Here is a 57,671-nt window from a genome sequence, read left to right as displayed (position 1 = left end):
GGCCTGTCGGAGCGTTATGACGCCGCCACCATATATAATACGGCTGTCGGAACAAATCCTTACCGTTATCCCGACCAGAAGTATTACAACGACGAGTTTCTGCGCAAGTTTTCCAACTCTTACGGGGCCAACGGCGAGATACGCGGCGGCAACGAGCGCACTCACTACTACATGAATGTAGGACTCAAATACACCAACGGTCTGGTCAAAGTCGGCGATCACAAGAATGACAATACCCTGCGCTTCAATGTGCGCGGCAATGTCGACATGCAGATTACCGACTGGCTCAAGGGCTATACCAACGCTTCGGTACTGGTCAATGACGACTATGCCTCGCGAGGCGATTTCTGGGGCATGGCCTCGGGCACATGGCCCAACCGTTTCGGAGTGCTCCTGCCTGTCGATATGGTTGACCCCAACAACTCGGAACTTCAGGACATGATAGCCTCGGCCACACTTATCGACGGACGCTATCTGCTTGGCGGCACATCACAAAACTCAACCAATGCCATCGGCGACGCCCTCGAGGCCGGATATGTGAAGACCAAGACCCGTACATTTCTCTTTGACGTGGGTCTGGACTTTGACCTCAAGGCCATACTCAAAGGTCTCTCGTTCAAGACAGCCTTTGGAGTCGACTACCGTTCGGTGTATTCCGAGGGTTTCAGCGAAGGTTATGCCGTCTATGAGCCCGTGTGGGGCAATCTCAACGGCAAGGATATGATAATCGGTCTCAACAAGTATGGCAACGACACCAATTCGACCAACGAATTTGTCGGCCAGTCGACCTATTATCAGAATATGCTCTTCCGCGGGCAGTTTGACTACCATGCGGTGTTTGGCGGACTCCATCAGGTTGACGCCATGCTCATGGGCTGGGGCTATCAGACCCACAATTCGGCCGACGCCGACCATGAGAGCAGCTCGTTTCACAACACATCCAACGTGAACGCGGACCTTCAGGTGAGCTATAATTTCGACCACCGCTATTATGCCACACTCGCCGGCGCGCTGGTGCGCTCGTCAAAGTTTGCTCCCGGTAAGCGCAATGCCTTCTCGCCCGCCGTGACTCTCGGCTGGCGCATAGGCCAGGAGAATTTCATCCGCGAGAACGCATCGTGGATCGACGAGCTCAAGCTCACCGCCTCGGCTGCCCGTCTGCATCAGGACATCGATGTGTCGGACTGGTATCTGTGGAAACGCTACTTCGGCTACAAGCACAACGGCGGCTGGCTCTCCTATCAGGACGGCAACGTTGGCATCTACACCTCCATGCCCAAGCAGGGCGACAACCTCGACCTGACCTTTATCACTCGCGAGGAGATAAGGGCCGGACTGGAAGGCACATTCTTTAACGGATTGCTGTCGGCCGGCGTCAACTGGTTTATCCAGGACACCAAGGGTGGTCTCACACGTGGCTCCAACTCGGTGTATCCCTCGTTTCTCGACGTATGGGACTCCAACTATCTGCCCTGGATCAACTATAACAATGACCGCCGTCAGGGTGTAGACTTCACGGTGCGTGCAGTCAAGAATTTCGGCGAGTGGGAACTCTCGGCCGGCTTCTCGGGCATGTATCTGTCGCAGAAGGCCACCCGCCGCGACGAGATGGTGCGCTATGACTATCTCTCGACTGTGGGACGTCCGCTGAGCTCGGCGTTCGGCTACATATGCGAGGGATTTTTCGAGAGCCAGGAAGAGATAGACTCACGCGGTGTGCGCCAGGCTTTCGGCGGCACTCTCCGTCCCGGCGACCTGAAATACAAGGACGTCAACAATGACGGAGTGGTCGACAGCAACGACCGTGTGTATCTCGGCACATATACGCCCGATTTTTCCTACGGCATCAATATCACAGCCAAGTGGCGCAACTGGACACTCTTTGCCTACGGCACCGGCCGCACGGGCGGTATAGCATTCAACAACAACAGCTATTATCTCAACGGAGGCGAAAACAAGTATTCCGAAAACGCATGGCTGCGCTGGACTCCCGAGACCGCCTCGACAGCCCTCTATCCGCGTCTGACCACAGGCACTACCTCCAACAACAACCAGACCTCGACCTTCTGGCGTTACAGCACCGACCGCTTTGACCTGAGCCGCGTGCAGCTCACCTATGACTTCTCGCCGAGCCTCTTTGACGGCAAAGTCGTGTCGGGCATCAGTGTGTATGTCGAAGGCGAGAACCTTGCGACTATCGCCAAGGAGCGCAAGATACTCGAGATGTCGACAGGCTATCCCCAGACACGCTACTACAACGTAGGCTGCAAGCTGTCATTCTGATAAACCTTAAATTAGAAACAAAATGAAACACAAAATAGCTCATATGATGCTGGCTCTCGTGTCGGTGGCAGGCCTCTCCTCCTGCGACGACCTCTTTGATCCGGCCGATGACAACCTCAAGGACGTAGACCAGATTGAGGATGACCGTAACTTCGCGCAGGGATTTCTCATGCACGTCTACCGTAACATACCCGGTTATTACGACAACAGCGAATATGCCACTGACGACGCCGTGACCAACGAAATCGACAATGCCATACGCAATATGGCCACAGGCTCGTGGACATCGTTCAACGACCCGTTGTCGAAGTGGCAGGGGTGTCTCAACAATATCCAGAACCTCAACCTGTTTCTCGACAACGCCGACAAAGTGCAGTGGGCCGAAGACCCCGAGGTGGCTGCTCTGTTCAAAGCCCGCACCATAGGCGAGGCTCACGGACTCCGCGCCCTCTTCATGTATTATCTGCTGCGCAACCATTCGGGCATTGCCGCCGACGGACAGCTCTACGGTCCGATAGCTCTGCGCAACTACATGGCTAACACTTCGGATTTCAATATCCCTCGCGCGACATTTGAGGAGTATGTGAGAATGATCAACGAAGACCTTGACATAGCCGAGCAGAATCTGCCTCTCGAGTATGCCAGTCTGCCCTCCGACGCAACCGTTCCCGCACCGTTTGACCAGTACACCACCCATGTGGGCAGCTACAACCGTGTGATGGGCGAGTATGGCCAGCATCTCATGAACGGTCTTATAGCACGAGCCATCCGTTCGCGCGTGGCACTGCTTGCCGCAAGTCCGGCTTATGAGGCTGCTGCAGCCGTCACCTGGGCCGAGGCCGCCGACGCAGCCGCCGATGTCATCGACCATATAGGCGGACCCTCGAAACTTGCATCCAACGGTCACACATATTATAATAATACCGACGAAATCGATGCCCTGAAGATGGGTGTCGGCCCCCAAGAGATGATATGGCGCGGCAACGTGGAGTCAAACCGTTCGGAGGAGGAGAACAACTTCCCGCCTTCGCTCTACGGCAAGGGTCGCATGAACCCGACGCAGAATCTCGTGGATGCTTTCCCGATGAAGAACGGCTATCCTATCAGCGACTCGCGTAGCGGATATGACGAGAAGAATCCTTATGCCGACCGCGACCCCCGTCTGGACCTCTATATCATCTATAACGGATCAAAAGCCGGTGTCAGCAATACGGTCATCAACACTGCGGCCGACGCCACTACCGCCGACGGTCTCAACAAGCGCGAGACCTCGACCCGAACAGGCTACTACATGAAGAAGCGTCTGCGCATGGATGTCAACTGTAATCCTTCGATGGCTCAGTCAAAGAACCACTACACACCGCGCATCCGTTACACAGAGATATTCCTCAACTATGCCGAGGCGGCCAATGAGGCATGGGGGCCCAAGGGCACCGGTTCGCACGGCTATTCGGCCTATGACGTAATCAAGGCCATCCGCACCCGAGCCGGCATCACCGACCATTCTTATCTCGACGAGTGTGCGGCCGACCCTGCAAAGATGCAGGCTCTGATACGCAACGAGCGTCGTCTGGAACTTTGTTTCGAGAGCTTCCGTTTCTGGGACCTGCGCCGCTGGAAGGCTGACATCAACGAGAATGCCCGCGGCACTGAGATCAGAGGCGGAGTGCACACCGCGCTGCCCGAGGTGGAGCGTCGCGAATTTACCGACTATATGTATTACGGCCCGATACCCAACTCGGAGGTGCTGAAATTCAGCAATCTTCAGCAAAACGCCGGTTGGTAATCGTAAAAAATGTAACAAGTAACACTATCGAAGAATCATGAAAACAATCAAGATAACGGCCATCGCCGCCATGTTGCCGGCTCTTCTCTCCTCGTGCCACAATTCTGACAACGAGTTCCCTGATTTTGACTATCAGACAGTATATTTCGCCAATCAGTCGGTGGGCCGCACCGTCGAGCTCGGCCGTGACCGCGAGGTAGACCTGACTCTCGACAATCAGCATCGTGTCATGGTCAAGGCCGTGCTGGGCGGTGTGTACAAGAACACTGTCGCCCGCACCATCCATTTTGACGTGGTGCCCGAGCTCTGCGACAACCTCTATTTTGGCGATGGCCAGGGCGGAGGCAAGGCCGAGGTGCTCCCCGAGGATTACTATACGCTTGAGTCGGGAGTCATATCCATCGAGCCCGGCCGTCATGACGGCGGAGTCACAGTGCGCCTTGACGAAAAGTTTTTCAACGACCCCAAATCCATCGGCTACAATTATGTGCTTCCCATCGTGATGACTCATGCCGAGGGGGTCGACTCGATACTTCAGGGCAGACCTGCGGTAGAGAATCCCGACCGTCTCAATGCCTCCGACTGGAGCGTGACCCCGCGTGACTATGTACTCTATTGCGTGAAGTATGTCAACGAGTGGCACGGCGTATATCTGCGCCGCGGCACTGACCGTCTCACTCTCGCCGACGGTACGACATCGGAAATCGTGCGCAAGGCCGACTATATAGAGCGTGACGAGGAGGTGAGTGTCAGCACTTCGGCTTATCGCAGCTGTGAGATAGCCCTCTCTACCCAGACCGATGCCGACCACACCTATGCCTATAGACTGCGCCTTGACTTTAACGCCGAGGACGGCACATGTGCCATCTCTTCGGCCGAGGCCGGAGTCACCGTGACCGGTTCGGGACGCTTTGTGATCGACGGCGAGAAGAACGCCATCGGCGGTACCGACCGTGATGCCCTTTATCTCGACTACACAGTGACTCATCCCTCGGGATGGTCGCTCAAGGTCGACGATACGCTCGTGCTCCGCAACCGCGGCGTGCATGCCGAGTATCCCGAAGTAGTTGTCAAGTAGTCATAAGTAACTCGCAAAACAATTATTATGAAATATATCAAACCTTTATGGATGGCGGTGGCCGGCTTCATGGCAGTGTCGTGTGCCGATGACTACAAGGCTACCATCCCTGTGCCCGACAAGCCCTATGACGTGGCGATGGACCAGCGTCTGTCGGCCTACTCGGTGCTCACCGACTATGTGTCAGACCCGGAGTTCAGACTCGGCGTGAATGTGGACCCCGCCGACTATGCCAAGCACGGACTCACCTACAGCATAGTCCACACCAATTTCAACCAGATAGAGACAGCCTCACAGTTTCTCCCCTCGATGCTCATCAACGAGGAGGGCGACTATGACTTCTCGGGACTCTCGTCGATAGCCGAGGCGGCCGGTAAGGACGGAGTGTCGCTCTTCGGACCGGCTCTCTGCTCGCTGACCAATATTCCCGACAGCTATCTCAAGGGGCTTATCGCACCGACAATCATACCCTATGAGCCCTGGAGCGAGCAGGTGAAGGTGGCCGACTTTGAGAACGAGGCCGCCGGCACTAAATATCCATCGTCAAAGAAGAACGCCGGCTCAGTCAACGTGGCCATAGCCGACGATCCCGCCGGAGTGCAGGGCAAGGTGCTCGGCTGTACAAAACTCACGATGGACCTTCCCAAAGTGCCAAAGGTGACTCTCCCCGCAGGCTATACTCTCGCCGACGTCTCGCGCGTGCGTCTCAAATGCTACATTGTGGATGGCAAGGCCACAAGCTCGCGTCTGCAGATCGAGACAGCCGGCTACAACGAGAAGGACAATGACTACAAGACCACGGGCGAATGGCTTGACTATGTATTTGACATGTCGAAAATCAAGCTCACAGCCCAGCAGATGGCCCTCAACTCGTTCAGCTTGTGTGCGGGAGCCTATGGCTCTAATATAAGCTGCTATATCGATGACATACAGGTGCAGATAGACCACCTCAAGGGCGATGACACCATCATCGAGAAGAGTGATGCCGAGAAGAAGGAAATCATCGGCGGTCAGCTCGACAAGTGGGTGAACGGTACGCTTGAGGCCTGCGCCGGCAATGTCAGCGAGTATATCATCTATGACGAGCCTCTTGATGATGAGAGCGCGTCGTTTGACTGGGCCGCTTATCTCGGCGATGGTTACGTGGCCGACGTGCAGAAGGCTGTAAATGATGCGGCCGGCATGCCTGTCAGATATTTCGTGAGCCAGACACTCTCGCTTGGCGAGAACACCCCCGCCGACATAGATGAAATCATGAAGTCGGTGGCCGCACTCGAGGCTAAAGGCGTGAAGGTTGACGGTATCAACCTCGTGCTCGATGCTGTGTATCGTCAGGAATATTCCGCGCAGGTGAAGAATGAGGCGGCCGTCGAGAAGGCCATGGCGCATCTGTCGAAGATTGACCGCCCGGTGCGTATTTCCAACTTTACCGTCAAGGTGCTTGACCACAGCGGTATGCAGGTGTCGCCTTCGTCGCTCAACACAGTTGAGCGTCAGGCTGTGGCAGAGCTTTATGAGAAGGTGGTGCGCGGCTATATGGACGGTGCCGGGGCCAATGCCTATGGCTTCAGTTTCTCCGATGTGGTCGACGGCAGCGTCAATGTGGCTCCCTGGGCTGCGGGCGGCAACCGCAACTTTGTCTACGAAGGCATCGTGAGAGGACTTGACCGAAAGTAAGAGTTGTAAGCCTGTCGGGAGGGTGACTAATGAGCCGTCCCGACAGGATTCAATCGAAAAAATTCATCCATATTGAATAATCACAGCGTATGAAAATCAGAAACATAATATTTCCGGCATTGCTGTTGTCAGCGGGAGCTTTGTCATTCACAGGCTGCACTGACAGCGACATCAAACCGCAGGGGCTGACTCAGGCTGCTGCGACCGATGCGTCGCTCGACAATATCAATGCCAACATCGCGGCCATACGCAAGGCTGTCGAGTCAAAGGCTCTCGGCTCGACTGTCAGTAGGATAACCCGTCTGGCCGACGATGACGGATGTCTCATAGAGTTCAGCGACGGCAACACGGTAGCTTTCCGCGCCAATGTCGGCTCGATGGGAGTCCCGTCGTTGCAGCCATCGCCCACCTCCTATACGCCGGCGGTCGCCGCCGAGGCAGATGAGGACGGTGTGTATTACTGGACTCTCGACGGCGAGTGGCTCCTGGCTGAGACTACCGGCAAGAAAATCGAAGTGACCGGCGGCAAGAGTGTCACTCCGGTGCTTTCGGTCGATGCCGACGGCCATTGGGTGCTCGACGCACAGGCGTATGGACGCAAGGTGCTCGGACCTATGACCTCAGGCTCTCAGACAAGTGCCATACAGTCGATAGATGTCTCCGATCTTGAAAACATACTGGTGCATTTCAGCTCGTCGACAGCTCCGCTCTCGCTTGCCGCTGGTGGCGGCACTGTCAAGCCCGACGACCCTGTCACGGGTTCTCTGCGCCGTCCCATCAGTGTCGAGTCGCCCGCATGGCTCGTGCACATCGACTGCTGGAACTATCCCGACCCCGTAAAGATTATCGAGCTTATACCTGACGACATACTGCCTTATGTCATCTTCAACCTTTCGCTGTCGGTAAGCCATAATGAGCAGACCGGACAGTTTCAGGTGAGCGAGTATGGCTACGAGACGGTGAAATCGTGGCTCCGCACATGTGCCGAGCGCAATCTCTGGGCCATGATACAGCCCTCGTCGGGTGGTTTTACTCACTTCCCGGATGTCTCGTCCTATTCACAGTTTGACGAGGAGAAGTATGGCATGTACAAGGAGTTTTTCAGCGAGTATCCCAACTTTCTCGGCTTCAACTACTGCGAGCAGTTCTGGGGCTTTGACTCAACGGACGCACTCGGCTCGCCATCCTGGTTACAGCGAGTGGCCCACTGGAACGAGCTCCTCAAGCTGACTCACGAGTATGGCGGCTATCTTACCGTGAGCTTCTGTGCCAACTACTGGTCGGCTCCCATCAATCCTGTGGCCATGATCAAGCGCAATCCGGAGTTTGCCCGCACATCGGCCCAATATGCCGAAAATTTTATCATGTGTGAGAAATACACCCAGTCGGGATGTTTCTTCGACGTCGAGGCCGAATGTATGGGCGTGTGGCTTTCGGGCCATGCCGGCCACTATGGCATACGTTTCGACCAGTGTGCATGGAACGAATGGGCCGGAAGCTATTATTTCGGCAAGAGCGATGCTGATTATCCGGTAGCTCTCGGGGCGGCACTTCAGCTTGAGCACATTACCCTGACAGGTCAGACAGTCATCGACGGTCCTGAGCTTATATGGCAGCAGGATTTCAAGGAGGAGGGTCTTGCCAATGTCGGAGACGGCTACCAGAGCCGTACCTGGGGCACATTCCCGCAGTTCCGCAACATCAATATCGACCTCTTCCGCAAGATACTTGACGGCACCATACGTCTGATGACCAAAAAAGAGGTGATAGAGCGTGCCAAGATTGTGGTCATACAGGACATCACCTCCGGTCCGGAAATCGAACAGTACTGTCTGCCCAAATGGTTCCACCTCGGCACGAGCGCGCTCGACCATGACAACGGACGCGAGGACAACCACTTCTATCTGCGCAAGACGGGCCGCTATCCGGCGGTGCCTGTAGTGGCTGAGCTTGTTGGCTCGGACGCCAACCTGTTTGAGTACAAGTATAACCAGTCGAGCCTCTCGTCATGGGAGAATACCGCAACCAAGACCCGCGAGCTCAACCGCATCTATCCCAAGGAGTATGACGGTGACCTCTTTGCCGGCCGTCATGAGAACACGTGGGTGACCTACAACCCCTGGGTGGATGTGCGCTCGGCCAACATACCGCTCAAATATAACACCTGCGAGAGCCTCGACCTGACATTCGAGACCTTTACCACAGGTGTGTGGAAGGAGTATTCCGACCGTCTCACATGCTATCTTACCAACTACAACGAGAACGGCGGCACCGTACGTTCGACAATCCGACTCAACGGAGCCTCGTCGCAGCCCTCCTACACTGTGACTCCGCGAGCCGAGGCTTCGGTGCGCACTTCCGACAGTTGGGCTGACGGTGTGCTCACTCTGTCCATCGACCACAACGGTCCGCTCGACATCACCATAGAGTGTTCAGGCAACGGTTCCGACCGTCTTACCGACTATACACCCGCCACACTCAAGGTGCCCGGCTCGCCCAGGATTTATCATGGTCCGCGCCAGTATGAGGCCGAGGTGTTTGACTTCAAGTATGTGGCTTCGCGTGTGACAAGCGGCTATAACTCCAACATCCGCAACTACACCGGCCAGGGTTACATCAACTTTGGCAAGCGCAACACGGCAGCTGTGCGCGACGAGGTGAGCGTGATCGATGAGGGCAGATATGCCGTCAAGTTCCGTTATCGCGCCGAGAGTGCCGACGTGACCACCGTCGACCTTTATGTCAACGGAGAGAAAGTGGCCTCGCCTGTGTTCACCCAGTCGGGTAGCGACAAGACCATATGGTATGTCAACTCCACCGGAGCATATCTCAATGCCGGCAAAAATATCATCGAGCTCAAAGCCAATGCAGCCGGTGCATGTGACCTCTATCTCGACAATATGATTATCGAACCGCTTCCTTAGTGTTACTTACCAATGTTTCCCGGAGCGGCGCAAGCCGCCTCCGGGGGACTATAAACCAATTTAAATTTTTACCAATTATTTAACAGATTTACTAACTACCTAATTTTCTTACTTATGAATCTTAGTTGCAAACAATTATTCTCGCTGTTGAGCCTGGGAGCCGTGTGTGCTTTCTCCGCCTCAGCCGAAACGGTGTCAACCGAAATGACCATCGATTTTGAGAACTATGAGCTTGGCGCACAGCTTGGCACCAACGGTTCACCCTCTCATGCCGACATCATAATCACCGAAGACCCTCTTGAGGGTGGCGAGCAGGGCAGTGTGCTCCACGTCAATCATCCCGACTGGGATACATGGGCGCGCATCGCATCCATCTCCTGTCCCAAGGGCTTCACCATCGCCGACTGTATCATGATCGAGGTGACTTATTACAATCCGTCAGAGACACCCAAGCCCCTCGACATCAAACTCAAAGCACCAGTAGCCTCCTATCCCGCCGACTGGACCAATGTGATACAAGACGAGGATATTCTCTCGGACGGATGGAATACAGCAGTTTTCGCTCCCGACTCGTTTGAGTATACCGAGCAGGGCGAAGCCAATACAAAGGCATCAGATTTTGGTCTCGCAATCGGATTCTTCAAGAATCCCACCGACTATTATATCGGTGACATAACCTTTTACTTCGAGAAAGAGATGTCGCAGCGCGAGCTTGACGAGGCCGCTCTCGACAAAAGCACCGCAGCATGTGTGGAAATCAACTTTGACGACCTCGAGGCTAATCCCGCGGGCACTCCCCATCTTGGCTCAAACGGCGGCAGCACCAACCGTCCCGATATGATTATCGACAAGGGTCCCGAGGGTTACAACAACAATTGCGCCCACATTATCTATGGCGGCCACACCCAGATATTTCTCTGGGATCTCATCAAGTGTCCCCAAGGATATACATTCGACGATCTCCGTCTTGTGGAGTATGATATTTACGAGACCGAAATAGCCGGAGTAGACCATACTACCGGCCAGGAATATGCCGGCAAGAACGGAGCTCCCGTGCTGAAAGTCAAGGATGCACCCTGGAGCATCGACAGCAACAGTGGCGGCTCGACCTGTGGCAACTCGGCTCTTGCCAAGACCAATGAGTGGACTCATGTAGAGTTCCTTCCCTCTGGCATAGCATGGGCTCCCCGCGACTTCACAATCACCGAGGGAGAGGGCGATGACGCAGTGTCGACCCCCGTACATTGGGATGCCGACCAGACACGCGACGAGATGGGCAAGAAGACATCGTTTGCCATCAACATCGGATTCTTCCCCTGTCTCAACCAGTGTTATGTCGACAATGTGAAGCTATGGTTCCAGAAGGGTGCCAACAGCGGTGACGTATCGGCCATCAAGGATGTGGTGGTTACTCCCGAAACACAGGGTTATACCGTTTACAACCTCCAGGGCATATGTGTACTCCGCACAGCCGAGGCTTCAGACATAAACAATCTTCCCGCCGGACTCTACATCATCAACGGCAAGAAATATCTTGTGAAGTAAAAATACCTTCATCATAATCTTGTAATATAGACATCTCGTCTTAGCGGGGGCGTATCAGAGCGAAAGCACAACTGATACGCCCCTATCTTTTTGTGCTGTATCAGGTTGATATTCAGTGGGGATGTTATGAATTGACATAATTGTGTTACGTAGTTGTATGACAATGTAACGTGTGTTGATATTGTTGAGATGTCGTTGTGTAGGTTGCTAATGTAAAAAAGGTTACTTTTGTCATACAGTTATGCAATGGAAAAAATAATACAGCTTATGAAACCTTATATTCTACTACCGGTGGCTATGCTGTGTGTGTCGTCGTTGGCGAACGCGCAGACCGGACTTTATAACAATGAGTTTGCCTTGCAGGATGTCGAACTGCTCGACGGGCCGTTTCGCCATGCCCGCGACCTTAACGTTGACGTGTTGCTGAGCTATGACACCGACCGTCTGCTCGCTCCATATATGAAAGCGGCAGGCCTCGAGCCCAAAGGAGAGAGTTTTCCCAATTGGGACGGTCTTGACGGCCACGTGGGCGGTCATTATCTGTCGGCACTTGCCATCCACTATGCCGCGACCGGCAATCGCGCGCTCAAGGAGCGTATGGATTATATGCTGAGCCAGCTTGCCATGTGTGCGGCTGCCCGCGGTGACGGATATGTAGGCGGTGTGCCTAACGGCGACGAACTGTGGGGCGAGTTGCGCAAAGGCAATCCCGGTAAAATATGGGACTGGTGGGTGCCCTGGTATAATGTACACAAGATGTATGCCGGACTTCGTGACTGCTGGCTCTATACCGGTTCGCAGGTGGGTCGCAACCTGTTTCTCGGCATGTGTGACTGGGGCCTCGGTGTCATCAGTGGTCTTGATGACGGGCAGATGGAGTCGATGCTCAACAATGAGTTTGGCGGCATGGACGAGGTGTATGCCGATGCCTATGCCATGACGGGCGAAGTGAAATATCTCGACGCGGCCCGACGCTTCACTCACCACCAGCTCTTTGACGGCATGCGCGACGGTGTGGACAATCTCGACAACCGACATGCCAACACCCAGGTGCCCAAAGTCGTGGGTTATCAGCGTATGGCCGAGCTCTCGGGTGACACCGACTATCGCAAGGCTGCCACATTTTTCTGGGAGACTGTCGTAAACAACCGCTCGCTCTCGATAGGCGGCAACAGCCGTCGCGAGCATTTTGCGTCGGCCTCCGATGCCAAGAGCTATGTGGATGACCGCGAAGGCCCCGAGTCATGCAACACCAACAATATGCTCAAACTCACCGAGGGACTCTTCCGCATGAGCCCCAAGGCCCGATATGCCGACTTTTACGAGCGAGCTCTCTATAATCACATACTCTCCACCCAGCATCCCGACCATGGCGGCTATGTCTATTTCACATCGGCCCGTCCCGGCCATTACAGGGTGTATTCCAAGCCCAACAGTGCCATGTGGTGTTGTGTGGGCACCGGCATGGAGAATCATGGCAAGTATGGTCAGTTTATCTATACTCATTCAGGTGACGATTCGCTGTATGTCAATCTGTTTATCCCCTCGGTGCTCAACTGGCGCGAGAAGGGAGTGACGCTGACTCAGACCACCGCTTTTCCCTCTGACGGAAACACCACTCTGACTATGGCAATGGACTCTCCCCGACACATGAGCCTGATGCTGCGCCATCCGGGATGGTGTGAGGCGGTGACTGTCAAGGTCAATGGGATTAAGGTGAAGACTCAGTCACGTCCCTCGTCATATATCGCTCTTGATCGCGAGTGGCATGACGGTGATGTGGTGGAGATGGAGATGCCGATGAAAGTGCGTCTCGAGGAACTCAATCATCTGCCGGAGTATGTGAGCATACTCCGCGGCCCCATCGTTATGGCGGCCCGCTTTGACAACGGCGCGCCGCTCACAGGACTGGTGGCTGACGACAGCCGCTGGGGTCACATAGCTCACGGTCCGCTTGTGTCGGTTTTTGACACACCGCTGCTGATAGGCAACCGCAAGGATATAGTGAAAAAACTCAATGCCATGAAGCCGGTGGAGGGTCGTGAGATGGCCTACAGAGTGGCGGGACTGTTTGACGGAAAGTTTTCCGATCTGATACTTGAACCCTTCTACGGCATACACGACTCGCGCTACATGATGTATTGGCTGTCGATGACCCCCAAAGATTACAGGCTCTATCAGGCCAACGCGCGCCGCGACGAAGAGATGCGTCTGGCTCTCGACCGCCGCACGGTCGATGCGGTCAACACCGGCGAGCAGCAGCCCGAGGCAGATCATTTTATGGAGAGCCGCTCGTCAGCGTCGGGCAACTTCAACGGAGAGCCGTGGCGTGACGCATCCAACGGCGGATATTTCTCCTATCGCATGAAGACCGACGGAGCTTCGGAACTCGCGCTGCGTGTGCGCTACTGGGGCAATGAGTCAGGACAGCGACGCTTCAACATACTTGTCGATGACGTGGTGCTCACCACCGAGGACACAGCCGGAAAATGGAACCGTAATGAGTTTGTCGAGCAGGAGTATGACATACCGGCTCATATGGTCGACGGTAAAGAGTATGTTACGGTGAAGTTTGCCGGAGAGAAAGGGCATACGGCCGGAGGAGTATTTCACGTGAGACTTATCAAGCCTGAAAAGAAGTGAAAAACAGTGATAAACAGAGTACAAAAATGAGACTTAAACCGATACTATCACTGATGCTGGCCGCCACGGCGGCGGCTTCGGCTCAGAACCCGGTGGTGCAGACATGTTACACCACCGACCCGGCACCAATGGTGCATGACGATACATTCTACATATACACCGGCCATGATGAGAACGGTGCCGACTTTTTCTGGATGCAGGAGTGGCGTGTGTATTCGTCAAAGGATATGGTCAACTGGACCGACCACGGCTCGCCTCTGGCGATAGAGGATTTCAAGTGGGCCGACGACAGGGCCTGGGCACCGCAGTGTGTGGAGCGCGACGGCAAGTTTTATTTCTATGTGCCGCTCCACTCCAGTCTTACCGGGGCGATGGCTATCGGAGTGGCTGTAGGCGACACGCCGGTCGGACCGTTTAAGGATGCCATAGGCGCGCCGCTTGTCGACGGCAGTTGGGACTATATCGACCCCACGGTCTTTGTCGACGATGACGGACAGGCTTATCTCTATTGGGGTAATCCGGAAATTTATTATGTGAAGCTCAACAGGGATATGATTTCGTTTGAGGGCGAGGTCAGAAAAGTCGAGCAGACGGTGGAGGGTTTCGGAGCTCCGGCGGTCAAACTCCGTGACAAGAATACCAAATACAAAGACATGTATACCGAGGGGCCGTGGTTCTATAAGCGAGGCGGCAAATATTATCTGCTCTATGCGGCCGGCGGTGTGCCCGAACATATATCCTATTCGATGAGCGACTCTCCCGAAGGTCCATGGAAGTATATGGGCGAGATAATGCCGCTCCATGACACAGGGTCGTTTACCAATCATTGCGGTGTGGCTGACTTCCGCGGACATTCCTATTTTCTCTATCACACGGGCCGGCTCCCGGGGGGAGGCGGTTTCGGACGCAGTGTGGCGATAGAGGAGTTCAAGTATAATCCCGACGGGACATTCCCGGTGATACATCCCACCGACGAGGGTGTGAGTCCGCTCGCGGTCTTCAATCCCTATCGTCGCGTGCAGGCCGAGACCATCGCCTATTCCAGCGGAGTGACTACCGAGCCAAATGCCCGTACAGGGGTGTACGTGGCTGACATCCATAACGGTGACTGGATCAAGGTGCGTAATGTCGATTTCGGCTCGGGTGGTCCATCGAGATTCAAGGCATCGGTGGCAAGCGCGCTCAGGGGCGGTGCCATTGAGGTGCGTATGGACAGTGTGGCCGGACCGCTTGTTGCGCGTATCAATGTGCCGGGCACAGGCGGATGGGAGAACTGGAAGACGCTTGAGGCCAAGGCTCTCATGGAGGTGCCTGGTGTGCATGACATCTACTTTGTGTTTACCGGCCGCAAGGGTCCCAAACTGTTCAATTTTGACTGGTGGGAGTTTAAGAAATGAATTTTAGGCGATATTCAGCTATTGCGATTGCAATAGTTGTCGCAATGAGCACATCCGTCGCATCGGCCTCGATATGCGTATCGGAAAGCCGTATGTCCGGGGCTGTCGACCTGAGAGGTGTCACTCTGTGTGTCGACAGTGCTGACTACGCTTGTGTACACAAGGCCGTCGGAATGCTCGCCGGAGACATAGAGGCCGTGACGGGTGTACATCCGATGTCGGCTGACGGATTATCCCGACGGAATGTCCCTGCAATCGTGGCCGGAACCATAGGCCGTAGCGATATTATCGATGGAATGATAGAGTCGGGTCAACTTGATGTGGCTGACATAACCGGAGGATGGGAACGGTTTGTGATACGTACCGTCCCCGCCGTAGGAAATGACCGTCCGGCTATGATAGTCATAGCCGGTAGCGACCGCCGCGGCACAGCCTACGGCATCACCACTCTAAGCCAGGTAATAGGCGTTGACCCTTGGGTGTGGTGGGCCGATGTGCCTGTGGAGCGCAGACCGTCACTGTGGGTAATGGCTGACAGTGTGTCGCAGACCCCGTCGGTGAAATATCGCGGCATCTTTATCAATGACGAGGACTGGGGGCTGTATCCCTGGGCCGCTCGAAATTATGAAAAAGAGCTCGGTGACATAGGTCCGCTCACTTATGCACGCGTGTGTGAATTGCTGCTGCGTCTGCGCGGCAATATGCTCGCTCCGGCCATGCATGACTGCACGGGTGCATTCTACTCTCATCCGGAGAGCAAGCAGACGGTGGACGATTACGGCATCATAGTCACGACCTCACATTGCGAACCGATGCTCTTCAACAATTTTGCCCCCTCGGAGTGGAACCGTGAGCGTGACGGTGAGTGGGATTACTCCACCAACCGCCGGACTATATTCGGTAAATTTGACTCGCGGGTGGCCGAGGCCGCGGGATATGAGAATATCTATACTGTGGCCATGCGGGGAGTGCATGACGAAGCCATACAGGGTACAATGTCGACCTCACAGCGCGTAGAGCTGCTTGAGCAGGTCATCTCGGATCAGCGTGGCATCCTGCGCGATCGTCTTGACCGCGACCCGCAGGATGTGCCTCAGATTTTTGTCCCTTACAAGGAGACGCTTGACCTGTATCGTGCCGGACTTAGACTGCCCGATGACGTGACCATAGTGTGGCCCGACGACAATTACGGCTACATGAAGAGCCTGAGCACTCCGGCCGAGCGGGCGCGCAAGGGTGGAGCGGGTGTATATTATCACACCTCCTATCTCGGCACGCCTCATGACTATCTGTGGCTCTGCACCACGCCTCCGGCTCTGATGTATCACGAGCTGCGAAAGGCTTTTGACGCAGGTGCCGACCGCTATTGGCTGCTCAATGTCGGTGATATCAAGCCGGCCGAGGCGGCAATGCAGACGTTTTTTGACATGGCGTGGGATTTCTCCCGTTTCAGTCACGACAATGTCAATCGTCACCAGGCTGCATGGCTTGCGGGAATATTCGGCGAGGATTACAAAGACGCGTTGCAGATGATTCTTGACACATATTACCGCCTGGCCTGGTCGCGCAAGCCTGAATATATGGGGTGGGAAATCGAATGGGACTCTCCCGAGAATGAGCGTCTCCGCCCTACGGAATATTCGTTTGCCAACTATAACGACGCCAGGCATCGTCTGGCCGACTATCGTCACATCTCGGAACTGGCCGACAGCATCATGTCGCAACTGGAGGAGGATAAGCGGGCTGCTTTTTTCGAGATAGTCGGCTATCCTGTAATGGCTTCCGACATGATGAACCGCAAATTTCTCATGGTGCAGCTCAACGGCGAGCTTGCTCAGGCCGGCGACAGGGCCGGGGCCAATTATGCGGCGAGACTGGCGCGAGAGGCCGCCGACAGCATCGAGGCTCTCAACAGGCGATACAACACTCTGCTTGGCGGCAAATGGGAGGGATTGATGACGGTGCCTCCCGGCTATTGCGCGCAATATCACGGTATGCCGTCACTGACGGAGTATGCAGGCGAGTGGTGTAGGATCGTTGATCTGTCGGTTGACCATGCATGTGACAGACTCGACGGATGTCACACGGTAGACCTCACTACGGCCGTGATAACTCAGACCGACCACGAGGCCGGTGTCAGACTCATCGAAGGAGTTGGGTATGACTGGACATCGCTGTGTCTCGGCGATGCGCTTGGATGTGAGAAGGGAGGTCACGTGCCCCAAGTGAGCTTTGAGCTTCCCGCGTGTGAGGCCGACACGGTGAGCGTACACCTCTACTCGCTGCCATTCTTTCCTGTCTATGAGGGTAGGGGAATGAAGACAGGCATCTCGTTTGACGGAGAGCCTGAGGTCGTGACAGAATATCTGCCAGAGGAATGGTCGCCGCAATGGAAGGAGAATGTGTTGCGCAACTCGGCTGTCGCAGTTGTGAAATTTCCGGTCGACAAAACTCTGAGTCATCACACTCTGACCATTAGAGGCATCGATCCGGGGGCGATGGTGCAGCGCGTGGTCCTTGATTATGGCGGGTTGCTGCCGAGTTATGTCGGGCCGTCGCCAGCCCAAGCGTCAAAATAATATGAAAACCAATATAAAAAATCTAATGTAATGAGAAAAAGATTGTTTTATTTAATGGCTATGTCATGTGCCGGCATGGTGCTTCAGGCCGGAGTGGTGTCGCACTCCGGCAGCGGGGTCACCGTCGGGGTTGACGGCGGGACTGTGGAACTCAGTTTCTATAGCCCTTCTACGGTAAGAGTGGTAAAATATCCCGGCAGTGATCGCCCCGACAAGGAGTCATATGCCATAATCGCCGCACCGACCGACGTGGCGTGCAAGGTGAAGGAATCGCCGCGCAACACTACGGTGGCCACGTCGGACCTGACAGTGAGGATTGACAACAAAAGCGGTGAGCTGACATTTATATCTAAGTCGGGCCGGGAACTGCTGAAGGAGAACGGTCCCGCACGGTTCACTTCAATCACTGATCTCGGCGACAGCACATATGAGGTAGGGCAGACGTTTACGCTCCGACGTGACGAGGCGGTCTACGGGCTCGGCAATCTTGCCAACGGCCGGCTGTCGCAGCGCGGCATCACACGTCAGCTAATGCCCGGAAATATCGAGGACGGTATCCCGGCCATAGTCTCGTCAAGGGGGTACGGCCTGTATTGGGACAACTATTCACCCACCGAGTATAGCGACAAGGACTCGGGAATGTCATTGACCTCGCAGGTAGGCGACTGTGTGGACTATTATTTTATGAACGGCGGGGATGCCGACGGAGTGATAGCCGAGATGCGTGCCATCTCGGGCGAGGTGCCGATGTTTCCCTTGTGGAGCTACGGATTCTGGCAGTCGCGCGAGCGTTACAAGAGCCAGCATGAGATAACCGGGGTGGTCAACAAATATCGTGAGCTCGGTCTGCCCCTCGACGGCATTATCCAGGACTGGCAATACTGGGGCGGCAACTATCTGTGGAATGCCATGGAGTTCATGAATCCCGATTTCAACAATCCACAGAAGATGATGGATGACATCCACGCCGCCAATGCCCATGCCATCATCTCGATATGGTCGTCATTTGGTCCGCAAACCAAGCCTTACCGCGAGCTTTCCGACCGCGGACTGCTCTTTGACATCTCCACGTGGCCTCAGTCGGGCATTGACACCCAGTGGCCTCCGCGCATGGATTACCCCTCGGGCGTGAAGGTCTACAACACTTACAGCGACGAGGCCCGCGACATATACTGGAACAATCTGAAGCGTCTCCACGCCTTCGGGATGGACGGCTGGTGGATGGACTCGACGGAGCCCGATCATTTTGACGGCAATATGGATTTTCCCACCGGCAAAGGTTCGTTCCGACGTGTCAGAGGAGCCTATCCGCTGCTCACGGTCGGCGGTGTGCATGACCACCAGATAAAGGAGGACTCGACGAAGCGTGTGTTTATACTCACCCGCTCGGGATGGTTTGGCCAGCAGCGTTACGGATGCAACGTGTGGACAGGCGATGTAAGCTCGACATGGGATATGCTCAGAAAGCAGATACCCGCTCATCTCAATTTTTCCATGACAGGCAACCCCAACTGCAACTCCGACCTCGGAGGATTTTTCTGCGGACATTATAAGGTGAACGGCAAAGAGGCTTATGAAAACCCGCAGTTTCGCGAGCTTGTAGTGCGCTGGACCCAGCTCGGAGTGTTCACCCCGATGATGCGTTCGCACGGAGCCGACTCGCCACGCGAGATATATCTCTTCGGTAAAAAGGGTGAGCCTGTGTATGATGCTCTCGAGAGTGCCGTCAGACTGCGTTATGAACTGCTGCCTTATATCTACTCGACCTCATGGGATGTCACAGCCAACAGTTCGACTTTCATGCGTCCGCTGGTTATGGATTTTCCCAAGGATGTCAGGGGGCATGACTGCGCGAGTGAATACATGTTTGGCCGCTCGCTTCTCGTAGCCCCCGTGCTCGAGGCCCGTTATACCCCCGAGGCCACGGTGAAGATTGACGAAAATACCGGCTGGGACCGCAAAGAGACTGTGGCATCGGTGCTCTCCGGCAACATTGACTTTATGGCCGAGCATGACATGGAAGTATACCTTCCTGCCGGGACAGCATGGTATGACTATCACAGCGGACGCCGTTATGAAGGGGGCCGCACTGTCAACATCGCTACGACAATACACTCGATACCAGTGTTTGCCAGGGCGGGTAGCATCATCCCCAATGGTCCGAAGGTGAATTATGCCACCGAGCGACCGTGGGACAATCTCGTGATAAAGGTTTTCCCCGGAGCCGACGGCCGGTTTACGCTCTATGAGGACGAGGGTGACAATTACAACTATACCAAAGGCAAGTATACCACGATAGATTTTGTGTATGACAGGAAGTCGGGCACAGTTACGGTGAATGACCGCAAGGGCGAATATCCCGGTATGCTCGCCTCGCGCAAATTTACCATCGTCAACGGTGCGACCGGCAACAAGACTGAAATTTCCTATAACGGTACAGCCGTGAAGGTCGCTCTTCCGAAATAATCCGGGAGGAGCGTCGGGGATACAAAAAGACAAAAGTCTCAAAAGAAACAGAAGTTTTTAACTCGTTGGTAAAACAAACGTTTTATGTGAGTTAAAAACTTCTGTTTCTTTTGAGACTTTTGTCTTTACTGTATCTCTTAGCTGTCGTATTGACGGTTATTTTGCGTAATGGTTGAGGATTGCGGTGGCGGTGCGGGTGCCGGGAGTCTTTTTGTCGCGGGGATGTATGTCATTCCATTCGCCGACATCGCCGTTTTTAATCCAGTAGGCATCGGAAGTCTCCTCGGCCGCCATGCGCTGGGCGTCGCGCATTTCCTGCCAGGCCCGACGTCCGCCTTGGTCGGATGGGTGGAGAAAGTCGGCAAGCTCGACGATAAAGAAGGGGAGGGTGGGGTTGCCGAAGCTCTCGCGCCAGTCAGCGATGAGGGTTTTCATCAGGTCTTTGTATTGCGAGCGGATGTCGACATCCGACTCACCCTGATACCATACGACACCACGGAATGGCATGTTGACAAACGGAGATATGAGACCGTTGTAGAGCACTGTCGGTGTCTGGAAGAAGTCGGTGACCGAGGGAGCCTTGGGCATCGGAGTCCCGAGATGGTGACGCCAGTTGCCTTCGAGGGAAATCTCGTAGTTTTCACCGAATATTATCTTGTGGGGCTTTTCGGGCACGAAATGCGGAGTGCCAGAATTGCTTACGACTCTTACTGTGATATTGTTTTTGCCCTCGTGGAGCACTCCGGCGGGTATCTTATAGATACGTGGAGGGTATTGATAGGAGGTAAATCCGACAAAGGTGCCGTTGACCCACACCGAGTCGGCGTCGACTATACAACCGAGACGGAGCTCGGCGTCGCGTCCGGCTTTTGCGGTCGGAACCTCAAAATCTTTTCTGAGCCAGTGGGAGCCGTTGACGGGCTGTCCGTCGGCCTTGCCCCAGTCGAGGCTCAGGAGGTCATATTCGGTCCACGAGGAGTCGTCGGCCGAAGGGTCGCTCCATCTTACGCCGCTGTTATAGCCGAGATCTGACTTGTTCATGGTCTTTGACCAGAGATATGAAGCGCGATTTTCGGCTTTGGACAGCAGTGAGCGGTATTCGTCGTCCTCGACGGTGTGGAGGCGGTTGAGGCGGAGAGGATATTTGGCCATGGAGTTCTCGCTGATCCAAGTCTCGATGCGCGAGCCGCCCCAACTGGAGTTGACGATGCCCACGGGCACATGGCCGTTGTTTTCATAGAGATTCTTGGCTATGAAGTAGACAAGCGCGCCGAAGTTTTTGACCTTGCCGGGCTCGACTTTTTTCCATTCCGACTTGCTCACATCGTCCTTGGCACCGTGGAAGGCATATTCTTTAGGAGTCTTGAACTCGCGTATGGCCGGATTGGTGTAGCTCTCCACCTCGTCGGCATAGAAGTCCATGACACGGCTCACCATAAGTTCCATATTGCTCTGGCCCGAGCATAGATATATGTCGCCGATGAGCACGTCATTGACGGAAATATCATTTACGGTCAACACATAGGGGCCGCCGGCTTTGAGCGGAGACAGTGTTACCGACCATTTGCCTGAGTCGTCGGCTACGGTCTTGGCTTTGGACGATTTGAGTTTCACTGTAACCTGTTCGCCCGGAAGTGCCTTGCCCCATATTTTGATAGGCTGTTCGCGCTGGAGCACGACACCGTCGGACAGCACCGAGGGGAGAGTGACGGCCGCGCTGATTGTCGCCGACAACGACAGCAGGGCGGCGGCCAGAATGGATGTGACTGGTTTGATCATAAGATTGTTACGTTAGATGTCAGAAGTCAATGGTTTTCATGTCATGCAAATATACGGCATAAAACTCATATATAATATATGGTGATACCTTTTTATAAGCATTTGATACAAAGAGTGGCATTTTTCGGCAACATGAGCATATGTAACATTAATATTTATTTCCGTAACACACTCACAGGCTTTCCGACCTTGCTGACAGGCTTTCAGGCTTTGCAGTTTCATCCTGGTAACAAATTGCGGAGCGGTATGTATCATCATATTGCAGGAGTGGAGGAGTGGCTGTATATTTGTAGTGTGAATTAAAAACGTATTTAAGGTAGTATTTAAGGTAATAGATTAGAAAAGATTGTTTTTTGGTATTACAAAAATTGTATTACTCAAGTTTTAAGAATTTTTTAAGGTGATTGTATTGACAAAGATGCTTGCGATGTGAATCGTGTCAATCGGTTGTCAATCCAAAAAAATGAAACAGCCGCCGGACGTGATGTCAGGCGGCTGTGCTGTTGCATATCGGAGTGAAGAGGTGTCACGATGGCATGTCGGGAATCTCGGGAAGTTCGGGAATCTCGGGTGATTTGCCCTGGACGTGCATCGTGCGGTATTCGGTGGGTGACACGCCGGTAAATCGTTTGAAGGCCGTGGAGAAGTGGGGCTGTGACGTGAAGCCGAGGGTGTAGGCCACCTGCGTGATGTCTACGTCGGGCTTTTTAAGCAGTTCGCAAGCCCTTCGGAGGCGTATGTTGCGGATGAAGTCGCTCGGAGTCATGCCGATCAGTTCCTTCATCTTGCGGTGAAGATGGGCACGGCTTATGCCCACCTCGCGGCCGAGCTTCTCGACGTTGAGCATCGGGTCGTTGATGTGGGTGTTGATGATGGCCATAATTTTCTCCATCAGAGCCTCGTCGTTGCCCTTCATTTCGGGAGTTGCAATCTTATCGTCATTGTCCTGCACGCCCGAAAATTTGCCTTTGAGCTTCAGACGGTTGTCGATGATATTGTCGATCATCATATCGAGCTCGTCGATGTCAAACGGCTTGCCTATGTATCCGTCGGCTCCGCGGTTCCATCCGGCCATGCGGTCGGCGATGTCGCTCTTGGAGCTCAGCAGGATAACGGGCACATGGTGGGTGCGGGAGTTGGATTTGAGTTGCTTGAGCAGTGTCAGACCGTCCATCTCGGGCATCATCACATCGCTCACCACGAGGTCGGGCACATTGTCGAGAATCATTTTCATGGCCTCGGCACCATTGGATGCTGTCGTGACACGATAGACGCCTGAGAGATGGTCTTTGATGTATTCACGCAGTTCGGCATCGTCGTCCTCCACGAGTATGCGGCGGTTGGACGCCGAGTAGCGCACCTTGCCGCGCGTGGAGGCAGGGGGTGTGTCGCGGTTGGGGATGTAGGAGCCGGCGATGTGTTTGTTGTCGTTGTCGGCTTGGGCGTGTGAATTACCCTCTCCGATTGTAATAGCTTGATTCTCAATCGTGTCTTGCGCGTATAACGGTATTCTTACAGTAAATACGCTTCCTTTAGTGCCGTCGGAGCGGTTGGCGGCCGAGATGGTGCCGCCATGGAGCGTGACAAGGCGTCGGCACAGGTCAAGACCGATGCCGAAACCAACGCTAGCCGAGTTGCCGTGATTTTCACGCGCTCGGTAGAATCGGTCAAATATGTGGGCCAGCGTCTTGTTGTCAAGGCCTATACCGCTGTCGATGACCTGTATTTCGGCACATTTGCCTATCTCGTCATCGTCGGCCTTGCAGAGTCTGACCTGTATGTTGCCCCCGTCGGGGGTGTATTTGATGGCGTTGGATATGAGATTGACGAGTATCTTGTCGAAATTGTCGCGGTCGATTGACACTTTAGGCAACTCGTCGTCACACTTGAACTCCATGGATATGTGTTTTGTCTCGGCCTGTGACTCGTACATTTCCACAAGTTCGCCGACAAACGAGCGCATGTCGGTGGGCGAGCATTTGAGCCTCATCTTACCCTTCTCGATTTTGCGCAGGTCGAGGAGCTGGTTGACGAGACTGAGCAGACGGTGGGCGTTGCGGCGCATGGTGTGGAGCTTGGCGGTGACCTCGGGGTCGAGCGGCTGCTTGAGCAGCGACTCGAGAGGGCTTAGAATCAGTGTGACCGGTGAGCGGATGTCATGGGAGATGTCCATGAAGAATTTTATCTTGGCATCGTTGATTTTCTCCTCGCGTTTCTTCTTCATGACCGTGAACGAGAGCACGATGATGGCAATAAGCACCAGCAGGTAGAGAACCTTGGCGATGTCGGACGTGTACCACGGCGAAGCGATGTGTATGCGTATCTCTGTGACGTCAGAACTGATGTTGTTCTCACACGCTTTGAGGCGCAGAGTGTAGTCGCCCGGCTCGAGAGTGGGGAGCGTGATAGTGTTTTCACCCGGCTTGGTGCGCGTCCAGGTGTCGCCAAGCTGAGGTATCTGCCACTTGTAGCGCACATTGGAGGCGTCGCGGAAATCAAGTGTCGACAGCCGCATCATGAGAGTGTTGTCCTTGTGGGAGAGATGGAGAGCCGAGGGCGAGAGCGGGTTACCGTCGATGATGGGGCGGTCGCCCGACATGGATGAGGCAAAGACTCTCGAGCCGTTGACATAGAGCGCGCTCACCTTGATATTGCAGTTGTTGAGGTCAGGTGTTGTCACGCTCGACGGTCTGAGGCTCGTTATGCCGGCGTCATTGCCGAAATATACGGTGCCGTCAAGCGGAGAGGTGACAGCGTAAGGATAACGTTTTTCATACAGACCGTATCCGCCGTGATAGGAGATGATTTTGTCGGAGCCGTGCCGCATGCAGGAGAGCCCGTGCATGGTGCCGAGCCAGAGATTGCCGTTGAGGTCGGTAGTGAGCGAGCGTATCTCGTGGTTGGAGAGTCCGTCCTCGGTCGAATAAGTGCGTATAACACCTTTGTCGGGATGATAATGTATGAGACCGAGAGTAGTGGCCATGTATACCGAGCCGTCAGGACCGTCCTCGAAGGACGACGTAGTCCTTTTGAGAAAATCTCTCTGGTCGATTTTCATCAGCGAGTCGCCCTTGCAGTCATAACAGGCGAGTCCGCCATACAGGCCTATCCATATCTTGTTGTCGGCCGAGCGGTGCAGACTGGCTATGTAATTGTTGGTCAACCGGTCCAGATATTCTTCGTTGTAATACCATTTGACGGATTTATCAGAAGGGTTGTATCGTAGAAGTCCGATGCCGTGCACCCCTGCAAAGATGTCGCCGTCGGTAGCCATGCAGAGGTGTATGCCGGGAAATTTACCTTCGACGGGGAGCATGAGCGACATTTTGCCGGTTGAGAGTTCGAGCCGGTATATGCCGTCGTTTGCGACCCCGACAAGAGCCGAGCCGTCAGAGCCTTCTATTATAGATGTGGCGTCATTGCCTGTAGGCACGATGGCTTTCGCGCTCAGGGAGCCGTCGGGATTGAGTATCAGTATAGTGCCGTTGCTTATGGCTACAAGCAGTTTTGAGCCGACAAAGGCCAGGGTGTTGAGACCTCCGCTGAAGGTCGACACGATATCCCTGATGCCGCGATAGAAGAAGGGGATAGGTGTCGACGGCACCATGCCTACGCCATAGAAATTACATCCTATCCATAGATTGTCGTTTGGGTCGATGTAGGTGGCTCCGATTTTAAGATGGTTTATGTTGTGGAGCGGCGAATAGAGTGACAGGTCTTTCTCGACTTTATTTGAACCGGGGCGTATTTTCCACAGTCCCGAGCCCTGGGTGGCTACATAGACGGTGCCGTCTTTGCCACAGGTGATATTGTTGACGGGGAGTTTGCTGCGGCTGTCGATGGTGAGCGCGGTAAGCCTGTCGGTCTGCGGGTCGTAGCGGTATATGTCGTTGACCGCGCTTATAAGAATGCTGCTGTCGTTCTCTACGACTATGCCGGTGATGTAGTCCGACGATATTTTGCGGAGCTCGGCGTTTCCGTTGGGCGAGATTATGCACAGCGAGCCGTTGTGACATCCCAGATACAGGCTTTTGTCAGGGCTTTGAGTGAGAATACTGAAGCCTTTCTCACCGATGGTATTTGGAAGGTATCTCACGGCTACCGGCATGTCGTCGGAATGGTCTATCACATAAAGACCGACACCCGACACAAGAAATGTGATAGTGCCGTCGTGTTGCTCTGTCAGTCCGATGATGTAGCCGTCAAAGGCTTTTTCTGGAAGAGTGATGAGTGAGAATGTATCGGTGTCGGGATTATAGCGATTGAGCCCGTTGGCTGTTCCCACCCACAGGTTGCCGTGCGAATCGCACAGTATCTTAAGTATGCGGTTGTCGCTTATCGAGCCGGGGTTGTTGTCATCGTGGCGATATACGTCGTAGGAGTTCCCGTCAAACCGCAACAGTCCGGTGTCGGAACCAATCCACAGCATGCCGTCCTTGTCAAGACAGAAACATGTGTAGAGCCCGGTGATGAGTTCGGGATCGGAAAAAAGTCTGACAGCTCTGCTCCCGTTGCTTCCTGAAACCGGAATGGCCGGGAACATAAACGTCAAAATAGAGGCAATGATAAGGATAAACGATTTCATGGTCATACTAATGTAAGCGTAAAATTAAATATTATTTTATTGCAGCAATTCAAAGTTACAAAAAAATAAAATATGCAACTACAAAGAGAAACGAAAATGTTACATGGAGACATGTGTATAGACGATTCACAATGCCGTTAGTACATTGATTTTCTATATTTAATATAATATTATTGTAATTTTGTAGAGACCAAAACCATCAATCATAATCACAATGAAGAATATATTGGAGAGTGTATTTTTGCATGCTTGTCTGGCGGTGACAATGCTTGGTGCATCGTCGTCGGCCATGGCTCTCGACCATCGGGGGATAGTGTCGGACAAGGTGCCGGCTGACGGCTTTGTACTCATTTCCGACTCAAAGCCTGTGTCGGTTTGTGTCGACGACAGGGATGACAAGGGAGTGAAAATCGCCGCGTCCAATCTGTCGGAAGATTTCGGACGCGTGTGCGGCACCCGTGCCCCGTTGTCGGACATCGTGACGGGTGAGCGTATAGTCATAGCGGGCACCCTTGGCACTCCGGTGATAGACCGTCTGGTCGCTGAGGGCAAGCTCGACGGTAGTCAGCTCAAGGGGCATCGCGAGAAGTATGTAATGACTATGGTGAAAAATCCGGCCGACGGTGTGGGCGAGGCTCTGGTCATCGCCGGCAGCGACCGACGCGGCACTATATATGGTATCTATGAGCTGTCGGAGCAGATAGGCGTGTCGCCATGGTATGACTGGGCCGACGTGCCTGTGGTGCATCGCGAAGATCTCTCCATAAAGCGCGGCACCTATACGGCCGGAGAGCCGGCGGTGAAATATCGCGGCATATTTCTCAACGACGAGGCTCCGTGTCTGACAGGCTGGGTCAAGAATACCTATGGCACCAATTATGGCGACCATAGATTTTATGCGCGTGTGTGCGAACTGCTGTTGCGTCTGCGCGGCAATTTTCTTTGGCCGGCCATGTGGTCGTGGGCTTTCTATGCCGATGACCCCGACAATAGTCGCACGGCCGATGAGATGGGTGTGATCATAGGCACATCGCATCACGAGCCGATGGCCCGAAACCATCAGGAATGGGCCCGCAAGCGCAAGGAGAACGGAGCCTGGAATTATAAGACCAACAAGCGTGTGCTCGACCGATTCTTTACCGAAGGAGTGGAGCGCATGAAGGATACCGAGGATGTGGTGACCATAGGCATGCGCGGCGACGGCGACGAGGCCATGAGCGCGGAGGCCGACGTGAAACTGCTCGAGTCGGTGATAAAAAATCAAAGAAAAATTATCGGCAAAGTGACCGGCCGCAAGCCTTCGGAGACACCTCAGGTGTGGGCGTTGTACAAGGAGGTGCTCGATTATTACGACGCCGGACTCAGGGTGCCCGACGATGTGACACTGCTGCTGTGTGACGACAACTGGGGCAATGTGCGCCGTCTGCCCGACGAGCGTGAGCGTCAACACCCCGGAGGCTGGGGCATGTATTATCACGTGGATTACGTGGGTGCGCCCCGCAACAGCAAGCTGCTCAATTGTACGCCCGTGCAGAACATGTGGGAGCAGATGAGGCTGACTTATGAATACGGTGTCGACCGTCTGTGGATACTCAATGTCGGCGATCTCAAGCCGATGGAATATCCGATCACATTGTTTCTCGACATGGCGTGGAATCCATGCCGCTATGACGCTTCGAATATCCTTGATCATACGCGCGACTTTTTTGCCTTGCAGTTAGGCGACAAAGAGGCCGGCGAGGCGGCCCGTATATTCAATCTTCTGTGCAAATATAACGGTCGCGTGACCCCCGAGATGCTTGACCGCACCACCTATTCGCTCGAGACGGGCGAGTGGCGTCGTGTGGCCGACGATTATGCCCGCCTTGAAGCCGAGGCTCTGCGTCAGTATCTTGCCCTGAAACCGGAATATCGCGACGCTTACAAGCAATTCATACTATTCCCGCTCCAACTGATGTCCAATCTCTATGAGATGTATTATGCCCAGGCTATGAACCACTCATTGTATCACAAAGGCATGCCTGAGGCCAACCTGTGGGCCGACAGGGTGGAACGTTGTTTTGCCCGTGATGCCGAGCTCATGAACGATTATAATAAGGTGATGTCGGGCGGCAAATGGGACGGTATGATGACTCAGAAGCATATCGGCTATACATCATGGAACGATGCGTTCAAGCAGGACACTCTTCCCGAGATTTACCGCATAGACTGCAAGTCGGCGTCAGGCGGCGGAGGATATGAGTTTGAGCCGGCCGAAGGCTGCGTGGTCATGGAGGCCGCACATTACAGCGAGGCCACGGCTCCTGACGGAGAGGGACGCTGGTGTGAACTGCCGCATGTAGGTCGTACCAAGGGGGGCATGGCTGTGATGCCCTACACTGCGCCGGTCGACGGAGCCTCGATAAGCTATTCGCTCTGTGTGCCGGCCGGTGTCGACAGTGTGGACGTGCGTGTGGTAGTGAAGTCGACTCTGGCATTTGCCCGTACGGAGGGTCACCGTTATTCAGTCGGTTTTGACGGAGCGGAGCCTGTGGTGGTCAACTTTAACGGCGATCTGAACGAGGCTCCCGAGAATATCTACACTGTGTTTTATCCCACGGTGGCCCGCAGAGTTGTCGAGAAGGTGGTGCGTCTCGCTGTGCCGCGCGGCGATTCCGGCCGACGTTTGAGACTAAGTCTCAAACCGATGGAGCCGGGCATTGTATTTGAGAAAATAATAGTAGATTTCGGCGGTTATCGTCCCTCGTATCTTTTTGGCGAGGAGTCGGACTGCATAAAAAAATTTTGACAGTATGAAAAAGATTGTTTTGGGCCTGATGATGTCACTGCCGTGTGTCTTTCAGACCTATGCCGGAGTGCCTGCGGTGACCAATGTTCCCGAGGCGAAATATCCGTGTGTCGATGCCGATAGGCGGGCCTCGTTTGTGCTGCATGCACCCGAGGCTAAGGATGTAAAGGTTGATATATGCGGGCGTAAATATGACATGACCCGTAGTGCCGACGGCACATGGAGTGTCACCACGCCACCGCTCATCGAGGGTTTCCACTATTATTTTCTTGTGGTGGACGGAGTGTCGGTGGTCGACCCCGCCACGGAGACATTCTATGGCTGCGGACGTATGGCCGGAGGCATAGAGATACCCGAGTCGGCCGAAGCAGCGGCCTATTACACATTTGACCGCTCGGTGGCCCACGGACAGGTGAGGGAATGCAAATATTATTCCTCGCTTGAGAACGGCGAGCGCAGATGTTATGTCTACACTCCGGCTGAGTACGAAACCTCAGTCACCGGGCGTTACCCTGTGCTCTATCTCCAGCACGGCATGGGTGAAGATGAGCGCGGATGGCATCAACAGGGCATGATGGCCAATATACTCGACAACCAGATAGCTTCGGGCAAGTGTGTGCCCATGATTGTAGTGATGGATTATGGCAATTGCGGATATATCCACGGGACGCGTCCGGGCGAGTCGCGCGATGAGTTCGGTGCCTCGTTCACACCGATAATGCTTGACGAACTGATACCGTTTGTCGACTGCACTTTCCGCACGCTCTCCGACCGTGATCACCGGGCCATGGCCGGACTGTCGTGGGGCGGCCATGAGACTCTCGAGATAACGCTGAGAAATCTCGACAAGTTCTCGCACATCGGCTCATTCAGCGGCGCGCTGTTTTTTGATCCTGCTAAGATTGACAGTATATATGACGGTGTGTTTGCCGACAGCAAAGCGTTCAATGACAAGGTGGACACTCTCTTTCTCGGCATGGGCACGGAGGAGAACTTCGGCAGCGATAAAATTTCGGCCGCGCTTAAGCGTGCCGGCATCAAGCATACGTATTATGAATCGCCGGGCACTCATCACGAATGGCTCACCTGGCGCAGATGTCTTAACGAGTTTCTGCCATTGATATTCAAGAAGAAATAATAACCAGGAAGATATGAAAAGAGGATTGAATTTAGGGTTGATATTGTCGGCCATCTCTTTTCCGATGATAGCGTTTGCAGCGTCGGAGGAGGTGAGCAGCCCCGACGGAAAGACAGTCGTGACCGTCACTGACACTGACGGGCGACCTGAGTATGCTGTGAGCTATGACGGCAGACGGTTTGTCAAGCCGTCGCCGCTCGGACTGCGCACCAATGTGGGCGACTTCACCGGTTCGCTCAGTCTGGTAGGCAATACTCCCGGCCAGACTGTAGCCGACAGCTATTCGTTGCCTAATATAAAGAAAAGCCGGGTGGAATACAGAGCCAATCGCCGCGAGTTTACTTTCGGGCGTGACGGCAAACCGGCGTTTGACGTGATATTTGAAGTGAGCGACAATAATGTGGCGTTTCGTTACCGTCTGCATCCTCAGGGCGAGGAGCGTTGCTGCGTGGTGGAGTCGGAGGCTACGGGCTTCGTGATGCCCGAGGGCACGACCACATTTCTGTGTCCGCAGAGCAAGCCGATGGGTGGTTTTGCCCGCACATCCCCGAGCTATGAGACATCCTATACACTCGATGACTCAACGGGCAAGAACGGATGGGGTGAGGGCTATTCGTTCCCGTGTCTGTTTCGCAACGGAGATGCCGGCTGGGTGCTCGTATCGGAGACAGGTATTGCCGGCGATTATTGCGCCTCACACCTGAGCGGACATGAGGGCGGACTTTACACTGTGGCATATCCTCAGCCCGGCGAGATGAACGGATTTGGCTCGACATCGGCTTCGGTGTCGGTGCCTGGCATGACTCCGTGGCGCACGGTGACGGTCGGAGCTTCATTGGCTCCGATAGTGGAGACAACGGTGGCGTTTGACGTTGTGAGACCTCTCTACGAGCCCTCCAGGAAGTATGAATACGGACGCGGCACGTGGAGCTGGATTATAAAAATGGACTCAAGCTGTAATTATGACGAGCAGCGCGCATATATCGACTTTGCTGCCGATATGGGTTATGAAAGTGTACTTGTCGACGCGCTGTGGGACACTCAGATTGGCTATGACAAGGTTGCGGAACTGGCTCGTTACGGCAAGTCGAAAGGTGTGGACCTGTATCTGTGGTATAACTCCAACGGTAGCTGGAACGATGCTCCGCAGGGACCGCGCGGCGTGATGAACGATATAGTGAAGCGTCGCAAGGACATGGCGTGGATGCGAAAGATTGGCATACGCGGTATCAAGGTGGACTTTTTCGGCGGAGACAAGCAGGAGACCATGCGGCTCTATCATGACATACTCGCCGATGCCAACGACTATGGGCTGCTGGTGATATTTCACGGCTGCACGCTGCCTCGCGGATGGGAGCGTATGTATCCCAACTATGCCGCGAGCGAGGCGGTACTTGCGAGCGAGAATCTGCACTTCTCGCAAGGGAGCTGTGACGCCGAGGCCATGAACGCGTGCATACATCCGTTTGTGCGCAACACTGTCGGCAGCATGGATTTCGGCGGCAGCGCGCTCAACCGTTATTACAATGCCGATAATGCACCTCGCGGCTCACGTCGCGTCACCTCCGATGTGTACGCTCTGGCTACGGCCATCCTGTTTCAGAGCCCGGTGCAGCACTTCGCCCTTGCGCCAAACAATCTTGAGGACGCTCCGGCCTGGGCCATGGATTTCATGAAGGCGGTGCCTACGACGTGGGACGAGGTGAGATATATCGACGGTTATCCGGGCCGCTATGTGGTGCTCGGCCGTCGCCACGGTGACACATGGTATATAGCCGGGGTCAATGCCGGTGAGAAGCCTTACAGTATTTCGGTAGAGTTGCCTGAGGAGATGCGCGGACGTCCGCTCGCGCTTTACAGTGACGATGAGTCGCTCAACGGCAGCATGCGTGAATGTCGGGCCGACAAGAAGGGGCGTGTGAAGGTAACAGTGCCCTGCAACGGCGGCTTTGTCATCACCGGCCGTCCCGACCCTGACTTTCATGTCTATCTGTGTTTCGGACAGTCCAATATGGAGGGTGCCGCGCCTTTTGAGGCTGTTGACACCTGTGGCATCGACCCGCGTTTCATGATGATGGCGGCGGTGGATATGCCTGCTCTCAATCGCGAAAAGGGTCGTTGGTACACAGCCGTGCCTCCGCTGACACGCGAGAACACCGGCCTCTGCCCCGCTGATTACTTCGGCCGTGCACTGCTGGAAAAAATGCCCCGAAACAGTAGGGTAGGTGTGGTCAATGTGGCTGTTGGCGGTTGTAGAATAGAGCTTTTTGACACGGATTCGTGTGAGACGGTGCTGGCTGAGGGGCCTGACTGGTTGCGTGGCACATCGGCCATGTATGACAGCAATCCTTACAAACGACTTGTCGGGATGGCTCGTGAGGCAAAGCGCAGTGGAGTAATCAAGGGTATATTGCTGCACCAGGGCGAGTCGAACACCGGCGATGTCACATGGCTCGACAAGGTGGGTAAAATCTACAACCGTCTGATAGCCGACCTTGGTCTTGACCCGCAGAATGTGCCTCTGATAGCAGGTGAAATGCTTGCCGGGGAGGAGGGCGGACTCTGTGCCTCGATGAATCCGATAGTCAACAGGCTGTCGGAGACTGTACCCAACTCGGCTGTTGTGTCGTCGGCCGGATGCAAGGGTGCGCCCGACGGACTCCACTTTACGGCCGAGGGGTATCGTGAGCTTGGCCGCAGATATGCCGAGGCGGTGATGAATCTTGGCCGTAAAAACAAATAAACAGTGACATAATCCAATACAAAAACAATATACCGATGAAAATAAGACTGCTGCCGATAGCCATGCTGCTGTCGGGTATACTGACGGTCAGTGCCGCCGACAATAGCGGAGTATCAGCGACCATGACCAATCCGCTGATGTGGGCCGATGTGCCTGATCCCGATGTGATAAGGGTTGGGGATGATTATTATATGGTATCGACCACCATGCACCTGATGCCGGGATGTCCTGTTATGCATTCGCGTGACCTTGTCAACTGGGAGGTGATAAGCTATGTATTTGATACGCTCGAAGACACTCCGTCCTATCGTCTCGATGGCGGGACGGTGTATGGCAAGGGGCAATGGGCTACATCGCTGCGCTACCATGACGGTCGCTTTTACGCGCTGTTCTCGCCCAACGACCATCCGTATAAATCGTACATATATACGGCCGAGAATCCTGCCGGGCCGTGGAGTGTGGTGAGCCGTCCAAGGCATTTTCATGACTCGTCGTTGTTTTTTGACGACGACGGACGTGTGTATGTGTTTTCCGGCTCGGGCGACATCCGTCTCACCGAACTTAATCCCGACCTGAGCGATGTGAAAGAGGGCGGAGTCGATGAGATAGTGATACGTCCCGACGAGGAGACGGCTGGATTGCATGAGGGAAGCCGTGTGATAAAGCATGACGGTAAGTATTACGCCATGGTCATAAACTGGCCTTCGGGACGTCCGCGCCGTCAGTTGTGTTACCGTGCCGACAGGATTACCGGCCCTTATGAACGTATGGTGGTGCTTGAGGACAATTTTGCAGGATTTCCCTATGTGGGCCAGGGCACTATAGTCGATGCACCCGATGGCAAATGGTGGGGTGTAATATTCCAGGACCGCGGAGCCGTAGGCCGTGTGCTCACACTCTCGCCGTGTCGCTGGATTGACGGCTGGCCGATGCTTGGAAACAGTGACGGACGTGTTCCCCTGTCTATCGAATATAAGGCCGACTTGTCGACGGCAGGCAAGCTCGTGGATGCTGATGGATTTGAGGCTGACACTCTGGGTTATCACTGGCAGTGGAATCATTGTCCTGACAACTCTTCATGGTCGCTGACCGAACGTCCGGGCTATCTGCGGCTGAAGACATCACGTAAGGCCGGCAGCATATATGATGCGGTCAACACTCTGACTCAGCGCATGGAGGGTCCCGGGTGTGAGGGCTCTGTATGTCTCGACCTCTCGGGCATGAAGGATGGCGATGTGGCCGGATTTGGTGCTTTCAACGGTCATTCGACACTTCTGTCGGTAAGGATGACCGATGGCCGTAAGTCGCTGGTGAAGCATAATACCGAGGTCAGCTTTCATCCGGGCAGCAAGGTGATAATGGCTGTTGACAATGAGGATGAGGAGTCGGTGTCACTCAAGAGTGACAGGCTGTATCTGCGCATCAAGGGTGATTTCCGCCTCGGCAGAGACAGGGCTGTGTGTCAGTACAGCACCGACGGCAAGTCGTGGACAGACATAGGCAAGGAGTATCAGATGAAGTATGATTACCGTCTGCTGTTTATGGGACAGCGTTTTGCCATATACAACTATTCGACCACTTCAGCTCCGGGCGGGTATATCGACGTGGACAGTTTTGATTATCACCGCTATGGCGAGAGTGAGCTCTGATAGAGAGTGATTATCGTATAAATAACGAGAGATGCAACCGAAGACCGGTTGCATCTCTCGTTATTTATACCAATGTAGCAGCAAGTGTGGCTGCGATTATTTTTCGCGCATGTACACGTTGATGGGTGTGCCGTGGAAGTCCCAGTTTTCGCGTATCTTGTTTTCGAGATAACGGCGATATGGCTCTTTGACCCATTGGGGAAGATTGCAGAAGAATATGAATGTGGGTATGGGTGAGCCTTTGAGCATTGTCACATATTTGATTTTGACAAATTTGCCCTTGTTGGCTGGTGGCGGATAGGCTGCAATAGCCTCAAGCATGGTGGTGTTGAGCTGTGAGGTGGGGACGATGCGCTGACGGTTCTGACACACGTTGAGGGCAGTCTCAAGCACTTTGAATATGCGCTGCTTGGTGAGAGCCGATGCAAAGATTATGGGGAAGTCGGTGAAGGGTGCGAAGCGCGAGCGGATGGCGTCTTCGTAGTGCTTGATCGATTCTTTGCTCTTGTCTTCCACAAGGTCCCATTTGTTGACCACAACCACGAGTCCTTTCTTGTTGCGCTGTATGAGCGAGAAGATGGAGACGTCCTGTGACTCGATGCCGCGGGTGGCGTCGATCATGAGCACACACACGTCGGAGGCCTCGATGGCACGGATGGAGCGGATGACGGAGTAGTATTCGATGTCTTCGTTGACCTTGGTCTTTTTGCGTATGCCGGCGGTGTCGACCAGATAGAAGTCGAAGCCGAACTTGTTGTATCGTGTGTAGATGGAGTCGCGTGTGGTGCCTGCGATGTCGGTGACGATGTGACGCTCCTGCTCCATGAAAGCATTGACGAGCGCCGATTTGCCTGCGTTGGGGCGGCCGACGATGCATATCTTGGGGATGTCCTCGAGGTATGCGGCTTCGTCGTCATCCTTTTCGGGCATCTTTGCTACGACTTCGTCGAGCAGGTCGCCTGTACCGTAGCCGCTGACGGCTGATACTCCGTAGGGGTCGCCGAGGCCGAGGGCGTAGAACTCGGCTATGTTGTAGAGCGAGTCGCCGGCGTCGACCTTGTTGGCCACGAGGATTACGGGCTTGGTGGACCGGCGGAGTATCTCGGCTACATGGTCGTCGAGGTCAGTAACACCGTTGGTTGAGTCGACCACAAAGAGGATTTCGTCGGCCTGCTCTATGGCGAGGTGTACCTGTTTGTTGATTTCGCTCTCAAACACGTCCTCGCTGCCGACTACCCAACCGCCGGTGTCGACGATTGAAAATTCTTTGCCGTTCCAGTCCACTTTGCCATACTGGCGGTCACGCGTGGTGCCTGCCTCGTCGTTGGTGATGGCAGTGCGGGTCTGGGTGAGGCGGTTGAAAAGGGTCGATTTGCCCACGTTGGGCCTACCCACTATTGCGATTAGTTGTGACATATCAATATTGATGATTATTTCTTGTGATAAAACGCGTGCCGATGGGGTGGGGTTCGGACTGATTTTATGCGTTTTGCATGGCAAAATTACAAAAAAACGCAGACGTGTCAAAATAATTAAGCCGTTGCTGGCTCTATGCGGGCGGAAAGATGGCGGAGATAAAATATCATAAGAGTCAAAAATCACCGCGACGCAGTGATTTTTGACTCTTATGTCTTGTCTGAGGTTTTTTACCTCGTGGACTATCGGCGTTCGATGGGATTGTCGATGTTGAGGGCGTGGATGCCGGTCGAGGGACGGTATTTCTCGGGATAGTGGCCCTGACGCATGTCCATCACGCCTGACGACTGGAGATGATTGCCGTCGGAGAGGGCAAACATGCGCACAATCTTGGGGAATTTTTCGGGTGAGACGGGTGAGAATGTGTCGGGAAATTTGATGTAGAGCTTGCTTTCGGGTTCTCCGGCAAGCAGTCCGTTGAACATCCAGCATACTTCGCCGTCGGCATCGGAGGCTTCGAGCACTACTCCGGGGAGTCCGGCAAGAGTGCGCGGAGCTCCGCGGTGGGGCAGATCGGTGGTGAACCATGCTGTCCACTTGCGTCCGTCTTTCTCGAGCGTGGCTTTACGGCAGTTGTATTCGCCGATTTTCTTTTCCTCTAACGTGATGTCCCATTTGTTGGCACACGTTGAGTCGGAGAGCTTGAATTCTTCGGCGATTATGCGATAGGTCTGGACCATGCGGCCGGTCTCGGGATAATAAAAATAGTAGGAGGGGGTGAGGTGATAGGCGAGCGATGGGTCGCCTCCGCGCGAGTCGGGATTGTTGATGCGCCAGCGGTTTTCGCCCATGCCTTCATAGCTCATGTCGAGCGTCATCTCAGGGCGTATGAGCACCATGCGGTCTTCCTCATAGGAGAGGTTGCGAGCCTTGTTGTATTTGTATTTGAAGCGGTAGCGCACGCCATATTCGGCAGTGTCGGCGTTGGCATAATAAGCGGCGGCCTCTTCTTTGAGTTTGGCCTTCATTTCCTCGTTTTTCTGCTGCTGTTGCTGCTGACCGCCTCCATGTCGGCCGGGTTGCTGGGCCGCACAGTTGAATGAAATGGCCGCTGTAAGTGCTATGGCTGTGAATAGGGTTTTCATGTCGTGGAGGGGGATTATTTGAAACATTCTTTGATGAGGAACACAGGGACTGTCTTTTTGTAGGCCATCTGGAAGTTGCGGTATTGCTCGGGCTGGGCATAGAGCGAGAATGTAGAGCTCACGAGGGCCACGAGGTTGCCACATTCGTCAAATATCGGTCCGCCACTGGCTCCGACTCCATAGTCGGATGTGATTTCGAGCGTGTAGGTGGTGAAGCCTGTGCGTTTGTTGGTGGTGCGCGTACGGTTTGACACCATGCCGTCGGTGAAATGGAAGTGTGATCCGGATGGGCTGGCCAGACAGTAGACGGGAGTTCCTACAGGTATGTCACCGCCGACGGGGGCGGGGGTGAGGGGATGTCCGCAAGGGTCGACCTTGATTATGGCCCAGTCGTTGAGCGGGTCGGCGGCAAGGATGGCTGTGACGGGATAGACGTTGCCTTCGTAGTCCATGAGAAAGCGCATCTCGTCGTTTTTGTTGGTGCGTCCGAGCGAGCCTGCGAGTATAACGTCAGCCACTACATGATAGTTGGTGGCGCAGATGCCGTCGGGTGTCAGGGCTACGGCTGATGCAGTCTTGTAGGCGGAGTCGGACTTGATAAAGTCGCTGTGCTCCATCTTGCCGAATATTAAAGAACTGCGCACAGCTACGTCATAGACCTGGGCCGAGGTGAGTTTCTTTTTGCGAGCCGGGGTGAGTTCGCGGGCTTTGCCAACGGGGCCGTCGGTGAGGTCATTGATCACATTGGAGCGCAGAGAGTCGGCCGAGACTGACGGATTGGCTTTGAGATAGGCGCGTAGTTTGGCCGTGGCAGCCTCGACCATCGCGGCATGATCGTAATAGTTGAGGTTGTCCTCGGCTTTGACCGATGTGACGCCGGCGGCCATGAGCAGAAGCATAACGGCCAGGGTGATGGTTGATTTATAATGCATGATTATTGTGTGTGGATGGTCTATAGGAGATAGCATCGGATGTGTACACAAAAGAACAAAAGTTACAGAAGAGACAAAAGAGTTTTATGAGATAATCATTGTGAAAAAACTTTTGTTGCTCCTGCGACTTTTGTCCTTTTGTATCAGTTGGTTATTCCGAATGTTTTCTCATCTTGAACATAGTGGGTGGGAAATCAGTTTATTCCTCTACGCCTTGGAGTGTGCGTCCGGCAAACTGGATTGCGACGGGTGTGAGGGTTGAGAGCCTGGAGCGGATAAATTTGGAGATACCAGCCTTGGTCTCGGGTGTGTCGGGGGCTACGAGACGTGCGAGGTTGAAGATGAGGCTGGCCTGACGGTCGGCGGGCAGACGGTCATAGTTGGCTATGATATAGTCGAGATACTCTATGTCGGTGCTGCCTGGGCGTTTTTCGATAAATTCATAGATGACCTTGTTTTCTTCTCTTTCGAGACCGAGTTTGGCGAGAGTGGCTTTGAGTTTGTTGAACTCGGCGGCATCATACTTGCCTTCACGGAACATGAAGCCTGAGAAGTAGGAGCTGAGCACTTCGCTGTAGAGACGTTGGAGCTTGCGGTCGACATCCTTGCGTACTTCGGCGGGAAATTCTGTCTGGTGGGCTTCCATGAAGCGGGCGCGGTCGTTGTCCATGTCGATGGTGAAGACCGTGAATATGAAGGCGTTTTCGGGTTTGAGACGGTCGGCGTCGCTGAGTGTGTTGAAATAGTCGTCAATTACCTGAAAGCCTTCTTTCTCTTTGCGTTGCTCCATAAGTTGCATGGCGTAGGCGTGCACGAGTTTGGGTGTGCGTTCGCCTTTTTCATAGCGTGCTTTTATGCGTTCTGGCTGCTGTTCGGGGTCGAGCGCGACATTGACCTTGTCGATGAAACGAGTGCCGTCCATGTAGCCTGAGAATTTGGCTACTTCCTTACCGTTGGCATCAATCACTACATAGGTGGGGTAGGCGGTCACGCCATATTTTTTAGCGAGCTCAAGGCCTTCGTTCTCGGCGTCCATCTTGAGGGGGATGAACTTGGCGTTCATGAAGTCTCCTACCTCTTTTTGGGGAAATGTCTTTGATGACATCATCTTGCATGGTCCGCACCATGTGGTGAAGAAGTCGATAAACACGAGCTTGCCCTCCTGCTTGGCGGCAGCGAGACTCTCATCAAAAGAAATGTGACGAAACTCGGTCTGTGCCGAACCTGTCAGTACAGCTGCTCCCATGAGCAATGTAGCAAAAAACTTTTTCATAAGTTGTATTTAATAATGGTGTGATGATCGGATGAATGGTGTTTCGTTAAGGCTTCTCAAAAGTAGTAAATATTCGTTGATTTACAAATAGAGTGACTGGAAAATATTTGTATATGGATATTAGACCTGAGTAATCAGGTAAGGTTTAACATTATGTAAGTTAATTATTCTATAAAAATGCCCGGAAAAGTAAGATTGTGGATTACTACTTTTCCGGGCATGTGATTAGTATGGATTATAGATGGTTTTATTCATTAATAGAATGAACCGGCTTTCCAGAGCACAGACTTGATTTCAAGATCGATTTCCCAGTCTTGTCCTTCAAGTTCCATAAATTCAATCTGGTTGGGGTTGTCAACAGTCTTCATTTTGTAGAGATGTCCTTTATCTCCGTCAAATGTCGCTACCCAATAGTGTGAGATTTCGTTACGGATACTGCACACCTCGGGTGCGAGATATGTGATGTGTCCGTCAAAGGTTTTGCTGCCGAGTTTCTTGCTTACGTAGTCGTAGGCATACAGTGTATTGCCTACCGAGTAATACATCTGAGATGCGGCTCCGGAAGCGAAGAACATGTGCTCTCTCTGAAGGAAATTGGTTATTTCAGCCACTTTCAGCTCGCAGCCGTAAGGATCGGAAATGGTGGGCTGGGTCACGTATCCCATCCCCGGCATTCCTAAAACAAAACGATAGAGGAAATATCTGTCGTCATTATCTTTCATAATGGCATAGCATCGGCCATTTGAGCGATAATAGTCGTTTTCTCCATAGACGATTGTACGGCCGTTAGGCTGGTTCATCATGTAGATATTGTTTTGCATCAATGGAGCTGTGTTCTGCACCTGCACCATATGGGTAAACTGCAGAGCTGTACCGTGCATATAGGAGAAACAGTTATAATCCACATCATACAATAATATCGGGGTCAGGGCATTACTGAAGTCATTTGTCACGTGACTTAGCCTTTTTCGAGTATTGTAGAAAAGGTAGGGATGGAATTTGAAATAATCCTTTGAGTAGGCACTGTAACGGTTTAATGCCAGGTTCATGCTCTCTGTACCTTTATGAGCGAAAGCGAGGTCTTCGGTAATATATGCACGTGGCAGGGATGACAGAGGCATTGCGGTGTGTACGCCTTGTCTCATGCCGACATCCATCAGTTTCATCGGGACTTTGTGCGGTTCAAGACATTCGATCAAACCTAAGTCGTTAAATTCTTTTCCAAGAGTTTCAAATTCAGTGGTGAATGACGGGTTGTATGTCGCATCTTCGGTCTGAAGATAGAAACGGTTGAGACGCATATTGCCTGTATAGATAAGTGCTTTTGCGTTTTTCAACTGATGCTCCGAGTTGTCAAAAACATCTTTGGCATATATGGTGTCGTTTCGGCCGTTCAGAATTGCCAGCATATCAAGTCCGACCAGATTGTCGGTGTGGGGACGGTTGCCTAATATGAGGAAGCCTCGAGAGAAAGGAGATGAGAGCTGTATGGATGTGCTGTAGTTTTTCTCATATCCTGTTGCATTGTCTTTTACAGAGAGATAAAAAGTATGAGTACCGGGTGAAGCCTGTGCAGGCCATACAAGATCTTTTTCATGACTGATTGTGTCATGAACATGACCGGAACGACAGCGATACCATGTATACTCATAGTCCGATATGTCTTCACCTTTGACCGAACCTGTGATATTGGGCGTAATCTCTATGACATCGCTGTATGCCATGCCATAATATGTATCCTCAATGCCGTCAATGTTGATTTCATTGACCGGTGTATAAGTGTAGCTGCCTTCGTCTTCTACACAGGCTGTCATAAAGCCTGCAAGGACAAGGAGCGGGATATATATTTTTGATTTCATAATATGAAGTGGTTGTTATGATGATGAACTATTAATTACCTTCCATGCTTTCGGGTCGGGCATCCTCACCCCATGGCAGATTCTGATCCGGAACCCACATCATGGTGCCGTCGGGATCCAAGACCCAGTATTCACGTCCTTTCTGGTATTGTTCTTTCAGATAGTCGGCGAGCAGAGCTTGAGGCATTTTGTATCTGGTTGCCGGCGGCCACATACTCTCGGGATCGTTCCATGTTGCGACATTCCATCCGAGTCGCTCTTCGGTCAGGTCAAGCAACAGGCGGAATTTTGTTTCCGACCATATACCCATAAATCGATCTTTCCAGTCGGGGGGACACGAGAGGAAGTTGTTTATGAATATATTGTGGACCGAGGGGTCAAGATTGAGATGATTGTATTCATTAAGCATCTCGGCAGCACTGTGATAAATCGGCAGTTTGCCATAGCCATCGCCGTCGAATGGCAGTACGAAATGCTCACCAGGGACAATGCGTAGCTGAAGCATGATGTTTTCGTCATTCATGCGCTCGGTCTTGTGGAACTGTATCCTGATTTTAGTATTGGTTTTTCCTGCCGGTATTACAGCATCGGCAATAGGATCGACTAATTCAAACTCAACCCCTTCAATGGCTGTAGTGCTGTCTTGAACGACCTCAACGCTGAAATGGCGGTCGTAATCCTTGACAAAACCGGACGCCTGAATGTTGAGACGAAGCAGTGAATCCTCTTCAATCATGCCGCCAAATCCTATTTTGGAATATGCCTGATGGTGGTTGCGGCTTCCGCTGTTGAGGTCAATGTTGTTTACCCAGTATGATACGCCCCATTGTTGAGCGAAATAAAGAGCGTTGTCACCGCTGTAAGTGTCGATATCCTCTTTTGAGCAGGCATTCCAAAGCATAGAGACTGACAGAAGTCCTGCAAGATATATAAGCTTTTTCATTGTGATAATCTTATTGATTCGTTATTTACCAGTTTGTCCACGCTTGCTGATCTCTCCTTCCGGAATGGGCCACACATAGTTGTTGAGTTGCATGCTGTAGTCATAAGTGCCGGTGCGGCTGATTACGAATGTATTCTGGCGGCGTTTGTAGAAGAAGTAGAGCTGGCCTTCTCCGATCATTTCTCCGGCAAATTCGTATAGAAGAGCATCATTAAAGTTTTGTGTCCTGTCGAGATTAGGACAGTTGCGGTGAATTCTGATTTCATCAATCAGGTCAAATGCTTCCTCTCTGTTGCTTGTGGCTTCTGCGGCAATGAGATAAATCTCGCTCATACGTATCATTGGTATGATATAGCGGTATGTCGCTTCGAGAGCACCTGATTTGAAATCCTCAAATTTTGTCAGGCAAAGAGTTGTGCCCTGGGTGCTGTCGTCGTCTGAGCCCACAGTTGGTTCTGCAACAGTCCATTGATTACGTCTGTAATCGTTAGGATATTCATACAGAAGTGCAACTTTTGAATCTTCTTTGTTCTCTCCAAAGAATGTGAGACGGTTGCCTAATGACAGAGTGCTCGAGAAAGTGTTGTCATTGAATTTCCTACGATTGTTGTTGTAAAGCGAGAACATGACTTCAGGGGAGAAGAGCAGGTCGGGGCGTCCGTCATCGCTTACCTGATCGGCCGTAACCCAAGGAAATACTTGGAGTGACTCGGTGTTGACCTTGTCTATGATCTCGTTTTTGGCAATTCTATAAGCATTGGCTTTGTCACCCATCCAGAGGTATGCTCTTGCGAGAAGGCCCTGTACAGCATAGTAGTTGAGGCGCAGCTGTCGGAATGACATGTCGTAACTGGACACTCCGTTATCTTCGGTCTGGGTGTCTTTTATACCTTCTGTGATAATTGGGTCGGAGTCTTTCAGCAGGGTTGAGGCTTCGGTCAGATCTGCGATAATCTTTTCCATGGCTTCCTTGTTGGAAAGAAATGGTTTGATTTCGCGGCTTGTGTCATCCTGATAAGGTATGCTTTCCGCATCAGGATTCAATGCATAAATGGCTCCGTGGCGGCGCAGGATGTCAAAGTGTAACATAGCTCTGAGTGCCAGTGACTCGCCGCGCAACAGATCGAATTGAGCCTGTGTGAGCGGGGTGTCGTTGATGTCACTCAGATGGTTGAGGATGGTATTGGTATTCGCTATGATTGTATAGCCTTGATTCCAAAGCGACTCGTTCTTTGATTCTACACCGATGTCGTTGAAGTCAAAAGACTGGTACAAACGATATTTATGGTTGTTGTCATCGGTGACATAATAATACTGAGCCATTACATCAAGGATATTTGTCAGCTCGGAGTTAGTATAGTAGTCGTTCAGACTGACGTATACACCGTTGAGCGCGGATACATATCCTGTGTATTTGCTGAATAGCACAGGCTCCATGATTTTGTCTTCCATCTCTACTTTCAGCCAGTCGGCACAAGAAGAGAGCGAAAGAGTCATGAGGGCTGAAGTGACAGCAGTTATGAATATTTTTTTCATGAGATTTCGTTTTTGTGAATAAGTATTAGAAGCTGAGGCCTAATGACATGGAGCATGAACGCTGGAACGGATAGCTCAGACCGCGCTCTTCCTTGATATTGGAGATGCGGAAGATGTCGTTCATATAGAAACGGATGTCAAAAGATGTTGCTCCAATAGTGTTGAGGAATTTGGCTGTCGATGTACGGTAACCGATATTGATTGAGCCGCAACTAAAGGTGTTTTCGGTCTTGATGAAGCGGGTGGTTATATGTGATGCTGATGTATCGTCAATACGTTTGTATTTGGCTATGTCACCGGGTTGTTTCCAACGGTCGGTCAAAGCTCTGACATCCTGGTTTTTGTTGAGGCTACTGCCTGAGATGTTTTCCACCTTGTTCATCAGAGTGTTGAGAGTGACATCTCCACCCATCTTGAATGAGAATGATGCTCCAAAAGTGATGCCTTTGTAGAGGAATGATGTAGAGAAGTTACCCTGGATATCGGGATTGGAGTCGCCCACGAGCACTTCGTCTTCAGAGTTCCATTCATATGTCGGTGTGCCGTTTTTCTTCAGGAACATTTCATTACCTGTAGCTGGGTCAATGCCAAGCGAGCGTACGGCATACAGACCAGAGGTGCTTGCTCCGTCATACATACGCAACAGCGATGTGCTTGCTCGTCCGGCTTCGTTATATTGTTCCAGAATGTTGCCTATACCATAATAATTGGTAGTATAGTGGTTCATGTTGCCGCTTATATACCAGTTGAAATTATATTTTTTGATAATATAGAATGTGGCTGAGAGGCTTATGGAGCGGTTGTCTGTTCCGCCTATATTCATAGGTGCGGATGTGACACCGGTCGAGCCGGGAAGATCGATGCGGACGAGCTGGGGATCGGTCTTACGTATCTGATAGTCGGCATTGAGAGATAGTCTGTTGTCAAACATTGTAGCTGTCAAGCCGACGTTATATGTATTGGTCTTCTGCCATTTGAGACCGCTGTTGCCCCACTGTGATATGATGTTGGCTATACCGAACGGGTTGGAATAATCGTTGTAGAATTCATAGATGGAGGCAGCGAGTTTTGCGTCATAGTTCTGGTTACCGGGGTTACCATATGATGCTCTTACCTTGAGATAGTTTATCAGACTGGAGGTCTTGAACCAGGATTCGTTGTGAATATTCCAGCCTATACCTACTGACCATGTCGGTGTGAAGGGGTCATCGATGCCAAACTGTGAGGCTCCGCTTAGAGTCCAGTTGAAATCAAGGAGGTATCTCATGTCATAGGAATAGTTGCCGTTGGCATAGTAGCTGACGTTGCGGGTCTTTGAGTCGGTCGAGCTGGGTTTGCCTTTTTGCGGATATCCTGATGAGAAGTTGGGATTCCAGAAAGTGTCACTGGTATAGCCCTGAGCAGAGAAGGAGTATGAGCGATTGTTTCTTTCCGAGAACTGCATGCCGCCGACAGCATTGATCGTATGCAGGCCAATGGCTGTACCATATGTGGCGTTGATACGTCCGCTGTAGCTGTTTGCTGAGGAATTACTGTTAAAATAGAGACCTTTCTCCGTATAGGAATGCTGTGATGTTTCATTGGGAGATGTATATGACTCGTTGGTGGTCTTTTGTAACTGATATTGCAGGTTGCCACGAAGGCGGAGCTGACGTGTGGCACGCCATTCAAACTGGAAGTTGTTTGTTACGGTCGTTATATCACCTTTTTTGAAACTGTTCTGCAGCATATCATAGACAGGATTCCAATAATAGGTTGAACCGTCGACATAGACATATCTTGGGGGCTCTCCTGTTGTAGCATCGTATTTTGCATAGAACGGATTCATTTCCGCGAATCTGCTGAAAGGAACGGTCTCATTGGCCGAACTTACGCTGTTGATGGTAGTCTGGTTGGTGAAGTTGAAATTGTCAACTCGATATGTCAGGTTTATATTGCCGTTGATGACATCTCGGTTAGAGCCCTTCATTACACCTTCGTTTTTGCTGTATGACAGGCCGGCTCCGTAACGGAATGACTGGTCTCCGCCTTGTATGAACACGTTGTGGGTCTGGGTTACTGCTGTTCTCAGAGGCTCGTTCATCCAATAGGTGTCATGGCCCATGTCGACGAGACGACGACGGCTGAAATAGCTGTTGCGATTGGTTTCGCCCATAGGCAGGCCGTTTTTGTCAAGTTCGCCATATACACCTGACAGAAGCTCAAACTGGAGTTTCTGTTCGGAGTTCATGAGGTTATAGTCGCTGAGGTCGGCCCAAGCCAATTGCAGCGAGCCGTTATAGCTGAGCTGGAGACGTCCGGCTTCGGGCTTCTTGGTCTCGACAACGATTACACCGTTGGCAGCTTTTGAACCGTAGATGGCTGTAGCCGAAGCATCTTTAAGAATAGAGATGCTCTCTATACGGTCCATGTTGAGGTCATTAATGGCCTGAAGTGTGCTTTCAAATCCGTCAAGAATGAAGAGCGGCTGGTTGGGGTCTGTCTCATACTCCTGGGCGAGTGCCTGGGGGTTCATCTCACCGTTGATGGTGAGCGAGGGAAGGGTGTTGGGGTCGGAACCCATCAGGGTGTTTTCGGGCATGATGATTGACGGGTCGAGTGCCGAAAGACTCTTGAGGATGTTGTTGGCACTGATCATCTTGAGATCATCACTATTGAATGTCGATACCGAACCTGTGAAGCTCTCGATGTTGCGGGTATAGATACCGTTGGCAACGGCTTCGCCTATGACCTGGGCGTCAGTCTCGAGCTGTACGGTCATGCGCTTGCCTGCTGTGGCTCTGACCTGCTGGGTCTTCATGCCGACATAGCTGAACTGGATGACGCATTTGGGCTGGTTGTAGCGAATTGAAAACTCACCATCTACATTGGTTGCTGTACCCAATCCTTTTTTCCCTACGATTGTAATTGATACACCGGGCAGTGGGTCACCTTCGTCGTCAATCACGACTCCGCGATACACACTTATTTTCGATTCTTCAGTGCCGCTGGCTGTAACTGTCTGTGCCACAAGAGAGTTTATTCCCCCCCCGACAACAGGCAGAAAGCAGTGAATGAGGCCGTTAATAGCATTCTGATTCTCTTCATGCTTTTGATTTTTTGATGTATATTAATGATTGGTGTGATAACGATGTGTTCGCGATGAGCGGATATATGTGCAATCCACCACTTGTAGTGTGTAGTTGACCTATGGATGCAAAGTAATGAATAAAAAATGTAAAAAACAAGAAAAATTAGTAAAAATGTAAAATTTTCTAAACTTATAGCCAAAAACAGTGTATAATTCTGCTGAAAGTGTGCGATTTTTGCATCAGATATTAAAAATGTGACAAGATTTAACAAAAGTATGTAAAGCCGAGTGCCGGAGAGGATGATGTGAAATAGCGAATTTAGTGTTATATTTGCGTGAAAATTGATAAAAATATGTTTCATCCACTTGAAAATCTTGATAGGTTAAGCGTGGTGCTTGCAAGCGGTTCGCCACGTCGCAGGGAGTTGCTCGGGCTACTTGACCTGAGTTTTACGGTCGACACATCTCATCCTGTCGACGAAATAGTGCCCGAATCTATGTCGGCCCGACAGGTGCCGGGCTACCTGTCGCGTCTTAAAGCCGATGCTTTCCCGCTCGCGGAGCTGGATGGGCGTCTTGTAATTACGGCCGACACGGTGGTGATACTCGACGGAGAAGTGCTGGGCAAGCCTCGCGACGAAGAAGATGCCAGTGCCATGTTGCGCAGGCTGTCGGGGCGGGTGCAGACGGTGGTGACCGGTGTCACCGTGAGGACGTCGGAGAGATGTGAGACGTTCAGTGCCGAGTCAGAGGTTGAGTTTGCCGAGCTGACTGACGCCGAAATCGATTATTATGTTGACCGCTACAGGCCGCTTGACAAGGCCGGGGCCTACGGCATTCAGGAATGGATAGGTGCTGCTGCCATATGTGGCATTACCGGAAGTTTCTATAATGTGATGGGGCTCCCGGTCCACAGGCTATATGATGCCCTTAAGTCGTTTTAGTAAAAAAGCGTGAAATCACAAAATAAGTGTTATATTTGCGAGGAGAAAGTGTTGAGCGGTCGTAAACTTTCAAAAAAATGTTTTTAGGTGCACTTTTTGGCATGGTTTTTGTTATAGTTAAAAGACATAACACTCATCACTAAATTTTTGACAAAGGACAATAGATGGAAACAGTATATTCACAAAAATTTAAGGAAACGGTCAATTCGACCCCGGCGGTCGCCGCGCGTCATAACAGTCGTTATGTCATGCCCGAGCATCTGCTGCTCGCGCTAATTTCCGACAAGGAGTCGGAGGCAGCCGCGCTCGTGGACCGTGCCTCAAAGGGCAGTCCCGTAGCACAGTTGCAGGAGACTCTTGACCGCGACCTCTTCAATGCCGCCGCCGAGAGCGGTTATACGGGCAATGTGGCTGTGGCCGATGTGTCGCTCAGCGACCTTGCCAGCCGTATTATCAAACTAAGCGTGCTCGAGGCCCGCATGCTTAAGAGCAATGTGGTCGATACGGTACATCTGCTTTTGGCTATCTTTCATAACTCTGATGCCCAGAACTCGGCTTTCATGGAACCGTTTCGACGTGCCGGAGTGACATACGAGTCGCTTTACCGTATGCTGTCGGCCGGAGCCGACAGGCCCATGAGTCTGCAGGGTGACGGGGATGACGAGGAGGATGAAGACGAGGATTCAGCTCCCGCTTCAGGAGCTCCGTCAGGCCGCGAGAATGCAGCCCGTACGCGTCAGCCGCAGAGTACTGGTGGTCGGAGCGGATCGGACACTCCGATGCTCGATAAGTATGGTTATGACATGACACAGGCTGCCGAGGACAATCGTCTTGACCCTGTGGTGGGCCGTGATGTCGAAATCGAACGTCTCGCCCAGATACTCAGCCGTCGCAAGAAAAACAATCCGGTGCTCATCGGTGAGCCGGGAGTGGGCAAGTCGGCCATTGTCGAGGGGCTCGCTCTCCGCATCGTGCGCCGCAAGGTGTCGCGCATACTTTTTGACAAGCGTGTGGTGTCGCTCGACATGGCTTCGCTTGTAGCTGGCACGAAATATCGCGGACAGTTTGAGGAGCGTGTCAAGGGTATTCTTGACGAGCTCGCCAAAAACAAGAATGTGATATTGTTTATCGACGAGCTTCACACCATAGTCGGTGCCGGCAATGCGGCCGGCTCGATGGATGCCGCCAATCTTCTCAAGCCTGCGCTTGCACGCGGTGAGATACAGTGTATAGGTGCCACGACGATCGACGAATATCGCAAGAACATTGAGAATGACGGTGCCCTCGAGCGTCGTTTCCAGAAGGTAATGGTCGAGCCGACCACTCCCGAGGAGACGCGTGTGATTCTCGACAACATACGCGAGAAGTATGAGTCCCACCATAATGTAATATATACACCCGAGGCTCTCGACGCGTGTGTGTCGCTCACCGAACGTTACATCAGTGACCGCAATTTCCCCGACAAGGCTATTGATGCCATGGACGAGGCTGGTAGCCGAGTGCATGTGACCAATATCGCTGTGCCGGCCGCCATCGAGGAGCTTGAGCAGGAGATCAATGAGGCCGCTGCCGAGAAGCTACGTGCCGCCCAGGCTCAGAACTTTGAGAAGGCCGCCTCCTATCGTGACCGTGAGCAGCAGCTCAAGGCGCAGCTCGACACGGCCAATGCCGAGTGGCAGGAGAAACTCGCCACCATGCGCGAGACTGTCGATGAGGACAAGGTGGCTGAGGTTGTGGCCATGATGACCGGCGTGCCCGTCCAGCGCATAGCCCAGGCCGAAGGTAAGCGTCTGCGCGAGATGGCTCCGGCTATCAAGGCGCAGATAATAGGTCAGGACAATGCCATAGAGAAGATTGTCAAGGCTATACAGCGCAACCGCATAGGTCTGAAGGACCCTGCAAAGCCTATCGGCACATTCCTGTTTCTCGGACCTACCGGTGTCGGCAAGACCCACCTGGCCAAGAAGCTGGCCGAGTATATGTTTGACTCGTCCGACTCGCTGATACGTATCGACATGAGCGAGTATATGGAGAAGTTTACGGTGTCGCGTCTTGTCGGTGCGCCTCCGGGATATGTCGGTTATGAGGAGGGCGGACAGCTTACCGAAAAGGTGCGCCGTCATCCTTACTCCATCGTACTGCTCGACGAGATAGAAAAGGCACATCCCGACGTGTTCAATCTTCTGCTCCAGGTCATGGACGAGGGGCGTCTCACCGACTCGCTCGGCCGACGGATTGATTTCAAGAACACGGTTCTCATAATGACGTCCAACATCGGATCGCGTCAGCTCAAGGATTTCGGCGGCGGCATAGGATTCAATACCCGTCCGGCCGATGACCGTGAGGTGAGCCAGGGAGTGATACGCAAGGCTCTCAACAAAGCCTTTGCCCCTGAGTTTCTCAACCGAATCGACGATATTGTGATGTTCGACCCCCTCAGCCGCGAGTCGATATTCAAGATTATCGACATCGAGCTGGCCGGCTTCTACAAGCGAGTCGAGCAGCTCGGCTATAAGCTCACTGTCTCTGACGAAGCGCGTGATTTTGTGGCCGACAAGGGATATGACGCACAGTTTGGCGCGCGTCCGCTCAAGAGAGCTATCCAAAAGTATCTTGAGGACACGCTGGCCGAGCTTATTGTCGAGGACAATGTCAAGCCGGGCGACGAGATATATGTCTCCTATACACCCGGGGCTGACAGACTTGACACCGAGATACGACATCCCAAAGAATAAACATAATGAACATATTAAGGGCCTGCAATAGACTTGTCCTCAGCGGACGCGACTATTTCTACATAATCCTCGGCATATTGATATATGCCGTAGGATTTACCGTTTTCATCCTCCCTCACTATGTCGTGATCGGGGGGATGTCGGGTTTTGGCACATTAGTGTACTATTTCTCGGGCGAACGCATCCCGGTGGCGGTGGCCATGTATTGCAGCAACCTGTTGTTGCTGCTGTGCGCATTCCGTTACATAGGGCGAAATTTTGTCATCAAGACCGTGTTTGGCTTCACCGTGCTGTCGCTTGTCATCGGAGCGATGGAAGGATATTTTGTGTCGCGTCCCCCGCTTGTGAGCGACATGACTATGAGTGTGCTTATGGGAGCTATGCTGCTCGGTGTAGGCATCGGCATCTATTACAGCCATAACGGCACCACCGGCGGCACTGATATAATCGCGGCGGTGATGGAGCGCGTGAGTTCGATAAGTGTCGGGCGCACCATGATGATTGTGGACATGTCTATTGTCGCCGCATCGTTTTTTCTGCCGTTTGACGGCGATATGGAGGCCCGCATACAAGCCCGCACCGAGACTATAATCTACGGTTGGGTGGCCATATTTGTCTACTCCTATATCGCCGACCGTTTTATCGTGGCCGACAAGCAGACCATCCAGTTTTTCATCCTTTCTGACAAGTGGGAGGAGGTAGCCTATCGCATCACCCACGAGACAGGGCGCGGTGTCTCGACCATCGACACTCACGGCTACTGGACCGGCGCGCACCGCGTGTTGCTGCTCGTATGGTGTCGCCAGTACAATACGGCCGAGATATTCCATATAGTGCACGAAGTCGACCCGACGGCCTATATCACTGACTGTGACGTGCGCGGCGTGTGGGGCAACGGATTTGACACACTCAAGCTCAAGCCACGCAAGCGTTAGAGAGTGTTTTCGACCGACATTTGTATTAAACCCTCTTAATTACCATTTTTATACCAATCATGCCATGATAAGAAAAATAATGTTTATGATACTGACTGCGATGGGACTCACGTCCGTAGCTCAGGAAAAAATCGAGATATTGTTCAGCAATCCCGAGGCCCGCGACCGGCATATAGATATGTCTGACCTGTCGGTCGAGCCGGGCATGACCGTCTATCGTCCGGCCAAGCCTAACGGAGTGGCCGTCGTGATGTGTCCTGGCGGAGGTTACAGCCATCAGGCCGCCGCTCACGAGGGACACGACATGGCTCCGTGGTTCAACGCCCAGGGAGTGACTTACGTCGTGCTCAAATACCGTATACCCAAGCAGCGCAGCAATGTACCTCTCGAAGATGCGGCCCGAGCCGTGAGTCTGGTGCGCAGCCATGCCGGAGAGTGGGGCGTTGACCCGTCGAAAATCGGCATAATGGGAGCCTCGGCAGGCGGACATCTCGCTTCGACACTCGCCACACATTATCCCGATTCGCTCTCGCGTCCTGATTTCCAGGTGTTGTTCTATCCTGTTGTCTCGATGGATCCTGCTGTGACCCACATGGGCTCGCGCAATAATCTTCTCGGCAAGGATGCCGGCAAAGCTCTTGAGGAGGAGTATTCCAACGAGCTTCATGTCAGCAAGTCGACACCCCAGGCATTCATCATGCTCTCGTCTGACGACCGGGCCGTTCCTCCGGCCAATTCTATCAATTATTACAATGCATTGATTGCCAACAGAGTCCCGGCCGCAATGCACATATATCCGGTCGGTGGCCATGGATGGGGATTCCGTGACAGCTTCAAGTATAAGCGTCAATGGACCGGAGAGCTTGAGAAGTGGCTCCATGAGCAGGTGCTTTAAGACTGAAAAAATCAAAATCGGATGGTAACGAAGAGCTTGCCATCCGACTTTGATTTTTTCAGTGTCGGTAAACGATACGATATGATACGAAACAATGCTATTTTATCAGAGGTCTGAATACATTAAGTGAGGTCCGGCTGCCGGCCATGATCGAATGGTTGCGGTCGGAGCGTATCGACTCGACCTCACCGCCGGCCTCCTGTACCATCAGAGCACCTGCGGCTATATCCCATAGATTAAGATTAAGTTCCCAGTAAGCGTCGAAATACCCGGCGGCCGTGTAGGCGAGGTCTATAGCAGCCGAGCCCATGCGCCGTATGCCTCTGACCTGCATGCTTACTCTCGCGATGTTGTCGAGATTGTTGTCGGGATGACGGTCGCGGTCATATGGCATGCCGGTGGCTACGACCATGGTTGACAGTCTGTCGTTTTGACCACAATGCAGCCGGTGGCCGTTGAGAAATGCACCCGAACCCTTTGCCGCGTGAAACATCTCTCCGAGATAAGGGGCATACACTACTCCGGCCACAGTCTCGCCGTTGTGTTGCAGAGCGATGGAAATGGAGTAGACCGGCAGTCCCTGCTTGAAATTGGTAGTGCCGTCGAGCGGGTCTATCACCCACAGCCATTCGCTGTCGCAGACAGTAGTCGTGCCGCTCTCTTCCGAAAGTATGGAGTGGGAGGGAAATTCCCGTCGTATATTGTCCATTATAATCCTTTCGGCAGCCTTGTCGGCCTCGGTCAATACATCAAAATCATTCTGCTTGGTCACCGATTTCAGTTCGGGATTTCTAAAGTAGCGCAGCGTCACATCGCCGGCTTCCTTGGCCCATTGCATGGCCTTTGTCAGATATTGGTTGTAATCCATGACAGATGTTTTTTGAAAAAGCAAAATTAAGAAAAAAACTCTTTTTCGCACTGTTTTCGGGAATATTTATTTTTTATTTATTTTTTATCGGGATGCTGTTAAAAAACATTGTTTTGACGCGGAAAAATACTGCTGAAATTTATTACCTTTGCGTCAATAAGTCTAATAACCGAATACAAATAAATACAGTAATTATGAAAACCAGGCTGGTTGAGTGCGTGCCCAATTTCAGTGAGGGACGTGACAAGAATGTGATTAAGCAAATTACCGATGCTATTACGGATGCTTCGGCTGTGCGTCTTCTTGACGTGGATCCCGGTGAAGCGACCAACCGCACGGTGGTCACATTTGTAGGTTTGCCCGAGGATGTGCTTGAGGCTGCCTTTCAGGGCATAAAGAAAGCCGCCGAACTTATAGATATGCGTCAGCATCATGGAGCACATCCGCGTATGGGTGCCACTGATGTGTGTCCTTTTGTGCCTGTGAGCGGCATTACGCTCGAGGAGTGTGCCGAACTGTCGCGTCAGTTGGCCAAAAGGGTGGCCGAGGAGCTGGATATCCCTGTTTACTGCTATGAGGCGGCCGCTTTCCGTCCCGAACGTAAGAATCTTGCCGTGTGCCGCAAGGGTGAATATGAGGGACTGGCCGACCGTATGGGCTCGGAGACCGAGGGACCTGATTTCGGCAACCGTCCGTTTGACGAGCGTGCCGCACGTACAGGTGCGACCACTATAGGAGCCCGAAACTTCCTGATTGCTGTGAATTTCAATCTCAATACGACCTCTACGCGCCGTGCCAATGCCATCGCGTTTGACGTGCGCGAGAAGGGTCGCCCGATGCGCGAAGGCGGCAAGCCCAACGGCAAACCGATGAAGGATGCCGACGGCAAGACAATAACCATACCCGGCACCCTTCCCTGCACCAAGGCCATCGGATGGTATATCGACGAGTATGGCATCGCGCAGGTGTCGATGAATATTACCGACATCTCCACCACCCCTCTCCATGTGGCTTTTGACGAGGTGTGCCGTGCGGCCAACGAGCGTGGTATACGGGTGACAGGCACCGAGATTGTAGGTCTTGTGCCCAAGAGCGCGATTGTTGATGCCGGACGCCACTTCCTCCACAAGCAGCAGCGGTCGACAGGTATTCCCGAAAGCGAAATCATACGCATGGCTGTCAAGTCGATGGGCCTTGACGAACTCAAGCCTTTCGAGCCAAGCGAAAAGATTATCGAATATATGATAGCCTCCAATGACGGGGCGAAGAAACTTGTCGACATGACATGTCGCGAGTTTGCCGACGAGACTGCATCTGAGTCACCCGCTCCCGGCGGCGGTTCCATCTCGGCCTATATGGGTGCACTCGGCGGCGCGCTTGCCACTATGGTGGCCAATCTTTCGGCCCACAAAGCCGGTTGGGATGAGCGTTGGCGCGAGTTTTCAGATGTAGCCGAGCAGGGCCGTACACTTGTTGACTCACTCCTGGCTCTGGTAGATGAGGACACACAGGCCTTCAACGGCATAATGGCTGTCTTTGCCATGCCCAAGGGCACAGATGCCGAGAAAGCCGCCCGTGCCGAGGCTATGGAACGTGCCACCGAGTATGCCACCCGTGTGCCTCTGCGCACGATGGAGCAGGCCGTAAAGGTATTTCCCCTCGCACAGCTTATGGCCGAGCAGGGCAATCCCGCGTCGGTGAGCGATGCAGGTGTCGGTGCGCTTGCCGCCCGTGCCGCAGTCCGTGGTGCGCTGCTTAACGTCAAAATCAATGCCGCCGGTCTCAAAGACCGTGAGCTTGCTGACTCGCTCGTGGCACGCGCCGAGGCTATTGCCGCCGAGGCCGAGACTCTCGAGGCTTCGGTATTGAAGGTTGTGGAAGAGAAAATCTAACATGAAAAATAATATAACTCAAAATATGACATCAGAGACATCAGATTTCAAGAATCAGATTATACAAGGTATACCCGACATCCTGCCCCCTCGTCGCGAACGTGACGAGTCGGTGAGCCATGCACCGCGCCGTAAACACATACTCACTCCCGAGGAGGAGCGGCTGGCTCTGCGTAATGCGCTCCGCTATTTCCCCGCTGCTCTGCATGCCGAGCTTGCTCCGGAATTTGTAGAGGAGCTTCACACCTACGGACGTATATATATGTATCGTTTCCGTCCCACCTATGATATGTATGCCCGTCCCATTGACGCATATCCCGCCAGGTCGCGTCAGGCTGCTGCCATCATGATGATGATTCAAAACAATCTTGATCCGGCCGTGGCTCAGCATCCTCACGAGCTTATCACCTATGGCGGCAACGGAGCTGTGTTTCAGAACTGGGCACAGTATCTGCTCACCATGAAATATCTCTCCGAGATGACCGACGAGCAGACTCTCGTCATGTATTCGGGCCACCCGCTCGGCCTCTTCCCCTCTCATAAGGAGGCTCCGCGCGTAGTCGTGACCAACGGTATGGTCATCCCCAATCATTCCAAGCCCGATGACTGGGAGCGTCTCAATGCTCTCGGAGTGTCGCAGTATGGTCAGATGACAGCCGGCTCATATATGTATATAGGTCCGCAGGGCATTGTCCACGGCACCACCATCACCGTGCTCAACGCAGCCCGCCGCCGCTTTACAGAGGGGCGTGAGTCGACAGCCGGCATGCTCTTTGTGTCGTCGGGTCTCGGCGGCATGTCGGGGGCTCAACCCAAGGCCGGAAATATAGCCGGAGTCGTGAGCGTGGTTGCCGAAATCAATCCCAAAGCCGTGGAGAAACGTCACGCGCAGGGATGGGTCGACGAGGTGTATGACTCGCTCGACGAACTGTTGCCGCGCATCCGTCAGGCCCGAGCCGAAGGCCGTGCCGTGTCGATGGCCTATCTCGGCAATGTGGTCGACCTCTGGGAGCGTCTTGCTGCCGAAGGCGAGAGCGTGGACCTCGGTTCCGACCAGACTTCGCTTCATAATCCCTGGGCCGGCGGATATTATCCCGTAGGACTGTCGCTCGAGGAGTCCAACGCCATGATGGCCGATGACCCCGAGGAGTTCCGTCGCCGCGTGCAGGAGTCGCTGCGCCGTCAGATTGCTGCTATCAATAAGCTGACCGATGCCGGCATGTACTTCTTTGATTATGGCAACGCCTTCCTGCTCGAGTCATCGCGTGCCGGAGCTGATGTGATGAACGCTGACGGCGAGTTCCGTTATCCTTCCTATGTGCAGGACATCATGGGCCCGCTTTTCTTCGACTATGGTTTCGGTCCGTTCCGCTGGGTGTGCACTTCCGGCACACCCGAGGATCTCGCAGCCACCGACCGCATCGCCGCCCGTGTGCTTGAGCAGTTGCGTGAGGAGGTGACCGACGACATACGCGGTCAGCTCGACGATAATATACACTGGATTAAGTCGGCTGCCGAAAACCATCTCGTGGTTGGTTCGCAGGCCCGCATACTTTATGCCGATTCGGAGGGCCGCACACGCATCGCGCTTGCTTTCAACGAGGCAATCCGCAACGGCGAACTGTCGGCTCCCGTGGTGCTCGGACGCGACCACCACGACGTGTCGGGCACCGATTCGCCTTATCGTGAGACATCCAATATCTATGACGGCTCCAACCTGTGTGCCGACATGGCCGTCCACAATGTGATAGGCGACTCTTTCCGCGGAGCCACATGGGTGTCGCTCCACAACGGAGGCGGAGTAGGCTGGGGCGAAGTGATGAACGGAGGCTTCGGTATGGTCATCGACGGCACTCCCGAGTCTGACACCCGCATACGCCGCATGCTCCTGTGGGATGTCAACAACGGTATAGCCCGTCGCTCATGGGCCCGCAATCAGGGCGCGGTCGACGCCATCAAGCGCGAGATGGAGCGCACTCCGGGTCTTACTGTAACGCTCCCCAATCTTGCCGACGACTCTCTGATAGAGTCGGTGCTGGCATAAACCGCCGGATGTGTTATAACAATGATTCGGTAAAATTTGAGGTCGTTCAGTCTTGGCTAAGCCGCTAACTGAGCCAACCGATGGTTTATTTTCTGAATTATTTTTAGATGCGGAGATTTTCCGC

General features: G+C 53.1%; 31 protein-coding genes and 1 pseudogene (1 of these 32 running past the window's edge). 21 read left to right on the top strand and 11 right to left on the bottom strand.

Annotated elements, in window-relative coordinates:
* The 10 genes from QGT73_RS04895 to QGT73_RS04850 form a co-directional block, all read left to right on the top strand.
* On the top strand, nt 1-2,283 hold the 3' portion of the coding sequence (locus tag QGT73_RS04895; RefSeq protein WP_280121678.1) for a SusC/RagA family TonB-linked outer membrane protein. Its footprint begins 528 nt before the window's first position; 2,283 of the gene's 2,811 nt are visible here — the last part of the coding sequence; its start codon lies beyond the left edge, outside the window; the stop codon is at nt 2,281-2,283.
* A 22-nt stretch (nt 2,284-2,305) separates the two neighbouring features.
* Nucleotides 2,306-4,069, top strand: a complete 1,764-nt coding sequence (locus QGT73_RS04890; protein WP_280121677.1) for a RagB/SusD family nutrient uptake outer membrane protein — start codon at nt 2,306-2,308, stop codon at nt 4,067-4,069.
* A 37-nt stretch (nt 4,070-4,106) separates the two neighbouring features.
* Complete coding sequence (locus QGT73_RS04885; protein ID WP_280121676.1) at nt 4,107-5,147, top strand: DUF5627 domain-containing protein; 1,041 nt, start codon at nt 4,107-4,109, stop codon at nt 5,145-5,147.
* Nucleotides 5,148-5,174: 27 nt separating this feature from the next.
* A complete protein-coding gene (locus QGT73_RS04880; protein ID WP_280121675.1) occupies nt 5,175-6,824 on the top strand; it encodes an endo-1,4-beta-xylanase in 1,650 nt (549 codons plus the stop codon).
* 89 nt (nt 6,825-6,913) lie between these two features.
* Nucleotides 6,914-9,748, top strand: a complete 2,835-nt coding sequence (locus QGT73_RS04875) for a glycoside hydrolase family 98 domain-containing protein (RefSeq protein WP_280121674.1) — start codon at nt 6,914-6,916, stop codon at nt 9,746-9,748.
* A 204-nt stretch (nt 9,749-9,952) separates the two neighbouring features.
* Entirely contained in the window at nt 9,953-11,293 is a 1,341-nt protein-coding gene (locus tag QGT73_RS04870) for a hypothetical protein (protein ID WP_280121673.1), read from the top strand.
* A 267-nt stretch (nt 11,294-11,560) separates the two neighbouring features.
* Complete coding sequence (locus QGT73_RS04865; RefSeq protein ID WP_280121672.1) at nt 11,561-13,936, top strand: glycoside hydrolase family 127 protein; 2,376 nt, start codon at nt 11,561-11,563, stop codon at nt 13,934-13,936.
* 26 nt (nt 13,937-13,962) lie between these two features.
* Nucleotides 13,963-15,333: a glycoside hydrolase family 43 protein gene (locus QGT73_RS04860; RefSeq protein WP_280121671.1), complete on the top strand. Its 1,371-nt coding sequence runs from the start codon at nt 13,963-13,965 to the stop codon at nt 15,331-15,333.
* Nucleotides 15,334-15,377: 44 nt separating this feature from the next.
* Complete coding sequence (locus QGT73_RS04855; protein WP_280121670.1) at nt 15,378-17,912, top strand: glycosyl hydrolase 115 family protein; 2,535 nt, start codon at nt 15,378-15,380, stop codon at nt 17,910-17,912.
* 54 nt (nt 17,913-17,966) lie between these two features.
* Complete coding sequence (locus QGT73_RS04850) at nt 17,967-20,378, top strand: glycoside hydrolase family 31 protein (protein ID WP_280121669.1); 2,412 nt, start codon at nt 17,967-17,969, stop codon at nt 20,376-20,378.
* A 156-nt stretch (nt 20,379-20,534) separates the two neighbouring features.
* Here QGT73_RS04850 and QGT73_RS04845 read toward each other — a convergent pair whose 3' ends face one another.
* Nucleotides 20,535-22,157: a sialate O-acetylesterase gene (locus QGT73_RS04845; protein ID WP_280121668.1), complete on the bottom strand. Its 1,623-nt coding sequence runs from the start codon at nt 22,155-22,157 to the stop codon at nt 20,535-20,537.
* Between the two features lie 526 nt (nt 22,158-22,683).
* The gene (locus QGT73_RS04840; RefSeq protein WP_280121667.1) at nt 22,684-26,742 is read right to left on the bottom strand and encodes a hybrid sensor histidine kinase/response regulator transcription factor; all 4,059 of its coding nucleotides are present in this window, start codon (nt 26,740-26,742) and stop codon (nt 22,684-22,686) included.
* Between the two features lie 214 nt (nt 26,743-26,956).
* Here QGT73_RS04840 and QGT73_RS04835 point away from each other — a divergent pair, with 214 nt between their 5' ends.
* The 5 genes and pseudogenes from QGT73_RS04835 to QGT73_RS04815 all read left to right on the top strand — a co-directional run bounded on the left by QGT73_RS04835 (nt 26,957) and on the right by QGT73_RS04815 (nt 35,060).
* A complete protein-coding gene (locus tag QGT73_RS04835) occupies nt 26,957-29,530 on the top strand; it encodes a glycosyl hydrolase 115 family protein (protein ID WP_425278383.1) in 2,574 nt (857 codons plus the stop codon).
* A gap of 4 nt (nt 29,531-29,534) precedes the next feature.
* Nucleotides 29,535-30,668 (top strand): alpha/beta hydrolase, encoded by a 1,134-nt coding sequence (locus tag QGT73_RS04830; protein ID WP_280121666.1) that lies wholly within the window; start codon nt 29,535-29,537, stop codon nt 30,666-30,668.
* 13 nt (nt 30,669-30,681) lie between these two features.
* Nucleotides 30,682-32,628 (top strand): annotated as a pseudogene (locus tag QGT73_RS04825) (glycoside hydrolase family 97 protein); the annotation flags it as partial.
* Nucleotides 32,623-33,411, top strand: a complete 789-nt coding sequence (locus QGT73_RS04820; protein ID WP_280121680.1) for a sialate O-acetylesterase — start codon at nt 32,623-32,625, stop codon at nt 33,409-33,411. The pseudogene QGT73_RS04825 and the gene QGT73_RS04820, both read left to right, overlap by 6 nt.
* 35 nt (nt 33,412-33,446) lie before the next feature.
* Nucleotides 33,447-35,060: a glycoside hydrolase family 43 protein gene (locus QGT73_RS04815; RefSeq protein WP_123616333.1), complete on the top strand. Its 1,614-nt coding sequence runs from the start codon at nt 33,447-33,449 to the stop codon at nt 35,058-35,060.
* Nucleotides 35,061-35,156: 96 nt separating this feature from the next.
* Here the strand turns inward: QGT73_RS04815 and der are convergent, their stop codons facing one another.
* The 8 genes from der to QGT73_RS04775 all read right to left on the bottom strand — a co-directional run bounded on the left by der (nt 35,157) and on the right by QGT73_RS04775 (nt 47,174).
* Nucleotides 35,157-36,476 (bottom strand): ribosome biogenesis GTPase Der, encoded by a 1,320-nt coding sequence (gene der / locus QGT73_RS04810; RefSeq protein WP_280121665.1) that lies wholly within the window; start codon nt 36,474-36,476, stop codon nt 35,157-35,159.
* Nucleotides 36,477-36,718: 242 nt separating this feature from the next.
* Nucleotides 36,719-37,621, bottom strand: a complete 903-nt coding sequence (locus tag QGT73_RS04805; RefSeq protein WP_280121664.1) for a GLPGLI family protein — start codon at nt 37,619-37,621, stop codon at nt 36,719-36,721.
* A gap of 14 nt (nt 37,622-37,635) precedes the next feature.
* The gene (locus QGT73_RS04800; RefSeq protein WP_280121663.1) at nt 37,636-38,553 is read right to left on the bottom strand and encodes a S1 family peptidase; all 918 of its coding nucleotides are present in this window, start codon (nt 38,551-38,553) and stop codon (nt 37,636-37,638) included.
* 199 nt (nt 38,554-38,752) lie between these two features.
* A complete protein-coding gene (locus QGT73_RS04795) occupies nt 38,753-39,826 on the bottom strand; it encodes a thioredoxin family protein (RefSeq protein WP_280121662.1) in 1,074 nt (357 codons plus the stop codon).
* Between the two features lie 254 nt (nt 39,827-40,080).
* Nucleotides 40,081-41,685, bottom strand: coding sequence for a PKD-like family lipoprotein (locus tag QGT73_RS04790; RefSeq protein ID WP_280121661.1), 1,605 nt, complete (start codon nt 41,683-41,685; stop codon nt 40,081-40,083).
* A 31-nt stretch (nt 41,686-41,716) separates the two neighbouring features.
* Entirely contained in the window at nt 41,717-42,628 is a 912-nt protein-coding gene (locus QGT73_RS04785) for a DUF4843 domain-containing protein (protein WP_280121660.1), read from the bottom strand.
* A 21-nt stretch (nt 42,629-42,649) separates the two neighbouring features.
* Nucleotides 42,650-44,164 (bottom strand): RagB/SusD family nutrient uptake outer membrane protein, encoded by a 1,515-nt coding sequence (locus QGT73_RS04780; RefSeq protein WP_123616326.1) that lies wholly within the window; start codon nt 44,162-44,164, stop codon nt 42,650-42,652.
* Nucleotides 44,165-44,189: 25 nt separating this feature from the next.
* Complete coding sequence (locus QGT73_RS04775; RefSeq protein WP_280121659.1) at nt 44,190-47,174, bottom strand: SusC/RagA family TonB-linked outer membrane protein; 2,985 nt, start codon at nt 47,172-47,174, stop codon at nt 44,190-44,192.
* A 413-nt stretch (nt 47,175-47,587) separates the two neighbouring features.
* Here QGT73_RS04775 and QGT73_RS04770 point away from each other — a divergent pair, with 413 nt between their 5' ends.
* The 4 genes from QGT73_RS04770 to QGT73_RS04755 all read left to right on the top strand — a co-directional run bounded on the left by QGT73_RS04770 (nt 47,588) and on the right by QGT73_RS04755 (nt 52,743).
* Nucleotides 47,588-48,178: a Maf family nucleotide pyrophosphatase gene (locus QGT73_RS04770; RefSeq protein WP_280121658.1), complete on the top strand. Its 591-nt coding sequence runs from the start codon at nt 47,588-47,590 to the stop codon at nt 48,176-48,178.
* A gap of 164 nt (nt 48,179-48,342) precedes the next feature.
* Nucleotides 48,343-50,913: an ATP-dependent Clp protease ATP-binding subunit gene (locus QGT73_RS04765; protein WP_280121657.1), complete on the top strand. Its 2,571-nt coding sequence runs from the start codon at nt 48,343-48,345 to the stop codon at nt 50,911-50,913.
* Nucleotides 50,914-50,918: 5 nt separating this feature from the next.
* Nucleotides 50,919-51,848 (top strand): YitT family protein, encoded by a 930-nt coding sequence (locus tag QGT73_RS04760; protein ID WP_280121656.1) that lies wholly within the window; start codon nt 50,919-50,921, stop codon nt 51,846-51,848.
* A gap of 67 nt (nt 51,849-51,915) precedes the next feature.
* The gene (locus tag QGT73_RS04755) at nt 51,916-52,743 is read left to right on the top strand and encodes an alpha/beta hydrolase (RefSeq protein ID WP_425278384.1); all 828 of its coding nucleotides are present in this window, start codon (nt 51,916-51,918) and stop codon (nt 52,741-52,743) included.
* Between the two features lie 97 nt (nt 52,744-52,840).
* Here QGT73_RS04755 and QGT73_RS04750 read toward each other — a convergent pair whose 3' ends face one another.
* Complete coding sequence (locus QGT73_RS04750) at nt 52,841-53,611, bottom strand: inositol monophosphatase family protein (RefSeq protein WP_280121654.1); 771 nt, start codon at nt 53,609-53,611, stop codon at nt 52,841-52,843.
* 194 nt (nt 53,612-53,805) lie between these two features.
* On the opposite strand from QGT73_RS04750, the gene ftcD reads away from it, so the two are divergent.
* Together ftcD and QGT73_RS04740 are read left to right on the top strand one after the other, a co-directional pair.
* On the top strand, nt 53,806-55,503 hold the full coding sequence (gene ftcD / locus QGT73_RS04745) for a glutamate formimidoyltransferase (protein WP_280121653.1): 1,698 nt from the start codon (nt 53,806-53,808) through the stop codon (nt 55,501-55,503).
* A gap of 25 nt (nt 55,504-55,528) precedes the next feature.
* A complete protein-coding gene (locus QGT73_RS04740) occupies nt 55,529-57,547 on the top strand; it encodes a urocanate hydratase (protein ID WP_280121652.1) in 2,019 nt (672 codons plus the stop codon).
* The last annotated feature ends 124 nt before the right edge of the window (nt 57,548-57,671 follow it).

Origin of the sequence: Duncaniella muricolitica (genome assembly GCF_910574735.1) — a bacterium.
GTDB classification, from domain to species: Bacteria; Bacteroidota; Bacteroidia; order Bacteroidales; family Muribaculaceae; genus Duncaniella; species Duncaniella muricolitica.
The sequence above is the reverse complement of the archived record's forward strand: the minus strand, read 5'-3'. Positions and strand labels throughout refer to the sequence as shown.

What these genes read in the sequence shown, in the direction of transcription:
- QGT73_RS04890 (WP_280121677.1), top strand. Translation starts at nt 2,306, where the DNA reads ATGAAACACAAAATAGCTCATATGATGCTGGCTCTCGTGTCGGTGGCA.
- QGT73_RS04885 (WP_280121676.1), top strand. Translation starts at nt 4,107, where the DNA reads ATGAAAACAATCAAGATAACGGCCATCGCCGCCATGTTGCCGGCTCTT.
- QGT73_RS04880 (WP_280121675.1), top strand. Translation starts at nt 5,175, where the DNA reads ATGAAATATATCAAACCTTTATGGATGGCGGTGGCCGGCTTCATGGCA.
- QGT73_RS04875 (WP_280121674.1), top strand. Translation starts at nt 6,914, where the DNA reads ATGAAAATCAGAAACATAATATTTCCGGCATTGCTGTTGTCAGCGGGA.
- QGT73_RS04870 (WP_280121673.1), top strand. Translation starts at nt 9,953, where the DNA reads ATGACCATCGATTTTGAGAACTATGAGCTTGGCGCACAGCTTGGCACC.
- QGT73_RS04865 (WP_280121672.1), top strand. Translation starts at nt 11,561, where the DNA reads ATGAAACCTTATATTCTACTACCGGTGGCTATGCTGTGTGTGTCGTCG.
- QGT73_RS04860 (WP_280121671.1), top strand. Translation starts at nt 13,963, where the DNA reads ATGAGACTTAAACCGATACTATCACTGATGCTGGCCGCCACGGCGGCG.
- QGT73_RS04855 (WP_280121670.1), top strand. Translation starts at nt 15,378, where the DNA reads ATGAGCACATCCGTCGCATCGGCCTCGATATGCGTATCGGAAAGCCGT.
- QGT73_RS04850 (WP_280121669.1), top strand. Translation starts at nt 17,967, where the DNA reads ATGGCTATGTCATGTGCCGGCATGGTGCTTCAGGCCGGAGTGGTGTCG.
- QGT73_RS04845 (WP_280121668.1), bottom strand. Translation starts at nt 22,157, where the DNA reads ATGATCAAACCAGTCACATCCATTCTGGCCGCCGCCCTGCTGTCGTTG.
- QGT73_RS04840 (WP_280121667.1), bottom strand. Translation starts at nt 26,742, where the DNA reads ATGAAATCGTTTATCCTTATCATTGCCTCTATTTTGACGTTTATGTTC.
- QGT73_RS04835 (WP_425278383.1), top strand. Translation starts at nt 26,957, where the DNA reads ATGAAGAATATATTGGAGAGTGTATTTTTGCATGCTTGTCTGGCGGTG.
- QGT73_RS04830 (WP_280121666.1), top strand. Translation starts at nt 29,535, where the DNA reads ATGAAAAAGATTGTTTTGGGCCTGATGATGTCACTGCCGTGTGTCTTT.
- QGT73_RS04815 (WP_123616333.1), top strand. Translation starts at nt 33,447, where the DNA reads ATGAAAATAAGACTGCTGCCGATAGCCATGCTGCTGTCGGGTATACTG.
- der (WP_280121665.1), bottom strand. Translation starts at nt 36,476, where the DNA reads ATGTCACAACTAATCGCAATAGTGGGTAGGCCCAACGTGGGCAAATCG.
- QGT73_RS04805 (WP_280121664.1), bottom strand. Translation starts at nt 37,621, where the DNA reads ATGAAAACCCTATTCACAGCCATAGCACTTACAGCGGCCATTTCATTC.
- QGT73_RS04800 (WP_280121663.1), bottom strand. Translation starts at nt 38,553, where the DNA reads ATGCATTATAAATCAACCATCACCCTGGCCGTTATGCTTCTGCTCATG.
- QGT73_RS04795 (WP_280121662.1), bottom strand. Translation starts at nt 39,826, where the DNA reads ATGAAAAAGTTTTTTGCTACATTGCTCATGGGAGCAGCTGTACTGACA.
- QGT73_RS04790 (WP_280121661.1), bottom strand. Translation starts at nt 41,685, where the DNA reads ATGAAATCAAAAATATATATCCCGCTCCTTGTCCTTGCAGGCTTTATG.
- QGT73_RS04785 (WP_280121660.1), bottom strand. Translation starts at nt 42,628, where the DNA reads ATGAAAAAGCTTATATATCTTGCAGGACTTCTGTCAGTCTCTATGCTT.
- QGT73_RS04780 (WP_123616326.1), bottom strand. Translation starts at nt 44,164, where the DNA reads ATGAAAAAAATATTCATAACTGCTGTCACTTCAGCCCTCATGACTCTT.
- QGT73_RS04770 (WP_280121658.1), top strand. Translation starts at nt 47,588, where the DNA reads ATGTTTCATCCACTTGAAAATCTTGATAGGTTAAGCGTGGTGCTTGCA.
- QGT73_RS04765 (WP_280121657.1), top strand. Translation starts at nt 48,343, where the DNA reads ATGGAAACAGTATATTCACAAAAATTTAAGGAAACGGTCAATTCGACC.
- QGT73_RS04760 (WP_280121656.1), top strand. Translation starts at nt 50,919, where the DNA reads ATGAACATATTAAGGGCCTGCAATAGACTTGTCCTCAGCGGACGCGAC.
- QGT73_RS04750 (WP_280121654.1), bottom strand. Translation starts at nt 53,611, where the DNA reads ATGGATTACAACCAATATCTGACAAAGGCCATGCAATGGGCCAAGGAA.
- ftcD (WP_280121653.1), top strand. Translation starts at nt 53,806, where the DNA reads ATGAAAACCAGGCTGGTTGAGTGCGTGCCCAATTTCAGTGAGGGACGT.
- QGT73_RS04740 (WP_280121652.1), top strand. Translation starts at nt 55,529, where the DNA reads ATGACATCAGAGACATCAGATTTCAAGAATCAGATTATACAAGGTATA.